Origin of the sequence: Tardiphaga sp. 866_E4_N1_4, from assembly GCF_052076075.1 — a bacterium.
Taxonomy (GTDB): Bacteria; Pseudomonadota; Alphaproteobacteria; order Rhizobiales; family Xanthobacteraceae; genus Tardiphaga; species Tardiphaga robiniae.
The window spans coordinates 3,743,727-3,798,982 of sequence record NZ_CP197242.1 but is presented as its reverse complement, the minus strand read 5'-3'; the positions used below and the strand labels follow the sequence as shown (position 1 = coordinate 3,798,982).

The 55,256-nt window shown below is 62.0% G+C and carries 57 protein-coding genes (2 of these 57 cut by a window edge); 41 read left to right on the top strand and 16 right to left on the bottom strand.

Translation table 11 applies throughout. The annotated features are described in order from the left end of the window. From AB8B20_RS18505 to AB8B20_RS18450, 12 genes are all read left to right on the top strand, one after another. Positions 1-391: the end of an efflux RND transporter permease subunit gene (locus AB8B20_RS18505; RefSeq protein ID WP_439074382.1), read on the top strand. Its footprint begins 2,675 nt before the window's first position; the window shows 391 of its 3,066 coding nt (coding positions 2,676-3,066); its start codon lies off the left edge, out of view; the stop codon is at positions 389-391. 365 nt (positions 392-756) lie between these two features. Further along, positions 757-2,187, top strand: coding sequence for a basic amino acid/polyamine antiporter (locus AB8B20_RS18500; protein ID WP_089263534.1), 1,431 nt, complete (start codon positions 757-759; stop codon positions 2,185-2,187). A 20-nt stretch (positions 2,188-2,207) separates the two neighbouring features. Further along, the gene (gene arcA / locus AB8B20_RS18495; protein WP_068730411.1) at positions 2,208-3,461 is read left to right on the top strand and encodes an arginine deiminase; all 1,254 of its coding nucleotides are present in this window, start codon (positions 2,208-2,210) and stop codon (positions 3,459-3,461) included. A 102-nt stretch (positions 3,462-3,563) separates the two neighbouring features. Then, on the top strand, positions 3,564-4,376 hold the full coding sequence (locus AB8B20_RS18490; RefSeq protein ID WP_093757584.1) for an outer membrane beta-barrel protein: 813 nt from the start codon (positions 3,564-3,566) through the stop codon (positions 4,374-4,376). 23 nt (positions 4,377-4,399) lie between these two features. Then, a complete protein-coding gene (locus AB8B20_RS18485; protein ID WP_089263537.1) occupies positions 4,400-4,648 on the top strand; it encodes a hypothetical protein in 249 nt (82 codons plus the stop codon). 10 nt (positions 4,649-4,658) lie between these two features. Then, the gene (locus AB8B20_RS18480) at positions 4,659-5,198 is read left to right on the top strand and encodes a Na+/H+ antiporter subunit E (protein WP_439074383.1); all 540 of its coding nucleotides are present in this window, start codon (positions 4,659-4,661) and stop codon (positions 5,196-5,198) included. Beyond that, positions 5,191-5,466, top strand: coding sequence for a monovalent cation/H+ antiporter complex subunit F (locus tag AB8B20_RS18475; protein WP_439074384.1), 276 nt, complete (start codon positions 5,191-5,193; stop codon positions 5,464-5,466). Before AB8B20_RS18480 ends, AB8B20_RS18475 begins: the two co-directional genes overlap by 8 nt. A 7-nt stretch (positions 5,467-5,473) precedes the next feature. Continuing rightward, entirely contained in the window at positions 5,474-5,767 is a 294-nt protein-coding gene (locus AB8B20_RS18470) for a monovalent cation/H(+) antiporter subunit G (RefSeq protein ID WP_439074385.1), read from the top strand. Next, positions 5,764-6,705, top strand: a complete 942-nt coding sequence (locus tag AB8B20_RS18465; protein ID WP_089263541.1) for a hydrogenase subunit MbhD domain-containing protein — start codon at positions 5,764-5,766, stop codon at positions 6,703-6,705. Before AB8B20_RS18470 ends, AB8B20_RS18465 begins: the two co-directional genes overlap by 4 nt. Continuing rightward, positions 6,702-7,034, top strand: coding sequence for an NADH-quinone oxidoreductase subunit K (locus tag AB8B20_RS18460; protein WP_089263542.1), 333 nt, complete (start codon positions 6,702-6,704; stop codon positions 7,032-7,034). The genes AB8B20_RS18465 and AB8B20_RS18460 overlap by 4 nt, the downstream gene beginning before the upstream one ends. Then, on the top strand, positions 7,034-8,557 hold the full coding sequence (locus AB8B20_RS18455; protein WP_439074386.1) for a complex I subunit 5 family protein: 1,524 nt from the start codon (positions 7,034-7,036) through the stop codon (positions 8,555-8,557). The genes AB8B20_RS18460 and AB8B20_RS18455 overlap by 1 nt, the downstream gene beginning before the upstream one ends. Further along, positions 8,554-10,185, top strand: a complete 1,632-nt coding sequence (locus AB8B20_RS18450) for a proton-conducting transporter transmembrane domain-containing protein (protein WP_439075020.1) — start codon at positions 8,554-8,556, stop codon at positions 10,183-10,185. Before AB8B20_RS18455 ends, AB8B20_RS18450 begins: the two co-directional genes overlap by 4 nt. A gap of 41 nt (positions 10,186-10,226) precedes the next feature. Here the strand turns inward: AB8B20_RS18450 and AB8B20_RS18445 are convergent, their stop codons facing one another. Then, entirely contained in the window at positions 10,227-10,760 is a 534-nt protein-coding gene (locus tag AB8B20_RS18445) for a TerB family tellurite resistance protein (protein WP_439074387.1), read from the bottom strand. Between the two features lie 244 nt (positions 10,761-11,004). Between AB8B20_RS18445 and AB8B20_RS18440 the strand changes: the two genes are divergently transcribed. After that, positions 11,005-11,580, top strand: coding sequence for a DUF992 domain-containing protein (locus AB8B20_RS18440; RefSeq protein ID WP_349633092.1), 576 nt, complete (start codon positions 11,005-11,007; stop codon positions 11,578-11,580). A gap of 25 nt (positions 11,581-11,605) precedes the next feature. On the opposite strand, the gene AB8B20_RS18435 is transcribed toward AB8B20_RS18440, so the two are convergent. Then, entirely contained in the window at positions 11,606-13,048 is a 1,443-nt protein-coding gene (locus AB8B20_RS18435; protein WP_439074388.1) for an alpha/beta hydrolase, read from the bottom strand. A gap of 207 nt (positions 13,049-13,255) precedes the next feature. Then, positions 13,256-13,459, bottom strand: a complete 204-nt coding sequence (locus AB8B20_RS18430; protein WP_120287454.1) for a DUF6894 family protein — start codon at positions 13,457-13,459, stop codon at positions 13,256-13,258. Between the two features lie 180 nt (positions 13,460-13,639). On the opposite strand from AB8B20_RS18430, the gene AB8B20_RS18425 reads away from it, so the two are divergent. Both AB8B20_RS18425 and AB8B20_RS18420 read left to right on the top strand, forming a co-directional pair. Next, entirely contained in the window at positions 13,640-13,789 is a 150-nt protein-coding gene (locus AB8B20_RS18425) for a hypothetical protein (RefSeq protein ID WP_439074389.1), read from the top strand. Positions 13,790-14,083: 294 nt separating this feature from the next. Next, positions 14,084-14,302 carry a DUF3551 domain-containing protein gene (locus AB8B20_RS18420; protein ID WP_089263548.1) on the top strand — a complete coding sequence of 73 codons (219 nt, stop codon included), beginning with the start codon at positions 14,084-14,086 and terminating at the stop codon, positions 14,300-14,302. A gap of 401 nt (positions 14,303-14,703) precedes the next feature. Here the strand turns inward: AB8B20_RS18420 and AB8B20_RS18415 are convergent, their stop codons facing one another. Further along, positions 14,704-17,376: an autotransporter family protein gene (locus tag AB8B20_RS18415; RefSeq protein ID WP_439074390.1), complete on the bottom strand. Its 2,673-nt coding sequence runs from the start codon at positions 17,374-17,376 to the stop codon at positions 14,704-14,706. 631 nt (positions 17,377-18,007) lie between these two features. Further along, entirely contained in the window at positions 18,008-19,654 is a 1,647-nt protein-coding gene (locus AB8B20_RS18410) for an amidohydrolase (RefSeq protein WP_439074391.1), read from the bottom strand. A 244-nt stretch (positions 19,655-19,898) separates the two neighbouring features. On the opposite strand from AB8B20_RS18410, the gene AB8B20_RS18405 reads away from it, so the two are divergent. Continuing rightward, the gene (locus AB8B20_RS18405) at positions 19,899-20,291 is read left to right on the top strand and encodes a nitrile hydratase accessory protein (protein ID WP_439074392.1); all 393 of its coding nucleotides are present in this window, start codon (positions 19,899-19,901) and stop codon (positions 20,289-20,291) included. Between the two features lie 11 nt (positions 20,292-20,302). Here the strand turns inward: AB8B20_RS18405 and AB8B20_RS18400 are convergent, their stop codons facing one another. Together AB8B20_RS18400 and AB8B20_RS18395 are read right to left on the bottom strand one after the other, a co-directional pair. Continuing rightward, on the bottom strand, positions 20,303-21,505 hold the full coding sequence (locus tag AB8B20_RS18400) for a serine hydrolase domain-containing protein (RefSeq protein WP_439075022.1): 1,203 nt from the start codon (positions 21,503-21,505) through the stop codon (positions 20,303-20,305). Between the two features lie 159 nt (positions 21,506-21,664). After that, the gene (locus AB8B20_RS18395) at positions 21,665-21,862 is read right to left on the bottom strand and encodes a hypothetical protein (protein WP_089263559.1); all 198 of its coding nucleotides are present in this window, start codon (positions 21,860-21,862) and stop codon (positions 21,665-21,667) included. A 1,088-nt stretch (positions 21,863-22,950) separates the two neighbouring features. Here AB8B20_RS18395 and AB8B20_RS18390 point away from each other — a divergent pair. Both AB8B20_RS18390 and AB8B20_RS18385 read left to right on the top strand, forming a co-directional pair. Further along, positions 22,951-23,454 (top strand): hypothetical protein, encoded by a 504-nt coding sequence (locus AB8B20_RS18390; protein WP_210269244.1) that lies wholly within the window; start codon positions 22,951-22,953, stop codon positions 23,452-23,454. 35 nt (positions 23,455-23,489) lie between these two features. Next, a complete protein-coding gene (locus AB8B20_RS18385; RefSeq protein WP_439074393.1) occupies positions 23,490-23,822 on the top strand; it encodes a GYD domain-containing protein in 333 nt (110 codons plus the stop codon). Positions 23,823-23,845: 23 nt separating this feature from the next. On the opposite strand, the gene recQ is transcribed toward AB8B20_RS18385, so the two are convergent. Continuing rightward, the gene (gene recQ, locus AB8B20_RS18380; protein WP_439074394.1) at positions 23,846-25,723 is read right to left on the bottom strand and encodes a DNA helicase RecQ; all 1,878 of its coding nucleotides are present in this window, start codon (positions 25,721-25,723) and stop codon (positions 23,846-23,848) included. Positions 25,724-25,940: 217 nt separating this feature from the next. Between recQ and AB8B20_RS18375 the strand changes: the two genes are divergently transcribed. The 3 genes from AB8B20_RS18375 (at position 25,941) to AB8B20_RS18365 (ending at position 27,548) form a co-directional block, all read left to right on the top strand. After that, entirely contained in the window at positions 25,941-26,264 is a 324-nt protein-coding gene (locus AB8B20_RS18375) for a hypothetical protein (RefSeq protein WP_139285792.1), read from the top strand. A 120-nt stretch (positions 26,265-26,384) separates the two neighbouring features. Beyond that, complete coding sequence (locus AB8B20_RS18370) at positions 26,385-26,729, top strand: RidA family protein (protein WP_120288051.1); 345 nt, start codon at positions 26,385-26,387, stop codon at positions 26,727-26,729. A gap of 3 nt (positions 26,730-26,732) precedes the next feature. After that, positions 26,733-27,548, top strand: a complete 816-nt coding sequence (locus tag AB8B20_RS18365; RefSeq protein ID WP_439074395.1) for a 3-keto-5-aminohexanoate cleavage protein — start codon at positions 26,733-26,735, stop codon at positions 27,546-27,548. A 210-nt stretch (positions 27,549-27,758) separates the two neighbouring features. Here AB8B20_RS18365 and ilvD read toward each other — a convergent pair whose 3' ends face one another. Next, positions 27,759-29,453, bottom strand: a complete 1,695-nt coding sequence (ilvD, locus tag AB8B20_RS18360) for a dihydroxy-acid dehydratase (RefSeq protein ID WP_439074396.1) — start codon at positions 29,451-29,453, stop codon at positions 27,759-27,761. A 99-nt stretch (positions 29,454-29,552) separates the two neighbouring features. Beyond that, positions 29,553-30,512: an ABC transporter substrate-binding protein gene (locus AB8B20_RS18355; protein ID WP_244499677.1), complete on the bottom strand. Its 960-nt coding sequence runs from the start codon at positions 30,510-30,512 to the stop codon at positions 29,553-29,555. Positions 30,513-30,783: 271 nt separating this feature from the next. Between AB8B20_RS18355 and AB8B20_RS18350 the strand changes: the two genes are divergently transcribed. The 3 genes from AB8B20_RS18350 to AB8B20_RS18340 are packed head-to-tail and all read left to right on the top strand — an operon-like array spanning position 30,784 to position 33,196. Further along, complete coding sequence (locus AB8B20_RS18350; RefSeq protein ID WP_439074397.1) at positions 30,784-31,680, top strand: NAD(P)-dependent oxidoreductase; 897 nt, start codon at positions 30,784-30,786, stop codon at positions 31,678-31,680. Between the two features lie 10 nt (positions 31,681-31,690). Beyond that, positions 31,691-32,659: a D-erythronate dehydrogenase gene (gene denD, locus AB8B20_RS18345; protein ID WP_439074398.1), complete on the top strand. Its 969-nt coding sequence runs from the start codon at positions 31,691-31,693 to the stop codon at positions 32,657-32,659. A gap of 15 nt (positions 32,660-32,674) precedes the next feature. Beyond that, positions 32,675-33,196, top strand: coding sequence for an NUDIX hydrolase (locus AB8B20_RS18340; RefSeq protein WP_089267820.1), 522 nt, complete (start codon positions 32,675-32,677; stop codon positions 33,194-33,196). Between the two features lie 32 nt (positions 33,197-33,228). Here the strand turns inward: AB8B20_RS18340 and AB8B20_RS18335 are convergent, their stop codons facing one another. Further along, positions 33,229-33,594, bottom strand: a complete 366-nt coding sequence (locus AB8B20_RS18335; protein WP_439074399.1) for a glyoxalase superfamily protein — start codon at positions 33,592-33,594, stop codon at positions 33,229-33,231. Positions 33,595-33,661: 67 nt separating this feature from the next. Continuing rightward, positions 33,662-34,744 carry a methyl-accepting chemotaxis protein gene (locus AB8B20_RS18330; protein ID WP_439074400.1) on the bottom strand — a complete coding sequence of 361 codons (1,083 nt, stop codon included), beginning with the start codon at positions 34,742-34,744 and terminating at the stop codon, positions 33,662-33,664. A 309-nt stretch (positions 34,745-35,053) separates the two neighbouring features. On the opposite strand from AB8B20_RS18330, the gene AB8B20_RS18325 reads away from it, so the two are divergent. The 7 genes from AB8B20_RS18325 (at position 35,054) to AB8B20_RS18295 (ending at position 40,977) form a co-directional block, all read left to right on the top strand. Beyond that, positions 35,054-35,368 carry a hypothetical protein gene (locus AB8B20_RS18325; protein ID WP_439074401.1) on the top strand — a complete coding sequence of 105 codons (315 nt, stop codon included), beginning with the start codon at positions 35,054-35,056 and terminating at the stop codon, positions 35,366-35,368. Between the two features lie 142 nt (positions 35,369-35,510). Continuing rightward, on the top strand, positions 35,511-35,687 hold the full coding sequence (locus AB8B20_RS18320) for a hypothetical protein (RefSeq protein ID WP_210269243.1): 177 nt from the start codon (positions 35,511-35,513) through the stop codon (positions 35,685-35,687). Positions 35,688-35,719: 32 nt separating this feature from the next. Continuing rightward, positions 35,720-36,016, top strand: a complete 297-nt coding sequence (locus AB8B20_RS18315; protein WP_093757559.1) for a DUF3303 family protein — start codon at positions 35,720-35,722, stop codon at positions 36,014-36,016. Positions 36,017-36,138: 122 nt separating this feature from the next. Beyond that, on the top strand, positions 36,139-38,010 hold the full coding sequence (gene htpG / locus AB8B20_RS18310; protein ID WP_439074402.1) for a molecular chaperone HtpG: 1,872 nt from the start codon (positions 36,139-36,141) through the stop codon (positions 38,008-38,010). 63 nt (positions 38,011-38,073) lie between these two features. Next, the gene (locus tag AB8B20_RS18305) at positions 38,074-38,298 is read left to right on the top strand and encodes a hypothetical protein (protein WP_089267813.1); all 225 of its coding nucleotides are present in this window, start codon (positions 38,074-38,076) and stop codon (positions 38,296-38,298) included. A 151-nt stretch (positions 38,299-38,449) separates the two neighbouring features. After that, positions 38,450-39,643 (top strand): ABC transporter substrate-binding protein, encoded by a 1,194-nt coding sequence (locus tag AB8B20_RS18300; protein WP_089267812.1) that lies wholly within the window; start codon positions 38,450-38,452, stop codon positions 39,641-39,643. 395 nt (positions 39,644-40,038) lie between these two features. Next, entirely contained in the window at positions 40,039-40,977 is a 939-nt protein-coding gene (locus AB8B20_RS18295; protein WP_439072572.1) for an IS110 family transposase, read from the top strand. A gap of 54 nt (positions 40,978-41,031) precedes the next feature. On the opposite strand, the gene AB8B20_RS18290 is transcribed toward AB8B20_RS18295, so the two are convergent. The 4 genes from AB8B20_RS18290 to AB8B20_RS18275 form a co-directional block, all read right to left on the bottom strand. Beyond that, complete coding sequence (locus AB8B20_RS18290; protein WP_439074403.1) at positions 41,032-42,117, bottom strand: lipocalin-like domain-containing protein; 1,086 nt, start codon at positions 42,115-42,117, stop codon at positions 41,032-41,034. Then, a complete protein-coding gene (locus tag AB8B20_RS18285) occupies positions 42,107-44,569 on the bottom strand; it encodes an FtsX-like permease family protein (RefSeq protein ID WP_439074404.1) in 2,463 nt (820 codons plus the stop codon). Before AB8B20_RS18285 ends, AB8B20_RS18290 begins: the two co-directional genes overlap by 11 nt. Beyond that, positions 44,566-45,219, bottom strand: coding sequence for an ABC transporter ATP-binding protein (locus tag AB8B20_RS18280; protein ID WP_439074405.1), 654 nt, complete (start codon positions 45,217-45,219; stop codon positions 44,566-44,568). Before AB8B20_RS18280 ends, AB8B20_RS18285 begins: the two co-directional genes overlap by 4 nt. Before the next feature lie 61 nt (positions 45,220-45,280). Beyond that, on the bottom strand, positions 45,281-46,495 hold the full coding sequence (locus AB8B20_RS18275; RefSeq protein ID WP_439074406.1) for an MFS transporter: 1,215 nt from the start codon (positions 46,493-46,495) through the stop codon (positions 45,281-45,283). Between the two features lie 175 nt (positions 46,496-46,670). Between AB8B20_RS18275 and AB8B20_RS18270 the strand changes: the two genes are divergently transcribed. From AB8B20_RS18270 to AB8B20_RS18225, 10 genes are all read left to right on the top strand, one after another. Further along, positions 46,671-47,924, top strand: coding sequence for an ATP-grasp domain-containing protein (locus AB8B20_RS18270; RefSeq protein ID WP_439074407.1), 1,254 nt, complete (start codon positions 46,671-46,673; stop codon positions 47,922-47,924). Between the two features lie 327 nt (positions 47,925-48,251). Next, positions 48,252-48,962 (top strand): Crp/Fnr family transcriptional regulator, encoded by a 711-nt coding sequence (locus tag AB8B20_RS18265; RefSeq protein ID WP_439074408.1) that lies wholly within the window; start codon positions 48,252-48,254, stop codon positions 48,960-48,962. A gap of 133 nt (positions 48,963-49,095) precedes the next feature. Beyond that, positions 49,096-50,727: a cytochrome-c oxidase, cbb3-type subunit I gene (ccoN, locus tag AB8B20_RS18260; RefSeq protein WP_089267867.1), complete on the top strand. Its 1,632-nt coding sequence runs from the start codon at positions 49,096-49,098 to the stop codon at positions 50,725-50,727. Positions 50,728-50,736: 9 nt separating this feature from the next. Then, positions 50,737-51,471 carry a cytochrome-c oxidase, cbb3-type subunit II gene (gene ccoO / locus AB8B20_RS18255; protein WP_439074409.1) on the top strand — a complete coding sequence of 245 codons (735 nt, stop codon included), beginning with the start codon at positions 50,737-50,739 and terminating at the stop codon, positions 51,469-51,471. Between the two features lie 12 nt (positions 51,472-51,483). Next, positions 51,484-51,648: a cbb3-type cytochrome c oxidase subunit 3 gene (locus AB8B20_RS18250; protein WP_439074410.1), complete on the top strand. Its 165-nt coding sequence runs from the start codon at positions 51,484-51,486 to the stop codon at positions 51,646-51,648. 7 nt (positions 51,649-51,655) lie between these two features. Beyond that, on the top strand, positions 51,656-52,531 hold the full coding sequence (ccoP, locus tag AB8B20_RS18245) for a cytochrome-c oxidase, cbb3-type subunit III (protein ID WP_439074411.1): 876 nt from the start codon (positions 51,656-51,658) through the stop codon (positions 52,529-52,531). Positions 52,532-52,630: 99 nt separating this feature from the next. Then, positions 52,631-54,079: a cytochrome c oxidase accessory protein CcoG gene (gene ccoG, locus AB8B20_RS18240; RefSeq protein ID WP_439074412.1), complete on the top strand. Its 1,449-nt coding sequence runs from the start codon at positions 52,631-52,633 to the stop codon at positions 54,077-54,079. Between the two features lie 11 nt (positions 54,080-54,090). Beyond that, positions 54,091-54,591 carry a FixH family protein gene (locus tag AB8B20_RS18235; RefSeq protein ID WP_093758164.1) on the top strand — a complete coding sequence of 167 codons (501 nt, stop codon included), beginning with the start codon at positions 54,091-54,093 and terminating at the stop codon, positions 54,589-54,591. Between the two features lie 8 nt (positions 54,592-54,599). Further along, complete coding sequence (gene ccoS, locus AB8B20_RS18230; RefSeq protein ID WP_439074413.1) at positions 54,600-54,770, top strand: cbb3-type cytochrome oxidase assembly protein CcoS; 171 nt, start codon at positions 54,600-54,602, stop codon at positions 54,768-54,770. A gap of 202 nt (positions 54,771-54,972) precedes the next feature. Beyond that, positions 54,973-55,256, top strand: partial view of a GMC family oxidoreductase gene (locus AB8B20_RS18225; RefSeq protein ID WP_439074414.1) — the beginning only. Its footprint extends 1,300 nt past the window's final position; the window shows 284 of its 1,584 coding nt (coding positions 1-284); its start codon is at positions 54,973-54,975; its stop codon lies off the right edge, out of view.

The window sequence follows — 55,256 nt, the reverse complement described above, 5'->3', positions numbered from 1 at the left end:
CGGCGTGGTCGCCGCCCTTCTGCTGTCGGGCCGTCCGCTCGGTTTCGTCGCGATTCTGGGCATTCTCGCACTGCTCGGCATGATCACGAAAAATGCGGTGATCCTGATCGGCCAGATCGACGCCGAACGCGATGAAGGGAAAAGCGTGTGGGACGCCGCGCTGGATGCCTTGAGCTCTCGTTTTCGCCCGATCATGCTGACGGCCGTGTCGACCGTGCTCGGCATGATACCGATCGCCCCAACGGTGTTCTGGGGACCGATGGCTTTTGCGATCATGGGTGGGCTGTTGGTTGCGACGGTTCTCACTCTGATCTTTCTGCCCACATTGTATGTGGCATGGTTCAGGGGAAAAGAGGGGACGTCGGACCCACTCCGATCGACGCAGGCATAGTCAGGTCGTACCTGTGTCGCGCCGTCGCCCGTTTCGGCACTTAGGGTAACTCCCGGTCTTCAACCTAGGGCATCACCCGATATCGTGGTGCGTCCCGAATGTGCTCTTCTTTCCAGTAGTTGATGTTGGAAGGGGACGCCGGTGCAGGACCTGATGTTATTTGCATCTGCCCGCGCCTTGTGCGCACCGGCGTGGCTCCTGCGCCCGCCTCGTGAGGCTGCGCAACACAATCGGTGCGCACGCTCTTCGTGGCCAAACTTTCCTCAATCCCGTCGCCGCATCTTGCAGACCCCGGTCGCAGGTGGTCGCCTGCATGTCCCATTTGCTGCAGGCCGACCGCTTCTGCACATGGGAGTGCTTTGGCCATGAGCAGTGCAGGTGACCAGAAATTGCCGCTTTGGACGCTCACGGCCATGGTGGTTGGCGGGATGGTCGGCGCCGGTGTGTTTTCGATACCGCGTAACTTTGCTCAGGCCACCGGCATCTATGGTGCGCTGATAGCGTGGGCCGTCGCTGGTGCCGGCATGCTGATGCTGGGATTTGTGTTTCAGACATTGGCCAACCGCAAGCCGGATCTCGATGCGGGCGTCTATGCCTATGCGCGGGAGGGGTTCGGGCCCTATGTCGGCTTCTTCTCCGCCTTTGGCTACTGGGCCAGTGCCTGCGTCGGCAACGTATCCTATTGGATTCTGATCAAGTCGACGCTCGGCGCGTTGTTCCCCGCGCTCGGTCAGGGCAATACGGTCACTGCCATCGCACTATCGTCGGTAGGTGTCTGGGCGTTCCATTTCCTTGTGCTGCGCGGCGTCAAGGAGGCGGCAGCGATCAACAAGATCGTGACGATTGCCAAACTCATTCCGCTGCTGTTGTTCGTCGTCCTGTCGATCTTCTTCTTCAAACCGGATGTGTTCGTCGGAAACCTCTGGGGCGGTGCAAGCGGGGACTACGGAAATCTCTTCGCGCAGATCAAGGCGACGATGCTGGTAACGGTCTTCGTGTTTCTTGGTATCGAAGGCGCCAGCAACTACTCCCGGTTCGCGCAACGGCGCGAGGACGTCGGTATTGCGACTGTGACGGGTTTTCTGGCCGTGTTGGCCTTGTTCGCGTCGGTGTCCATCCTTGCATACGGCATCCTCCCCCGCGAAGAACTGGCGCAACTGCGTCAACCCTCGGTTGGCGGCGTGCTCGAAGCGGCCGTTGGTCATTGGGGTGCCATCTTCATCGGCATCGGCGTGATTATCTCGGTGCTGGGGGCCTATCTTGCCTGGACCCTGATGGCCGCCGAAGTGCTGTCGGTTGCGGCGAAGAGGCAAGACATGCCGGCCTTCCTGGCTCGTGAAAACGCAAATCAGGTCCCGTCAATGGCGCTCCTGATGAGCACGTTGCTGGTCCAGGCCGTGCTCATCGCGACGTTGTTTTCCGACGATGCCTTCACCTTCGCTCTTTCGCTGTGCAGCCACCTGTCGCTGATTCCGTACTTCCTCTCGGCGGCGTTCGCGTTGATGCTGGTCTACCGCAAGGAAACTTACGAGACCGATCCGAGCGATCTTCGTAAGGACACGATCATTGCAGTCCTGGCGACGGCCTACACGATCTTCCTTCTGTTCGCCGGCGGTATGAAATTTCTACTGCTTGGTTTCATCATCTACGCGCCCGGCACAATCCTGTATTTCATCACACGGAGGGAGCTCAACAAGCAGCTTTTCACTCCGGCAGAATGGGTCCTGTTCGGCGTCGCTGTCGTCGGATGCGTAGTCGGCATCCACGGTCTCGCCACCGGCTATATCAGCATCTAGGAAATCGATGGGAGTTCATGATGGCCAGCGCAAAAAAAGTCCCGTTTGGTGTGCACTCCGAAGTTGGCCAGCTGCGCAAGGTTCTGGTCTGCGCCCCGGGCCTTGCGCATACGCGCTTGACCCCGTCCAATTGCGATCAGTTGCTGTTTGACGATGTGCTCTGGGTCGATAATGCGAAGCGCGACCACTTCGATTTCGTCACCAAAATGCGGGACCGCGGCGTCGATGTCGTTGAGATGCATAACCTGCTCGCCGAGACGCTGGCAGTCCCGGAGGGCAAGGCCTGGATCCTCGACAATCAGGTCGTGCCGAACCAGGTTGGCCTTGGCTTCATCGACGAGCTCAAAAGCTACCTGTCCGGGCTGGAAAACCGAAAGCTCGCGGAAACGCTGATCGGTGGCCTGTCGACCCATGACTTTCCCGAAGCACATGGGGGCGCGGCACTCAGGATGGTGAAGGAGGCCGCGGGGGCGACTGAATACCTTCTCCCGCCGCTGCCGAACACGCTCTATACGCGCGACACGACCTGCTGGATCTATGGCGGTGTCACCCTCAACGCGCTGTATTGGCCGGCGCGACACGAGGAAACGATCCTCACCACAGCGATCTACAAGTTTCATCCCGATTTCGCCGGCAACGTCAATGTCTGGTGGGGCGACCCGACAGAGGACCATGGACTGGCCACGCTGGAAGGCGGCGATGTGATGCCCATCGGCAAGGGGGTGGTGCTGATCGGCATGAGCGAACGCACCTCACGCCAGGCCATCAGCCAACTTGCCGCGACCCTCTTTAAAAAGAAGGCCGCGGAGCGCGTCATCGTTGCGGCAATGCCCAAGATCCGCGCGGCCATGCATCTCGATACTGTTTTCACATTCGCCGACCGCGACTGCGTGCTGCTCGCGCCGGACTTCATGAATCAGACACGTACCTATTCCTATCGTCCGAGCGATCATCCGAGCGGTGTCGAGTTGCATGCCGAGAAGAAGTCGTTTGTCGGCGTTGTCGAGGAAGCGCTGGGTCTCAAGAAGCTCCGCGTGGTCGAAGCCGGTGGCAGTGACTACCAGCGGGAACGGACCCAATGGGACAGCGGCGCCAATCTCGTCTGTGCATCGCCGGGTGTCGTCTATGCCTATGACCGCAACACTTACACCAACACATTGCTGCGCAAGGAAGGCATCGAGGTGATTACGATCGTCGGCGCCGAACTCGGTCGTGGCCGTGGTGGTGGTCACTGTATGACCTGCCCGATCATCCGCGATGCTGTGGATTACTAACGCAATCGACCATTCTCGGCTCGGGGGAGCGAGATCGTGGGACTGTTAATACCGAAGCCAGCACCATCGACCGACGGAGAGTAATTGTCTGGGGAGTGTGCAATGCGTGGATCCAGAATTGTCCTGGCAGCAACAAGCTTCCTTTATGCCAGCGGGGCAGTAGCTGCCGACATAGATCTGACCGAGCTCAGAAAGGTCGAGTACACGTCGATGAGCCCGACATGGAGCGTTGTTGGATCCCTATCGCCCACCTACACGGCCAATGCCCTGTTTTCGCGCGACGACCGACGCGGGGATTTTTACTATGAGCCCGATGTGAGCTTGCGGCTGGACGGCAAGCTCGCACCCGATCTGTCCTACAGGATATTCGCACGTGCTCAGTTCGAAGCATTTTCCAGGGAGCATGACGGCAATGCCGCCATCGCGCGTCTGGGCGCGCGGTTGACGAAGAATCTGTATGGCTGGAGGATAAGCGCAACCTACGAAAACAGATATGACTACGATGGCGTCTTTCGCGATCTCGCCTTCACCTCCCACGATGTCACCGGTGCCATCGCGCGCGATTTCAGCTTCGACAATGTCACGCTCTCGCCGCTCCTCCAGCTCACTTATCGTTTCTCCGATCTCGCCGAGGCCAGGCGCTGGCGTGCAGATGCGCTGCTTGGCATCGAGGTCGAGCTGAATTCGAAATGGTCGATCGTCAGCACGCCTTTCATCGAAGCGTTCTGGTTTACAGACGGCTTGAACCGCGACCGGCAGGACCAGATCTATTCGGCCTCTCTCGGCCTGAAATACAACATCGCCAGCAACGTATCGCTCACCACGAACGTCATCTACGAGGCGCGAAACTCAAACGTGGCGCTGCGTCACTATAGAGACTGGCTGATCGGCCCACGGCTCGACTTCGCGTTTTAGCGATCAGGACACAAGAGGCGATCATGCGGAATTCGATTGTGGCGGCAGGTACCGCTATTCTCTTCATCTGTACGGCGTTCGCCGCCAGTGCGGAGCCACGCGACTCCGTCGAGCGCGGCGACCGGATGGACCGGGATGCCTTGCGGGACGACGTGCGCATCGATCGTCTGAAGATTCCGCAGCACCCGATCGTCGTCGAGGAGCCCCAGCAGCCCGTTTACAATACGAAGAGCAAGCAGAAATCAAAGCGGAGCACGGACAGCAGTCGTTAGGGTGGCTTCAATGAATTTGATCAAGGCCGGCAATATTGGCGAGGCGAGTCCGGCGAGGTGGTCGGACGTCATGGGCAGTGCCGTGATCCGCGCTATCGGCTTTTTCTGCTTCTGGCTGGCGCTGACGCGCGGCGATCCCGGCGATTGGGGCCCCGGTCTGATTGCAGTTGCCGCAGCGACTTGGGCAAGCCTCAAGCTGCTTCCTGCCCAACAGTGGGGCTTCCGCCCGATCAAGTTTGCCGGATTCGTCCTGCACTTCCTCCGTCAGTCGATTGTCGCGGGAGCGGACGTTGCGCTGCGGGCGCTTCACCCACGACTGCCGCTGCAGCCGGGCTTCGTCGCCTATCGGGCGCAGCAGCCGCCGGGCAGGAAGCGAAATACGTTTTGCGCGATCATGAGCCTGATGCCGGGTACGCTTCCGTGCGGAACCTCGAATGACGGCAGTCTGGCCATTCATTGCCTCGATGTGACGCAGCCCGTCGTCGAGCAATTGTCCATGGAGGAAACCCTGTGCATGGGGGCGCTCGGAGGCGCAAGATCCGATGCCTAGCCTGCTGTTGGGTGCTTCGGTCTTTGTGCTGCTGACGGTGGCGCTGGGCCTGTTCGCCATCCTTCGGCGATCGGCCGATGTCGACCGCCTGATGGCCGTCCAACTGCTGGGCACGGGAGGAGTCGCCATCCTCCTTCTGCTCGCGGTCGCAACCGAGACGCCGCCTGTCATGGATGTTGCTGTGATGCTCGCGCTGTTCGCGGCATTTGCGGCCGTCGCATTCGTCAGAGACGTGTCCGGTGTGTCACCCGAAGCCAGAGGGGAGTGAGGCGCGCATGAGCTTCGTCATGGATATCCTGACCATTTGCGCGGTCTCCGCAGGAGCGCTGTTCTTCCTTGCGGGCACGGTGGGTCTGTTGCGTTTCCCGGATACGCTGACGCGTCTGCACGCCCTGACCAAGGTTGATAATCTCGGTCTTGGCCTGATCGTTCTGGGGTTGCTGCCGCAGACGAGTAGCCTGCTGTTCGCGGTCAAATTGGTGATCGTCTGGCTGCTCGTCCAGTTGTCCGGGGCGGTCGTCACCCAATTGATCGCCGGTGCGGTACGCCACCACGGAGCGGACGGATGAGCATCGCCTCCGTCTTCGATATTGCTCTCGTTGCGCTGATCCTGACGATCGGTGCTTCGGCCATCCTTGTGCGCACGGCGTTTGCTGCAGTTGTCATGTTCGTTGTCTATGGGCTGCTCTTGTCCATGGCATGGGTCCGGCTCCACGCCGTTGATGTGGCGCTGACAGAGGCCGCGATCGGCGGCGGCATGACCGGCCTGTTGCTGCTCGGCGCCGTCGCGCGTTCCCGGTCCGTGAATGTCGACAGTGTAAGGGTTGGTTATCCGCTGCGCCTTGCCGCAGGTGCATTGTGTGCGCTGGTCGTGGCGGGTCTTGCCATTCCCATTCTCCATCCGCCGGCGCCCGTTCCGACGCTCGCACCGATGGTGATGGAAAACCTGCCGCAAAGTGGTCTCGGCAACCCCGTCGCCGGCGTGCTGTTCGTGTTCCGCGCGCTCGACACACTGCTCGAAAAGGTGGTTCTGCTGCTCGCTTTGCTCGGGGTCTGGTCGCTGGCGCCGGATCATGCCTGGGGTGGAATGCCCGGCTTGCAGGTTTACGCAAAGCCCGATCCTACATTGATCTTTCTCGCTCAGCTTTTGCCGCCGGTGGGAATCGTGTTCGGAATCTATATGTGCTGGGTCGGAGCGAAGGATGCTGGTGGTGCCTTTCAGGGCGGCACGGTGCTGGCCGCGATGTGGCTACTTGTCATTGTCGCGGGATTACAGCGGGCCCCTGCGATCGGTCGGCTCTGGCTACGTGTTCTGCTTGTCACCGGACCCGTGCTGTTCCTTGTCATTGGCCTGGCTGGATGGGTATTTGCCGACGCATTTCTGGCTTACCCGGCGGGCTACGCCAAACCGCTGATTGTCGTCGTGGAGGCCGCTCTCACGCTGTCGATCGCTGTGGCGCTTGGCATGCTGGCCGCAGGACCGCCGGTACGGGCGCAGCAGCAATGAACGCGGCAACGCTGTTCGGCTTGTGTGGCGCAGCACTGGTGGGCATCGGACTGTACGGGTTCATCACGAATCCCGAACCGCTACGCAAGATCCTCGCATTCAATTTGCTTGGGAGCGGAGTGTTTCTGCTGTTCGGCATTATCGCTAGGCGGGCGGCGGCGGCCGGGCTCGGCGGTGACCCGGTCCCTCAGGCGATGGTGATCACCGCAATTGTCGTCGCCTTCGCGGCGACGGCCATGGCTATCGCGCTCGTGCAGCGTCTTTGGGATGAGACCGACCGCGCCTCGATCGGTTCCGACAGTTCTGAAACCGCCGAGGAAAAATCCTGATGCCGGCTGCAACGGCGCTTGAGGCGACAACTGCCGGCGGGGCGCTTCTTGTTCTGGCCATCGTATTGCCGGTTGTCGGCATCCTGCTGTCGTTTGTCCTTGGCGGGCGGCACGCCGGAAGAATTGCCGCGCTTCTGTTGCCCGCCAGTCTCAGCGTGGCATGCATTGTCTTCCTGAAAGTATGGCAAAGCGAAAAGTCGCTGAGCTACGTTGTGGGTAATTGGAAGCCCCCGCTCGGCATCACGCTGCGCGCCGACGGACTTTCAGTCGCGATGATGGTGGCCATGGCCATCGTGATCTGTCTCATCGGCGTGTTTGCGCATGCGAATTTCGACAGTCGCGCAGCGTCCGCTGAAACCCGCGCGCCGATGGTATTCTGGGTCATGCTCATGGCGATCTCGGGCGCGATGAACATGATCTTTCTCGGCGGCGATCTGTTCACACTCTACGTTGCGCTCGAGCTGCTGACCTTCGCTGCGGTGCCGCTGGTCTGTCTCGATGGCCGCGCAGAGACCTTGCAGGCGGCATTGCGCTATCTGCTCTTCGCGCTGCTGGGCTCGATCCTCTATCTGGTCGGAACGGCCTTGCTGTATGGCAGCTACGGGACCCTCGACATCGTCCTGATGTCGCAACGCGTGCAGATTGAGCCGGCGACGCTCGCTGCCGCGACGCTGATGACGGTGGGGCTGTTCGCCAAAACTGCGCTCTTTCCACTGCATCTCTGGCTTCCCCCGGCGCATGCCGGCGCACCCGCGGCGGCAAGCGCGGTTCTGTCGGCCGTCGTGGTGAAGGGATCATTCTTTCTCGTCGTGCGGCTCTGGTTCGATGCCATGCCGGGACTGCTGAACGTGGCCGGCAGCCAACTCATTGGGGCACTGGGGGCGTCGGCGATCATATGCGGCAATGTCGTTGCGCTACGCCAGCGACGGCTCAAATTGCTGATCGCCTATTCGACGGTCGCGCAGATCGGCTATCTGTTTCTGATGTTTCCGCTCGCTGCCGACCCGTTGCATCTCCAGTATGGCGATGCCCTGACGGGAGGCATGCTCCAGGCCATCTCGCACGCGACCGCCAAAGCAGCCATGTTCATGGCTGCCGGACTTGTCTATGCCGCGCTTGGACATGACCAGATCTCGGAGCTTGGCGGGATCTCGCGCGCACTTCCCATGACGATGTTCGCCTTCGGCCTCGGTGGCCTATGCCTCATCGGGTTGCCGCCAACGGGTGGCTTTCTGGCCAAGTGGCTGTTGCTGGAGGCGACGATCGCAACAGCGCAATGGTGGTGGGCAATCGTGATCATCGCAGGAGGGCTGCTGACGAGCGCATATATCTTCATCGTTCTGTCGCGTGCGATGGGCCGACCAAGCGCGCCACTGATACTGCGCGCCGCGGTGCCGAAGTATCAGGAAGTGGCGGCGCTGGGGCTGGCGCTTCTTTCGGTATTGCTGGGGCTCGTGGCGCTCGGCCCGATCGATGTATTGCAAGTTGGTCGTCCGGAGGCGCCGATGGCTTGGCTACGATGATAGAGGCTTATCCCTTGCTGGCTTTCGCCTTGCTGTTTCCGCTCGGGATGCTGCTGGCCTGCCTCTGGCCAATGGCATTGCTGCGAATGCCTTCATATCTGGCGTTTGCTCCGATTCCCGCATTTGTGGCCGTGCTTCTTGTCTCCGACGATTCCCCGCTTGTCGTCGGCCCGGCCCGCCTGCATTTGACTTTCGCTCTTGATCTCCCCGGGGCACTGCTACTCGGTGTTGCCGCGCTGCTATGGATCATGGCCGGGGCTTATGCGTCACCGTATCTGCAGGGCAGGCCGAACCGCGGGCGGTTCGCCGTGTGCTGGCTCACCGCACTGACGGGTTGCATCGGTGTCTTTCTCGCTGCCGACATGGTGGGTTTCTATTTGTTTTTGGCGATGCTGACGCTCGGCGCCTGCGGCCTCATCATCCAGCACGAAACAGCCGATGCGTGGCGGGCCGGCGCGCTCTATATCGGCCTTGGATTGCTGGCGGAGACATTGCTGCTCATCGCCTTCGTGCTGCTCGCGATGGACATTCCCGGCGATGGGCTGTTGATCGGCGATGCCGCCGCCGCACTCCCGACGTCGCCGCACCGCGACCTGATCATCGGCCTGTTGATCGCAGGTTTTGGCATGAAGGCAGGCCTTGTTCCGTTTCATGTCTGGATGCCGCGGGCATATGCGGCAGCGCCGACGCCGGCAGCCGCAGTGCTGAGTGGCGCAGCCGTCAAGGCAAGCATCCTTGGAATGATCCGCTTTCTCCCCCTCGATACAGCATTGCCCCATGCAGGGACGTTACTCGCGGCTGCCGGCCTGTTCGCGGCGCTTTACGGGGTGGTGATTGGAATGACGCAACGCAGGCCCAAGGTGGTGCTGGCCTATTCCAGCGTCAGCCAGATGGGATTCATCGTGGCCGTCATCGGTATGGGCATGATCGCCGGAGATGGTCGCGCTGCACTGGCGGCGATCTTCTATTCTGCGAACCACGTTCTGGTCAAAGGCGCGCTGTTTCTCTCCGTCGGCGTGATCGCCGCGACCGGTCGCCGATATCTGTTGCCCATCCTTCTCCCTGTGGCGATCATTGCCGTCGGCCTTGGCGGTCTCCCGCTGACCGGCGGTGCCCTGGCAAAAATCGTGGTCGACGGACCGCTCGGGGATGGGGCCGCCAATACGGTTGCAACGCTGTCTGCCGTCGGCACGACGCTGCTCATGCTGCAGTTCGTACGAGGTCTTGTGACGACGGCATCAACGGAATACGAGGCGACAGCGGCGCCGAGCCTGTTCTGGCCATGGCTGTCGACCGCCGTAGCGTCGCTCATCGTACCATGGGCGCTATTCCTCGCGGTCCCCGAAGGAATGTTGCCCAATCCTTTGGCGCCCGAACTGCTATGGAAAGCCCTGCTTCCAGTTTTGTTGGGGGCCATACTGGCCGCAGTGCTGTGGCGCTGGGTGCGACGGCTGCCGCATATTCCCGAGGGAGATATCGTCGTCGTTCTGGACAGGTGTGTGAAGATCGCTCCAGCCTGGGGCAGGACCATCGAGCAAGCGGAAGGCACGCTTCGCCAATGGCATGTGGCTGGAATTTCACTGCTCGCACTAACCCTGGCTCTCGGAGCGGCACTGTTGGCCCAGTGAGCATGCCGAAGATCGGCATCTCTAGGATGCACCTGATCGCGTCAGGCTGACATCGCGGCCAAATTCTTTATGCCGGCGACGACGCGCTGTCGAAGCTCGACACGCTGCCGGGACGATACACCCAGAAGGTCTGCCGTACGCCAGATCAGATTCTCTTCAAATTCGTTGACCCGCTGATCCGCGTAAACGATCTCCCACATCAGTTGAACGATCCGTCGACGTCCATCGTCATCGAGCAACTCGTTGAGTTGCCGGGTAAAGCGATAAAGATCGACCGCGCTACGAGCGACTGCATCTGCATCAACGAGAAGCTGAACCGTAGCCGCGTCATCCAGCCCATAATGCGATTTGAAAATAGCATGCAATCTGGCGCGCCTGATATTCGATAGCTCGCTATGGACGGTGGCAACGCGGATGAGCAATGCCGCGGTCACGATGAGAAGCTCTCTCTGCTCGACGTTTTTCCGTTGATTGGCGTCTTCCATCGCACGCGAGATGAACGCCTTGATTGATCCAAACATCACCCGACCATTCTCTTCAGAGACAACGACGACGGCGCTCTTGCGGCCGGCCATCCGGGCCCGCGATATCTGGGAACTTTCAGGAGCGGTCGCCTGAGCTGAAGATGGCGTTTGTCCATCGGCGCCGCCACTTTCTTACCGAATTTTAAAGTTTCCGGATTCGGCCAAAAGCGAGGCAAAGCAGCCGTAGTTGTGGCGCTCCGGCCTCTGCGCATGACCTGGAATTTTCCGCGGGGACAGGCGTTGCTGCGCGTACCTGAATCCAGATCAATGTTCCCCGGCAATCCGGGTACTCATCATGACCTCTTCAGGGTTTTTCCCGATTAACTATTGCGTGCTGACGGCTAGCCTCGTCCGGCAGAAGCCTGGTTATTTTGTCGCGGTTTCGAGAGGGAAGCAAATGTTCAGCATTCGCATATTGACCGTGGCATGCGCCTTCCTGATCCCGCAGATGCTATCCGCACCGGCTCATGCGCAACAGCTTTTCCGCGTTGGCGGACTGACATGCAGCACCGGCCCGAGAGTCGGGCTGGTTCTTGGTTCACGCCAGGAGATGCAATGTGTCTTCCTGTCCACTGTGGCTGCGCGGCAATATAGCTACAGAGGCACGATCAGGCGGGTTGGCCTCGATGTCGGCGTAACGCGCGGAGGAACGCTGTTCTGGGGTGTCTTTGCGCGCAACAGTAATATCGGCCGCGGCACGTTGCGAGGCAGCTATGTCGGGGCAAGCGGAAATGTTGCCATCGGCCTGGGTCTTGGCGCCAATGTCCTCGTCGGCGGATCACGCCGTACGATCACGCTGCAGCCGCTCTCTGTCGAGGGCCAGATCGGATTGAATCTGGCACTGGGCATATCCAATCTCGTTCTTCGATAGTCGGCATTTATCATCGGTCATCGCTTTATCGGGCGGGTTGAGCGGTCTTTGCGGGGGTGAGAATGCTCTCACCGATCCGGCCGACCATATAGGGGAAGAACGGGTTTGATGACGCCCGCATCAGCGAGTCGAGGCTGGCGATCAGTACATTGCGTTCGCCGCGCGGCGCCAGGGTACCGAGGTTCTCGCCAAAATCTTCGGACTTGTCCGGCTCCGCCCCATAGAGAGAATCGCTGACCGGAAATGGCAGCGCCACGTGTGACAGCGAATAGAAGCCCCGTGGATAGTTCAGGCCGAGCGGGCGGGAATGCTCGTCGACGGTGCCGGCCTCGGTCACACGCTCGATCACGTCGTCATTATTGTCACCGGAATTGGTAATGACGGCGAGGCGGTAGCGCCGCGGGCCGGCAGGTACAATGCGTGCCAGCGCGGTATCGGTGCTGGTGCGGAGCAGCGGGCCAAATCTGGCGGTGCGGTTGACGTCGAACAGGACGAGTTCGCTCCCATTGGCAGGCAGATGGGCATAAAGGTCGGAGACGATGGCCCGCGTACTGACGGTGAAATCCATCAGCGACTGGAATGTCAGGATGGGTGGAAACCGGCTCAGTCTTCCTTCGCTCGCATAGCGCGCGAGTCTCCGTTGCAGAGCCCTGGTCAGAAGATGCGATTGACGCGCGCCGTTCACCGGGAATGAATTGTACTTGAAGGGATTGAACTCCGGAACGACGTCGAGCCATGCGGCCTTGGCGAAGGCGGGCAGAATTGCCGGAAATCCCGCGAGGCCGGCAAAGCGTGCAAAACTGGTGATGCCGACCATCGGCGAGATCAGTATCAGGCGGTCGGGTCGCGACAGCTTTTCGTCGTCGATGGTATCCAGCGCATACATGATGGCCAGTGCACCGCCATTGGAAAATCCCACCAAATGCAGCGGCACAGACGAATCCATACGCTTCTTTACTTCCCGCACCGCGAGCCGCGTTGCAGCCAACCAGTCTTCCCACTCGACGTCGGTCAGTGCGGCCGGAACCGTGCCATGTGCCGGCAGCCTTGGTACGATCGCCAGGAAGCCTTGATCGCGGTAGAAACGCGCAATATGGCGTTGGCTATAGGGTGAATCCGTCAGGCCATGAAGGAGCACGACCGCTCCGACCGGCTTCCCCTTCGGCTCCAGCACAAAGGAGCGGTTGAAATCCTGCACGAAATGCGGGGGATAGACCGGGCTGCCTTCAAAATATCGATTGGGTGGCACGCGTTCTGTCGCATCGAGCTTCTGCGATACCTCGCGCTGAACTTCGTCGAAAAGCTCCGCCTCGGCCGCCATGTATTGCGCCCAGTCGGCAGTATCCAGCTTGCTCGCATGGAGCTCATGCGGAACGTAGGTATGCCATGTCTCGAGTGGCAGTCCGCGCTGCGAATCGTAGATGCGGACAGCGAAGATCGTCATCAGCGCGATGCCGAAAAACGCCATCAGGATCTTTGCAAATCTGAAGATTCTGGCCCGCACGACCGAACCCCGTAAATGACGACGTGGTGCAGGATAGTCCGGAAAATCTGAAGCGCGACGGGAGATATAGGGGAAAGCACCTGAGCGGGTATCGGGCTTTACCCTGATACTCGGTAACTTCTTCGGCGATGTCCCGATCCGCGTATGCGATGGCAACCATATGCGAAGCCGTCAGTTAGCCCGGCAGCCGAAGATCCGGTTGCCGTTCTCGTCAAGAACGAACACCAGATGGGACCCGCAAAGCGCGCCGGCCTTGCCTAGTTCCGTAGCAAGGGCGCGCGCTTGCGTGATCGCAAGCTTCGGATTTGAAAGGCGGCTTCCGACCTCATCGGGAAAAACTTTCGGCCCGTCCAGGATATGGAAAAAGTATCGCATCGCGCTCCAATAATTCGGAAGAGCCGCGTGTCCCAGTGAATAATTAGTAAGGCGCTGACACATACGATGGCGCGTCATGTGCACCGACCAAGGGTTTTCCCCGATAGCCATGGTTCTGGATGTGCATTTCAAATCGGAACGCGTGCGGGGGCCACAGCATCAATTGTCAGGGAGTTACGCATGCGAAGGATCTCAGCCTTGCTCGTTCTACTCGCGCTATCTGCAGTGGTTCCGCTGGCGGATGCGCTTGCCAAAGCGCAGCAGGACGCGGCGCAGTGTCCGGTGCCATCATTGGCGGCGCCGTCGGTGGGCGACGCGGCGCGGCCATAGGCGCTGCCACCGGAGCGGCCGTGGGGAGTCACAGGCGGCATTGGCATAACCGGTATTACTGGCGTCATGGTCGTTGCTGGGTCCGCACATCGAGCGGAAGATCCCACCCGGTATCGCATCGCTATTGCAGGTGAGCGATACGATTGCACCGTTGCGCCTGCGATAGCCATTCCAGCGCATCACGATCTTTCGCCGTGATCGCAGGGGTGATTCCGCGGCTCGGATCAGGTCAACACCCGATATCGTGATGCAATCGCGTCATCCATTATTCCGACGATTGAAAAGGAGGATGCGATGCAGAACCTGAAGAAGCGTTTCTTATTGTCCCTGCTTGTTTCCACGATCGTGGCGAGCGCGAGCATGGTATTCGTCACCACGCAGAGCGAAGCCAAGGGGAGGGCGTGGTGCGCCAAATCACAGTCGCGGGGCACCGATTGTAGTTATGACACGATCGACCAATGCCGTGCAGCGGTCAGCGGAACAGGTGCCTCCTGTCGCAAGCGCGTCCGTTAGGGCGCCTTGTCGTCATTGAAATGGCGCTCCATTGACCCGTCGCCGATCAACGGAGTCTCCATATACAAACGAAGCGGCGGCCTCCGACGGAGGCCGCGTAGGTCTGTGAGCCCTCCGCCCTGGTCGGCGACATCAGCGTTCTGCGTCACAGCAGAAGCGCGCGAAAACTAACTCGATCTTTGGTTGGACCTGCGTGATCGTCTCGCCGGCGATGGGAGGCGGAAATGCCCTCCAATGAGGAGGCGACCCTTGCCGGCGACATTTCCCCAGTAAACCAGCAACTCAGGCGGCGAGTGGTACTCCGCGATCTCATGAACAGTCTGATCGCCGGGAGCGGAGCACAAACATCCATCGTCCTTCACTCATGATGAGTCGGACTCTCGGAGTCAGCCGTCGAATATTCACCAACTAAAACTGGCTCCAAACTTGCCGTTGTATGCGTAGCTCTTTCCTTCGAAGCGAGATTGATACGAAACACTGGCGAACAGAGTGGCATTCGAGGTCACCTGGCCGCTGACGCCGGCGTTCAATTCGCCCCACGTGCCATTGAGTGTGGCCTGGAAAGGGGTGAAGCCGGTATCGGACGAAAATTCGGTCAGGGGATTTCCGCGAAATTCGTGCCAGAGGCTTGGACGGATCCACGCAGTCAAGTGACGGCGGATCGCATCGCCACCGATGTTCCAACTACGGCCAATACGAGCGCCGATCCGGCTTGCTAACGAATCAACTTTATCGAAGCGAACCTGGGCGCCGACGTCACGGCTACCGGCGAGATCAATCGCCTGATAGGCGACCTGGACCTGCGGCTCGATGAAAAATCCGTGGCGCAAATTGATCGGATAGCCTGCCTCGACTGATCCGCCGATACCCGTCCCGTCGGTGGTAAGCGAGGTTAGACCACGATTGGCGTTGCTGGTCACGTCGTACCAGGTGCCCTGCAGCACAGTGTCGAAATACCAACCAGTCGCGCCAAAGTGAGTCCAATAACCGCCGAGAGTGTAGCCCTTGACGTCACTTTCGCCGGTGATGCCGTCATAATGAGTAACTCGCCCGTAGGCCCCGCCGAGAGCAAAATATAAACCGAGATGATCCCGGCTGCCGTTGCTGTGTTCGCGGCGCACAAAGTCTTGGCCAGCCTGAAGGCCAAGGAAATTATATGTGTACTGCGGACCGGTGCCGTAAATGCCGCGCGCGTCCCCGTCGCGCCGCCCGGTCATGCCGATAAAGCGGCCCCAGCCTCCGATGAAGGGCGCATCGGCGTTCGGCTCAGTGCGTCCACCAACGCCCTCCCGGTTGCCTGCGCGCTCGTGGAACGTATCAAGGAGGTTCCGTCCGTAGAGCAGGGCCATCGCAGGCACCGCAGCATAAAGGGAGGTCTCCGGCCGGAAGTTCGGCACCGGTGGTTGCGGTGCTGGTCCCGGCGGCGACGGGCATACCGCTGCGTTGGGGGCCAGACTACAATCGAGCGTCGAGCGGAGATACCATGCTTGCGAGTTGCTACCATCTACACTGCTGCGATGGAGTGTATATTCGAAGGGGCCAGCCACGACCGGTCCAGCGAGCTTGAATGCAGCCGGCGTCGTCGTGCCGCCGTTGGTCGTGTCGACGACAAGGATGCCGTTGCCAACAGTCAGCTCACCGCCGCCACCTGCGTTTGTCACGCGCAACGACGTATCACCCGTTGCGGTCCCGCCGTTGATCGAGAGCCTGTCGGATGGCGCACCATCCGTGTCGAGGAACGTATTCAATCCGATGGTTCCGCCGACGCCCGTATAGTTGATGGCGCTCAGCGTCTTGAACGCTCCGCCCGACGACGGTGCAAAATCGATCAAGCTCGACGTGTTGCTAAGATTGGAAACGTTGGAGTTGCCGGTCACCTTCCACGTCGTTGCATTTTGCAACGTCAAATTCGACGCGCTTCCCGCGTCCGTCGCCGCGGCGCCGGTAAGTGTCGAAGATGCTGCTATCAAGTTCAGCGTGCCATTGGCAACGACTTCCAGGAGATTTGGATTTCCGGCGAGGGAGGAACCAAGGAATGTTGCATTTAGCGTCGTGCCGGAGGTCCGGATACCTGCGCCCTGGGCTGAACTGAGTGTGCTGTTTGAAATCTGCGCAATACTGACCCCCGTGTCGTAGGCAGAGGAGTACAGCGCGGCGCCGCCCGCACCGGAAACGGTCAGGGTGCTGTTGTTCAGCGCAAGGCTGCTTCCGCCGCGGACGCTAGCACCATGAGATCCAGTTCCGGATGTTCTGACTGTCACTCCGTTCGCAGTGAGAGTTGAGCCGGTTGGACTGGCAGAAGGCGTTGCGGCATCGTCGAGCAATATGAGTGCTGTCGGAACCGCCGGCGTGGCCGATAGAGTCGAAAGCAACCCGACCGAAAAAAGACCTGCCGCCGATGCGCCTGTGGTTGTGACCGTTCCGCCGTTCAAGATGAGCTGGCCGCCAAATTGCGCGCTTGCGCCAATTCCGCTGGCCCCGCTCGTGACCACCGTGGCGTTGGTTGCAGTCAACGTACTTCCCAATGTCGCCAGCAGGCCGAACGATGAGGCTCCGAAGGTTGTGAACGTCCCTCCTGTGACTGCGACGGAGCCGGCATTGTCGGCCCTGGCTCCGTGCGAGTTGTCGCCAATCGTCGTGACCGCAAGATTGTCGAGTGTCATGCTTCCGTAAAACCCGTTAGCGCCGCTGGCCGTTGGGCCACTTGTGCGGATAATGATATTTGCCGCATCAATCGTGGCGGTGCTGTCGATGGTGAGGAGGGCGTCGGCGCCGCTGCCGGTGGTTGTGATCGAGCCTCCATTGAGAGCGATATGCCCAGCTGCATTCGCCCGCGCTCCGTAGCCAGCGCCCCCGGTCGTGTTGATGGTCACGTTGGTCGCGCTTATCATCGCGTTGGCTTGGGTGGCAAAAAGACCATAGGCCATACTGCCAGCTGTCGTGACCGAAACGCCGGCAAGGTTTACGGTCCCGCCCTGTGCCGCTTCGACGCCGTAGGCGTTGCTACCTGTCGTGAAGACGGTGGTGTCGGTCGCATTGACGATCGAGTTGATCCCCGTTGCGAACAGACCCACTCCGCCTCCGCCGGTGGTCGAAACGGACGAGCCGCTGAAGAGCGTGATACTGCCGCCGCTCTGCGTATGCCGCGTGGGAGGCTGAGCCCCCCGTGATCACACTCAGCGGGCTGAAGCTATCGATGATGCCGTTGTTAAGTGCGTAGAGCCCGTAGCCTGCCGTGGGCGTCAACACACCCGTGTTGATCGTCCCACTCGCGTTCTGCGTTGTACCATTCGCGACGACCTGCTGGGCATTTGCAGTGCAGCAATCCAGCAGATCTGATACTGAAATAACAACCAGACTGAGCGCGGTCGTCCCTAAGCATTTTCGCATGATGACTTCTCCGATCACCAGGCGGTCTTCGTTGGGCGACTTGGGCCTCAGCGAATCTCAGCCGAAAAATCAGAGAGGCAATCATCTCGATTGCTGCGCGTATTGCTATTGGGGGAAACCCTGAATGTCGGGGCAATTAAAGATCGTGATCGTTATGACGACGTCTCCCGTACGCGTTTGGCGCTGCAGCTTGATGTCGAGATCCGCCCTGGTCGGCATGACCTGCATCAGGACCAGCCGACCACATACCCATAGACCAGAATCGGGATCGCAAGAAGAATGCGCTGGATTGCCCAGCGCAGCATTTCGCGCTCTCTATTCCGCCGCGACTGCAACCTGACCCAGCCTGTCGAAGACGACGTCGCCACCGAGAATGGTGAGATCGCAGCGAGTGTCTTTCTCGACTTCCTCGGGCGCGCAGGTGAAGACGTCGTGGCTGAGCACGGCGATATCCGCGAGCTGGCCCGGCACCAGACGGCCCATGCGATCTTCGGCGAATTGCGTATAGGCGCCGAAATAGGTGTAGGCGTGGATCGCTTCCGCCATCGACAGCTTCTGCCCTTCGCCGAGCAATGTATGGCGGTTGGACATGCGCGTCGTCATCGTGAACAGGTTCTTGAACGGATCGGTGGTGGACACCGGCGCGTCCGAGCTAGCTGCCGGATGCAGACCTGCGTCGAACCACTTGCGCATGGGATAGGCCACGTCGGTGCGCGCTTGGCCGAGATTGGTGATGTAGAGATCGCCGAATTCATACATGAAGATCGGCTGCGGCACCGGGTCGATGCCCGCGGCTGCCATGCGCGCGATCTGGCTGTCGCTGAGGAAGCCGCAATGTTCGATGCGATGGCGGCGGCCGAGGATCGGATTGTCCGCCGTACCTGCTTTCTCGATTCCTGACAGCACTTGCTCGATGGCGGCATCGCCGATGGCGTGGATGGCGAGCTGGTAGCCGAGGCTGTGATAATGCGCGAGATAGTCGTGCATTTCCTTGTCGGTGTAGCAGAAGATACCGCGGTTCTCGGGATCGCCAACCAGATAGGGCTCGGACATCGCAGCGGTGAGGCCGCCGGCGCTGCCGTCGCCAAACACTTTCATCGCGCCATAGCGCAGCATGCCGACCTCGCGGCCGAAGCGATAACCTGCAGCATGTGCCTGATCGCCGATGCCGTCGGTGTTGCCATAGATACAGACCCAGGTGCGGATCGGCAGCGTATTCGATTTCGCAAGATGCTCGTAGGCGTCGATCTCATCCATGCCCGCGGCCATGCCGACCGCGGCGTCCATCACGCTGGTGAAGCCCTGTGACACCATGAAGCGGCCGGCGCGGTCGATCGCATCGCGCAGGCGTTCGGCGCTGGGCTTCGGCGCGGCGTCGACGATCAGGCGCAGCGCGCGTTCGGCGAGCAGGCCGGTCAGCTTGTTGTCGCGGCGTTCGATCATGCCGCCATCGGGCTGCGGCGTGTTGTGGCCGATGCCGGCCGCGCGCATCGCCTGCGTATTGATCACGGCGACATGGCCGCAGGTCCGCTTGAGATAGACCGGATTGTTCGGCGCAACCTGATCGAGCTCTTCGGCAGTGGGGTGTCGCTTTTCCGCGAGCTCGTAATGGTCATAGCCGCGGCCATTGATCCATTCGCCGGGCTTGGCCGTCTTGGCCTTCTCGGCGACGCGGCGCAGGATTTCGCCGATCGAGTTGGCGCCGGTTTCCGGCCGCAGATTGATTTCGGTCATGGTCAGGCCGAGCGGCAGCAGATGCATATGCGCATCGTTCAGGCCGGGGATGGCGGTGCGGCCGGCGAGTTCGATGATGCGCGTATCCGGCCCGGCAAGCTCGGCGATTGTCTCGGCCGAGCCGGTCGCCAGCACGCGTCCCGATGCGATCGCGATGGCTTCGACAAAGCCCTCGTTGAGACCACAGAACACGCGTCCTCCGGTCAGGATGAGGCTTGGCTTTTCCATCTTAAGTCTACCTTTTATTCACGGGATCGAGTGCAGCGACGGGTACGCCAAAATTATTCAGCGGAGCAAGATCGCAGATTGTGCAGTGTGAGCCTGCAGACGGGGCAACGCGCCGCATATCGCGCTTTATGTTGGAGTTTTTCTCGCAGGTCAGGAATTAGACACCTGCCATGCGCGTCACGCAGCGAGATTTGCGTGAGGCGCGCGTCGGTGTAGGATTCGCCTGATGTCTGGAGCCGGTGTGATGACGACCAATACTCAAGCTGCAACGCGTGCGACGGTCGAAATCCCGAGCATCCCCTGTGACGCCGAGGGTCCGGTGTTTCGCGAGCCGTGGGAGGCCCAGGCCTTTGCCATGGCCGTGACGCTGCATGAGCGCGGCGTGTTTACCTGGACGGAATGGGCTGCGGCGCTGGCTGCCGAGATCAAGCGCGCCCAGGCAGGCGGCGATGCTGACACCGGCGAGACCTATTACCGCCACTGGCTGGCGACGCTGGAAAATCTGATCGCCGAGAAGGGTGTGACTACGGCGGATACGCTGCATCGCTACCGCGACGCCTGGGACCACGCCGCCGATCGCACGCCGCATGGCCAGCCGATCGAACTGACTCCGGCGGATTTTGCGCATCACGACTAGCGGTCGCGCGATTACTTCAGCGCCTTCACCACCGCATTGAAGAACGCATTGTCCGCCACCGCCGGGTTCACCATCGTCGGTGGCTTCGACCGCGCGCTCAGCACCGCGCAGATCACGCGATGCTTGGGATTGATATACATCAGTTGCCCGAATATCCCGCGTGCGGTGAAAGCGCCGTCATCGAGCGAGCCGTCCGCGCCCGGTACGATCCACCACATATAGCCGTAATCGACGCGCTGGCCGTTGATCTCACGCGCGGCGCCGGCCGCACGCATCCAGCCTTCCGGCAGCACGCGCTCTCCATCAATCACGCCGTCATCGAGAATGAAACGGCCGAAGCGTGCATAGTCGCGCAGGGTGGCAAACATCCCGCTGCCGGCGACTTCCAGCCCGCCCGGCGCTTCCAACCACCAGCATCCATCGGCCTCCATGCCGAGCTTCGACCAGATCTTCTCCGAGAGATAATCGCTCAGCCATTTGCCGGTGGCCGCCTTCACCAGCGCGCCGACCACATGGGTGTCGCCGGTCGAGTAGCACCATTGCGTGCCGGGTGCCGCGGCGCGCGGACGCTCCGCCATGTAGCGCATGATGGTGCCGGGCTGCTGGGCCACCTGCAATTCGAGCAGCTTGCGGCGTTCGGACTGTGCGTCGGTCTGATCGTCGCTCCAGCGCACACCTGACGTCATCTGCATCAGCGTCTTCACGCTGACACCCTCGAAGGCGGTGCCGGAAAATTCGGGAAGATAAGTCACCAGCGGATCGTCGACGCTCTTGATGTACCCGTCCTGGATGGCAGCGCCGATCAGTGTGGTGCTGAAGGATTTCGCCATCGACATCGACAGCCAGCGTGTCGATGCCTCGATACCGAGATCGTAATGTTCGAGCAGAACCTCGTCGTCCTTCATCACCAGAAGTCCGGCGACGCGGTTGCGCGAAACATAGTCGTAGATGTCGTAACTCGCGCCATTGGAGACGATCGGAAAGTCAGGCAGCGTGTGCTTGCTATAGATCAGTGGCCGCACCGGTGCGCCCGCCTTGATGGTGCGCGTCGCGAAATTCATCTCGGGCGTGACGAAGGTCCGCAGATGATCGATAGGCATCGATCGGCCGGCATAGGAATTGATGATCGCGTCGGTTGCAGTTTGGGGGCTCGTCGCGGAAGCCTGACGAATGGTGCTGTTGGCTTCGCCTGCACCCGGCGCCACATCTGTCACAGTCAAAGGTCTGTCCTGCATCTTCGGGCGCGCCGATGCGCTCAAGGATTTACTATGGCAGGGCAGAAGGACTGTCGAGGGTACCAAGGTTGAAACGCGCGGTGCGCCGGCATCACCGGCGCATCACGCTCAAACCGGTCCGGTGTCCTGATGCGACAATCAGCGAACCGCCGTCGTGTTCGAACTGGTGAGGGCGGTCGGCTGACCGGCCTTGATGACGCGGGCCGTCTGGGTGCCGTCGCTGGTGCCCGTGCGGGCGGCAATGCCGAAACCTGCAACCGCGATGCCGGCAACCAGGGCGACAACGACGATCTTCAGATGCGTGCTGCGGTCTGCGCTGTGGATCGAGTGGTTCATGGCGGCCTCCTGCCGTCTACGCGGCTACTTGTTGCATGGAGGTGTAGTCCCGGCCGGTTTCCAGCCGATGGCGTCCGTGTAGAAAATTGTTTCGTGGAAGCGGAGATTTGTTTCGTCGCGTAGCCGGATACTTATGAAACCAGCGGTTTTGGCGCCTTTGGCGGTATTTGCGTCATACGTATTGTTCGATGCCGGGGAATGGCGGACAAAGTCCGAAGCGCTTCGCCCCACGCTGTCATTCCGGGGCGCGGCCGGCGCTTGCCGGACGCGAACCCGGAATCCCGAGATGTTCAGCGCAAAACAGGTCGGGATTCCGGGCGCGTGATCGCCGTCTGCGACGTCGCTCCCGCCCTCAGGCAAACCAATTGGTTTGCCGGGGAATGACGAGTTGGAGGCGGCAGACAGCCCAAACATTTCTTCCTATTCTTTGTTGACAACATCCCTATAAGGATTATTATCTCCTCCGTCCGGCCCCGATGAGAGGGGCGAGCGCGATCGTCACGTTCGCGGGGCTGGATGCGGTGGACGCCGGAGATGCGGCGTTACGCGGTTCATGGATGACGTCTGTCTTCGGGCAGGACGGATCTACGCCAGCACTGCCACTGGCAAGGAGACGGCCGACCTTCGGATGGAAAGAATCCTGGACAGTGTGACGGACGACCAAATCAAAACGCGTTCGGCTTACTCGCTTGAGGCTCCCTTCCCATCGCCTTGGGACTTTAATTCGCGATCGGAGCGTTCGTCGAGGCAAAGTGCAAGCAACCGAAAAAACACCGCAGGCGGAACGCTGGGCAATCGCTCGTGCTTCCGAAAGTCCTGATGCATTACCCCATGCGGAAGACCGCATTCGCATCAGGCCCAAGGGTGCATCGGGCACCCAGCGTTCCGCACGCCCTCTTTTCGAAGAGGGTCGAAGGAATGCTCATAGCTCGGACGCGCAAGCGTCGCGAGAATGCGAGCGTGTGTTTACATGTCACCGAAGCAGGTACCGCTACCCCACTCGATTTAGGTAAGCACTCCTGCTTGTTATTGCGGAGGACGGACCTCAAAACTCCCACTCGACAGGCTCATGGGCAGACGAGGATCACATGATCATCAAGCCCAGCGCATCGTGGCATACCCGCTCGACCCTCAGCAGGTTGGCGCACATTCTCGAACGGACCGGACTCGCTTTGGTTGGGGCTGCCTGCGGGCTGTTCGTTGCCGAGGTCGGCCGCTTCATCGAGGTCATCGGTTCGGGTGAAGTCGTGTTCGCCATGATCATTTACGGGGCTACCGGCTTCTATCTCGGGATCGATCTGCCCCAGGTTCCTGCCGATTACCGCATGCATCTGCCGCTATGGCGCGGGCTGGGCAACAGTGCGGATATGGTGGAGCTGCTCACTGCGGCCGGTACCTTCATCACATCGGTGACGGCGATCACGTCAGTCTCCAGTATCATTCTGGGTGAAACCGTGCGCCCCAGGACGGCTGGCATCATCTGTTTGAGCTGGGCCATCGGCGCCACCATGCAGATCGCTGCCGGTATCATCGCGCGAATAGAGTTAGGCCGTGCCGTGAAAATGGCGAAGCTCGCGCTCTTCTCCCGGTGAAAGGTCAGGACAATCCCGGCTGATGGAGGTCGAACATGCCGCTCTATATGTATCAGGCTGCCTACACGCCGGAATCATGGGCCGCGCAAATGAAGAATCCGCAGAACCGCGTTGAATCCGTTGGACGGCAGACGACGGAGGCTGTCGGAGGAACATTGATCGGAGGTTGGTATTGCCTGGGCGAATATGACGTGATGCTGATCGCCGATGTGCCGGATATCGAGAGCATGGCGGCTATCGCCGTCGCGATTGCGGCGGGCGGCGCTATCAAGTCCAGCCAGACGACTGCATTGATGACCGGGGCGGAACTTGTGGCGGCTCTGAAGAAGTCGGAGTCCGTCATCAAGGGTTACAGGCCCGCGCGATAGACATCGGTGGCGTCGATCGCCCGCTATCGTCCCGGCGTCGCATTCACCAAAGCGAGGATCTCCGCGCCGTAATGCTCCAGTTTCTTGTCGCCGATCCCCGGGATTTCGCGGAGCTGGTCGAGCGTGGTGGGATGTTCGCTGGCGATGCCATCGATGGTGGCATCGTGCAGCACGACATAGGCCGGGACGTTGCGCTTCTTCGCGACTTCGGAACGCCAGGCGCGCAGCACGGCGAGCAGATCGGGATTGGCGTTGTCGCTGCGCGGTGCCGCAAGATCGCCGCGGCGGGATTTGCTGCGCGGGGCGCGGCCGGTGCCGCCGGTCTCCTCGCGGAACATCAGCTCGATCTCGCCCTTGAGCACACCGCGCGCTTCTTCGGTGAGCTTCAGCGCATTGAACGCGTCCGCGTCCGCATAGAGAAAGCCGCGCGCCACCAGTTGCCGCATCACGGCGCGCCATTGTTTCTCAGTGAGTTCGCCGCCGATCCCGAATACCGACAGCTTGTCATGGCCGAATTGCTTGACCTTATCGGTGAGGCGGCCGATCAGCACGTCCACCAGATGTATGGCGCCGAATTTCTGCCCGGTGCGATAGGCGCAGGACAACAGCTTCTGCGCGGCGACGCTGCCGTTCCAGACTTTCGGCGGCGAGAGGCAATTGTCGCAATTGCCGCAGCGCGTGCCGGTCGCCTCTTCGCCGAAATAACCCAGCAGTCGGGTGCGGCGGCAATCGACGGTTTCGGCGAGGCCGACCAGCGCATCGAGCTTGCCGATGGAGACGCGCTTGAAAGTCTCCGAACCCGTGGACTCGTCGATCATGCGGCGCTGCTGCACGATGTCGGAGAGGCCATAGGCCATCCACGCATTCGACGGCTTGCCGTCGCGGCCGGCGCGGCCGGTCTCCTGATAATAGGCCTCGATGCTCTTCGGCAGATCGAGATGGCAGACGAAGCGCACATCGGGCTTGTCGATGCCCATGCCGAAGGCGACGGTGGCGACGATCACCACGCCGTCTTCATTGATGAAGCGATCCTGATTGGTCTCACGCAGGCGTGCGTCGAGCCCGGCGTGATAGGGCAGCGCGAGGATTCCGGCCTTGTTCAATGCGGCTGCGGTGTCCTCGACCTTGGCACGCGACAGGCAATAGACCACGCCGGCCTCGCCGGAATGCCGGTCGTTGATGAAAGCCTGCAACTGCTTCTGTGCGTTGGTCTTGTCGACGATCTCGTATTTGATGTTGGGCCGGTCGAAGCTCGCAACGAAATTCGGTGCGTCTTCCAGGCGGAGGCGTTGCACGATCTCCTGCCGGGTCAGATCGTCGGCGGTGGCCGTCAGCGCAATGCGCGGAATGTTCGGGAACCGTTCGGCGATGACCGAGAGGCCGATATATTCGGGTCGGAAATCGTGGCCCCATTGCGCGACGCAATGCGCCTCGTCGATGGCGAACAGGGCGATCTTGGCGCGGCCGAGCATCGACAGACAGCGCGGCGTGACCAGACGTTCAGGGGCGACGTAGAGAAGGTCCAGTTCTCCGGCGAGCAATTGCCGCTCGACCTCGTTGGCTTCGTCCCAAGACAGGGTGGAATTCAGCACCGCCGCCTTGACGCCCGCCTCGAGCAGGCCCGCGACCTGGTCGCGCATCAGCGCAATCAAAGGCGACACGACGATGCCGCAGCCCGGGCGCAGCAAGGATGGCAACTGGTAACATAGCGACTTGCCGCCGCCGGTCGGCATCAGCACCAGGCAATTGCCGCCATCGGTCACGTGGCGAACGATATCTTCCTGTGCACCGCGAAAACCCGGCAGACCGAACACCGAATGCAGCACGGACAATGCGTCCGAGGTCTGGAACACGTCTGGCTGATTTTTCGATTGACGCGAGGCGCCGGCGGGAACGGACATGGCGCAGGTCTATTCCTGATTCGAGGGTCGCGTATATCCCGGGAAACGCGTCGTTCCCCCAGGAGAACGCGTCATTCCCGAGAGAATGCTTCATTCTCTATGACATCGCGACGTTTCGCCTTGATCGCGCCGCTTTACCCCTGTCGATGATCCGTTCTAAGAGAATGAGTGCGCGACCGCGCCAGCGTCGCTGCAACCGGGCAAAAAGAAAAGCCGTATGCCATTCATTTTGCGAATCTTTTCTTGGCTTCTGAACCGTCGCCGCGGACCCAAGATCCGCTGGCAGGCGGCCAATGAGAATGCCGCGCGAAAAGTGCGCCGGAAATTCAAAAAGGGGCCAAAGTCCGCGATCCTGTCCCATGTCATCGCGCATCGGCCGTCCGTGACGCTGGTGGGGCGGCTGCCCGCGGTCGAAATCTGGAACCTGTCAGATCCGAAGCGTGTCGCGCTGCTCTATCTGCAGCATGGCCGCCGGTTGCGGCTGCCAGCGCCAAAGGCGTTGATGGACGATGCCGTGAAGCGGGCCCGCGCCGCGGAATAGTGGACGTGGTCCACGCGGGGCCACTTGTGCCGTGTGGCGTCATGGGCTTGACGGGCCAGTTCCGAGCGGGGATGGTCGCGCCCGGGTCACTCCGTTCCACACTCAATGAAAGACTTCTGCATGATCAAGCGTCTCGGTCCCGGCAAGCGTCTCAGCCAGGCTTCCATCCATGGCAACACCGTCTATCTGGCCGGCCAGGTGCCCGATGAATATTCGGGCGACGTCAAGACGCAGACCAAGCAGGTGCTCGACAAGATCGATGCGCTCCTCAAGGAAGCCGGCACCGACAAGAACAACATCCTCAGCGCCACCGTCTGGCTGCCGAATATCAATGACCGCGATGCCATGAACACGGTGTGGGATGCCTGGGTGCCCGAAGTTGGCCCAGCGCGCGCTTGCGTCGAGTCGAAGCTCGCGGACCCCGCCATCAAGGTCGAGATCGCCGTCATCGCAGCGATTCCGTAAATCATGCCTCCCGTTGCCATTGCGGTCGCCCCCAACGGCGGCCGCAAGGTCAAGGCCGACCATCCCGCCGTGCCGCTGACGCCGGCGGAGCTGGCGGTGACGGCCGCGCATTGCCTTGAGGCAGGCGCGGCGATGATCCATGCCCATGTGCGCAATGCCGACGGCAGTCACCTGCTCGATGCGGCGGCCTATCGGGACGCCATCGCGGCAATTCGCAGTGCAGTGGGCGACAGGCTCGTCATCCAGATCACCTCCGAGGCGCTCGGCAAATACACACCGGCGCAGCAGCGCGCGGTGGTGCAGGCGGTGAAGCCGGAAGCGGCGTCGCTGGCGCTGCGCGAACTGGCGCCCGATGCCAGCGAGGAGCAGGCCTTCGCCGATCTGCTCGGCTGGATGAAGCGCGAGCGCGTGACACCGCAAATCATTCTCTACGATGCGCAGGATGCTGCGCGGCTGGCCGAGTTTCGCAAGCGCGGGCTGGTGCCGTTCGAGAAGCTGCCGGTACTGTTCGTGCTCGGCCGTTATACGGCGGGGCAGACGTCGCACCCGGCCGATCTGTTGCCGTTCGTCGCGCCCGGTGCGCCAACATTCGAACACTGGAGTGTCTGCGCCTTCGGTGCGCAGGAGACGGCCTGCGTCACCGCGGGCGCATTGCTGGGCGGCCATATCCGCGTCGGCTTCGAGAACAACGAATTACTGCCCGATGGCTGCCGCGCCAAGGGCAATCAGGATCTGGTTGCAGCCGCGCGCCGCGCGATCGGGGCGGTTGGGCTGAAGGCGGCGACGGCGGATGAGCTCAGGGCCGCGACGGCGCTCTAACCTCTCCCCGTTCTTTACGGGGAGAGGTCGCCGCGTCTTCGCGGCGGGTGAGGGGCGGCGCGCTGTAGTCGTCGCACAATCGCACTCACGGTCGCACCGATCCCGACGCGATAGACCATGCGAGATGATAGGCCGTTACCTTGCCCCTCATCCCGACCTTCTCCCCGCGCAGTGCGGGGAGAAGGAGCGCACTGCCGGCGCCAGGACTACTCACTCAAACCACGGCCATTCCGCGCCGCCGTCATGCGTCACGGCGCCGCCGGGCGCCTGTCCGACGAGCTTGGCATATTTCGCCAGCGCACCGGCGCGGTGACGTGGCGGACGCTGGGTCCATGCGGCCTTGCGTGCGGCGAGTTCGGCATCACTGATCATCAGATCCAGTCGCCGCGCAGGCGCGTCGATGCGGATCTTGTCACCGTCGCGCACCAGCGCGAGGGGGCCGCCGATATAGGCTTCCGGCGAGACGTAGCCGATACACATGCCGCGTGTCGCGCCGGAGAAACGGCCGTCGGTGATCAGCGCGACCTTCTCGCCCATGCCCTGGCCGTAGATGAGCGCGGTGACCCCGAGCATCTCGCGCATGCCGGGTCCGCCGACCGGGCCTTCGTTGCGGATGATGAGCACGTCGCCTTCCTTGTAGTTCTGGTCCTTCACCGCGGCGACGCAGCTTTCTTCGTCTTCGAACACGCGCGCCGTGCCCTCGAACACCGTCTTCTTCAGACCGGCGACCTTGATCACCGCACCATCGGGGGACAGGTTACCCTTCAACACCGCGACGCCGCCATCGGGCATGATCGGCTTTGCTGAACTGTAGATGATCTCGCCATCGGCCTTGTTGGCGTGGCCGTATTCTTCCGCAATCGTGCGGCCGGTGATCGTAATGCAGGAGCCGTCGATATGGCCGCTCTCAAGCAAAGCACGGATCACGACCGCCGTGCCGCCGATATCGTAGACATCCTTGGCCACATATTTGCCGCCCGGCCGCAGATTGCCGATCAGCGGCGTGCGCGCGAAGACTTCACCGACATCGTCGATGGTAAATTTGATACCGGCCTCGTTGGCGATGGCCGGCAGATGCAATGCGGCATTGGTCGAGCCGCCCGTGGCGGCGACGATGGCCGCGCCGTTCTCCAGCGATTTGCGGGTGACGATGTCGCGCGGCAACGGGCCGCTCTTGCGCAGCATGTCCATGACCAGACGTCCGGCGCGGCGTGCGAATTGCGCGCGTTCGGCATAGACGCCGGGGATCATCGAGACATTGGGCATGGTGATGCCCAGCGCCTCGGATACCATCGCCATCGTATTGGCGGTGAACTGCCCGGCGCAGGCGCCGATGGTCGGCAGACACGCGCGTTCGATGGCGTCCAGTTCCTGCTTGTCGATGTCGCCGGTCATGAAGGCGCCGACGGCCTCATAGGAATCCAGCGCGGTCAGCGTCTTGCCTTTGTGCAGTCCCGGCAGCGAACTGCCGCCATAGATGAAGATTGACGGTAGGTTGCAGCGGACCATGCCCATGATGACGCCGGGCAACGTCTTGTCGCAGCCACCGAAGCCGATCAGTGCGTCGTAGGCGAGGCCGTGCATCACGGCTTCGATACTGTCGGCGATGATTTCGCGCGACAGCAGCGAGAACTTCATGCCCTCATGGTTCATGCTGATGGCATCGGAGACCGAGATGGTCGAGAATTCGCGCGGCGTGCCGCCGGCTTCGGAAATACCGGTCTTGGCGGCGTCGACCTGAAAGTCATGGGTCATGTTGCAGGGCGTCTGCTCGCCCTTCATCGACACCACGCCGATCATGGGTTTTGCGATCGCTTCGTCGTCGAGGCCCATGGCGCGCATGAAAGCGCGGTGCGGGGCACGGTCGAGGCCGTCGGTGGTGACGCGGGATCGCAATTTCTTCATGAGAATCTGTCCGTTTCTTGGTCTTGTCGTCCAATGCATTGAGGCCACGCCGTGGGGCGTGGCCTCAGGACATCATATAGTGAGATGTCGCGTCTTGCTCTACTGGATCGGCGCCACGATGGTCGGGTGCTTGAACTGCATCGCGTCCATCTTCGGCAGCATGCCGGCCTCGGTGTAGATATCGAGCATCTTCTGCATGGCCGGGAAGTTCGGTGCTGCGCCCGGGTCGCGGGCGAAGTCGTTCTCCTTCAGCAGATAGGTTTCCAGCACCGGGATCGGCGCCTTCATGACTTCGTTGACGACCTTCAGCGTTTCCTCGCGGTTGGCCAGCGCCTTCTTCATGCCAAGGGTGATGTCGGCGACATAGGCCTTGGCGAGTTCGGGGTTCTTGTCGACGAAATCGGCGCGGCAGGCTTCAAGGATGTGCACGATGTTCGGCATCGCTTCGTTCAGCGAGAACAGCTTGCGCGTGCCGCCCTTGGCTTCCATGCGCGCGGCAAATGGCTGGTTCATGTTGATGGCATCGACGCGGCCCTGGCGCAGCGCATCTTCCGAGGCTGCGAAGCCGATCTCGATCAGCTTGACGTCCTTCTCGGGATCGACACCGGCGCCCTTCAGCAGCATCTTGAACGGACCATAGGTACCGCCGCCGATGACGGAAATGCCGACATTCTTGCCCTTGAGGTCGGCGATGGTCTTGATCGGCGAGTCATCCTTCACGGCCCAGTAGACCGAGAAGCTGCCGGGCTTTTCCGACACGTGCTGCGCGACGATATAGGCCTTGAGGTTGCCGCCGTTGACGCCGTTGGCGAGCGACAGCACGCCCTGGGTGGCGCAATCCAGGGCGCCCGCGGCGAGCGCCTGCGTCATCGGCGAGGTGCCCTGAAACTGGGTCCATTCGATATTATAGGTCTTGCCGAGATTGGTGAATTCGGTCGGGCGTTTCATCATCCAGTATTTGGATTCTTCGGCCGGAATGGTCCAGCCGACCTTGATGGTCGGAATCGTCTGCGCCTGTGCAACACCCGACACCGCTCCCGCCGCGAGAGCCGCCGCCATCAGCCACTTCGAAGAACCCAGCTTCATGCCCGCTCACTCCCGTTTGATGATGGCCAGACCCGGCCAAAAGAAAAGCCCTACTGTCTTGAAGCCTTTCATGCTTCAAATATTCTGGCAAGCGAGGTCCGTGCCCAACATTCATTCGTGCTGTGGCGCAACAATTGGCAGTTGCGCAGGCGTTGATATCATCGTTGCTGCGGCTGCGGACGCAGCGTAGATAGCTCGCAGATGCGAGCAGCGTGGCTCGCGGCAGAAGGACAACGGCGTCAAAATGGTGGATTCAGCAGGCGGCAAAGAGAAGCTCGGTTACCTCGGCCTCGGTCTGATGGGACTGCCGATGACCAAGCGGTTGCTCGGTGCCGGTTACGATGTGGCCGTCTGGAATCGCTCGCCCGGCAAGGTCAATGCGCTGGTCGAGGCCGGTGCGAAAGCCGCCGCCAGCCCACGTGATGTCGTCGCTCATGCCAGCATCATCTTCATGTGCCTCACCGATGCATCGGCGGTCGAAGATGTCGTGTTCGGCGACAACGGCCTGTCCGGCACCGACGGCAATGGCAAGCTGGTCGTCGATTTCTCCTCGATTCATCCGGACAAGACCAAGTCCATCGCGGCGCGGCTGAAGGCGGCGAACGGCATGGGCTGGATCGATGCGCCGGTGTCGGGTGGCACCAAGGGCGCTGAGGAAGCCACGCTGGCCATCATGGCCGGCGGCACCGCCGCCGATGTCGAACGTATCAGGCCTTATATTTTGGCGATGGCGCGCAACTTCACGCATATGGGGCCGACCGGCGCCGGGCAGATGACCAAGCTCTGCAACCAGGTGATCGTCGGCTGCGCCATGGCGGTGCTAGCCGAAGCGACGCGACTTGCCGTGAATGCCGGCATCGACGCCAAGCGTCTGCCGGAAGCGCTCGCAGGCGGTTTTGCAGACTCGATCCCGCTGCAACTGTTCGTGCCGCGCATGGCCCAGGGCATTCACTCGCCGCCGCTCGGCCACATCCACACGATGCTCAAGGACCTCGATACGGTCGTCGCCGTGGCGCAGGACACATCGACGCCGGTGCCGATGGCTGCGCTCGCGGCGCAGATCTTCCGCATGGGCAAGGCGGTGCGCGGCGCCGATGCCGACGCGCTGGAGATCTACAAGCTGTCGGCACCCAAAGAGTGAAGATCAAGGAATGAAGGTTCTGGTGATTGGCGCGGCCGGCATGATCGGCCGCAAGCTGTGTGAGCGGCTGCTGAAGGACGGTCATGTCGGCGGTGGGGAAATCGGCGATCTGGCGATGGCCGATGCGGTCCCCAGCGATCTGGTCGGCGCGCGCAGCATCATGGTCGATCTCGCAAAGCCGGATGCGCCCGCAGCACTGCTGGCGTCAAAGCCCGATCTGATCTTCCACCTTGCTGCGGTCGTCTCCGGCGAAGCCGAGCAGAATTTCGACAAAGGCTACGCGGTCAATCTCGACGGCACGCGCAATCTGTTCGAGGCGATCCGCGCGATGGGGGGTGGTTATCGCCCTCGCATCGTCTACACCTCGTCCATCGCGACCTTCGGCGCGCCCTATAACGGGCCGATCGCCGAAGATTTTTTTCATACGCCGCTGTCGAGCTACGGGACGCAGAAGGCGATTTGTGAATTGCTGATGGCGGATTATACGCGGCGCGGCTTCTTCGACGGCATCGGAATTCGCCTGCCGAATATCTGCGTACGGCCGGGCAAGCCCAATGCGGCAGCGTCGGGTTTCTTCTCCAATATCATTCGCGAGCCGCTGGCCGGGCGTGAGGCGGTGCTGCCGGTAACCGACGATGTAGGTCAGACCCATGCCAGTCCGCGCGCAACGACGGAGTTCCTGCTTCATGGTGCGACGCTCGAAAGCGCCAAGCTCGGCGCACGCCGCACGGTGATGATGCCCGGCGTGCGGGCATCGGTCGCCGACATGATCGCGGCGCTCCGCCGTGTGGGAGGTGACAGTGTTGTGACACGCATCAAGCATGTGCCAGATCCCGCCACGATGGCGATGGTTGCCGGATGGCCCACGACGTTCGATACCACACGTGCGCTGGCGCTGGGTTTCCAGGCGGAACTGGACTTCGATTCCATCATTCATGCTCATATCGAGGATGACCTCGATGGCGTCTTTGTGCGTTAGCGGTTAAGGACAATCATGGCGCGCGATATCATCATGGCGGCGGGAGGCATTGTCGTGCAGCGGGGCGAGACGCCGCTGTTTGCCGTGGTCTGCCTGCGCAAGCGCGGCGACTGGGTGCTTCCGAAAGGCAAGCTCGACAATGGCGAGACGCCACGTGATGCGGCCGAGCGCGAGGTGCTGGAAGAGACCGGCCATGCCGCGTCGGTGCATGACTATCTCGGTGCCCTGGCCTATCCGCTCGGTGAACGGACCAAGGTCGTGCATTTCTGGCACATGGAGGCCGCGGCCGCGCCGTCACGCAAGTTGATGAAGGATATCAGCGAAGTCGCGTGGCTGCCATTTGACGCCGCGCTGGCGCGGCTGACGCGCAGCCATGAACATGCGTTCCTCGCGCAGGTCGGGCCCATGGCGCTGGCGGCAGCAAGGGCAGCGCCGGTCGTGGATGGCGAGCCCGTGCGGCCAATTGCCGTGGGGCCTGTCAGCGTGCGACGTGACACGGGGTTCTTCGCGAAGATCCGGAACTGGCTGAACGGGTAAGTCTCGTTGCAGCGATGGCTGAAGCGGCGGGCTCAGTGCGTGTTGGTCGCGTCATCGAAGCGCAGCACATTGCCGAACGGGTCGGTGATCTTTGGGCCCCTATCGGTCGGACTCGGACGCGCGAAGCGGGCCTGCTTGTCATGCAGCTCCTTTGCGAAAGCCGCGATATTGCTGCCGCGGATATAGACCACGCTACCCGGCGTGCCGTCGCCATAGTGTTCGCTGAGATGCAGCTTCACGCCGCCGCGCGACACCTGCATGTAGAGCGGGGAGTTCGGCTCGTAACGATGTTCCCAGTCGATCGCAAAGCCGAGGAAGTCGACATAGAACTCCTTCGCTTTAGCAATGTCATAGATGCGCAGAACCGGAATTGCCGGTTCGAAAGTGACGTCGGTCATCGCTGTCTCCCGCTCGTGGCGTAGGGGAGATTATCGCAGCGAAGTCGTCATTGACTAGATCGTGCTGCTAGGCGCCGCGCATGATCACGCCGTACCAGCCGAGACCTTTGTAAGTCTCATAGCCCGGTGTGGCATGGAAGGCGACGAGGCCGCCCGAACGGTCGTGATAGAAGCCGCTGCGGCGGCCGTTCAAGGCCAGCGGGATGCGTTCGGTGAGCAGGCCCTGGCCGTCGGACGAGGCGATGACGCGCAGGTTCGAATCCACCAAAAGTACGCGCGTCTTGTCGTCGTCGACGCGAACGCCCTCGACGATGGCGCGCGCCTGGGCTTCCCAGTCGAAATGAATCGCGAGCACGCCGATGGCGCGGCCATTGGCATTGCCGCCTTCGCGCACGCTGGCGCAATAGGTCGCGACCTGCGCATTGTTCAGGAGCGGCTGGCGCTCGACGTCGCCCGCGGTGTAGTCGTCGCCGGAGCGCAGCGTACGGGCGTCGCGAAACCAGGCGGTGCCGGCGATGTTCTGGCCCATCACATTGAAACGATCGCCACGGCCGCTGGCGATGACATTGCCCTGCATGTCGCACAGCCAGAGATCGAGATAGACGGTGTAGGCGCCGAGGATCACGGCGAGCCGCTCCGATACATGGGCGACGGTGGCATCGCTCGGTGCGGCTGCGCAATCGACGACGGCCGAGTCGGTTGCCCACCAGCGGACGTCGCAGGTGCGCTCATAGAGATTGCGGTCGATCAGCTCGATGGCGTTGAGCGACAGATCGACCATGCGTTCGCCGCGCGAGCGTTCGGTCATCTTCTCGATCGAGGCCATTAGGCTGCCGGTGCGGGCTGTGAGCTGGGATTCCAGATCGCGCGCGATGGTCTCGACCTGCTGGCCGACATTGCGCACTTCCTGCGCGACGACGGCGAAGCCCGCGCCCTGCGCGCCGGCGCGCGAGCTTTCGATCAGCGCGTTCAGCGCCAGCATCTTCATCTGGTTGGTGATGTGCTGGATCGACCTGGTCTTCTCGCAGGCGATCTCGTTGACCTCGGCGGTCAACCGCCCGATCAGCGCGGAGATATCGGAGCTATCGTCGTTCTCTTCGGTTGCATTGGCATGCGCAGAATGACTGCTGCGGTTCATTGCCAAGACCATCGTCGTATCCCCGTTGACAGCAATCAGTTACCTCCCGGTTATTGCCCGGTCATGGTTAATCGTGGCTTAATTTTCCGTGTGCCGGGTTCCGCCGACTTGCACGAATAAGCGGCAGGAGTGCGCAACAGGCACTATCTCATTGCGTCTGGTCATGCGCGGCCGCATCCGTAGGACGTTCGATGCCCCCTAGCGGTACAAATTAGGGCGTCATTAGTGATGCTTATGCACGCGCGCCCGATTACTCTGATGAACAACGCGATATCAACCACACTCGTGCAGGCTCAAGGCTTCATAGGCCGAGCCATTGTGATGAGCGTTCTCGAAGACCTGACCGGTGCGACCACGTCGGAACTGTCCGACGAATTGATCTTCCAGATCGCCTCGGCGTCCAGCCCCGAGCAGCGCAAATACGCGGCTGACCTGTTCCGGTATTTCGCCAAACAGCTCGAATTCGAATCTTATCGGCGCGGGCAGCAGAGCATGGCCGTTCCACAGCTTCCATCGCCGGCCATGATTATCGACGCGACGCCCGAACAGAACGAAGCGCCCACGATCCAGCCGTCGGATGACCCTGGCGATGACCCGTCCGTCGGTCTGATCCCGCCGGTGAGCTGGCAGGATTGACGGCGGCGCGACAGTTTTACGTCAGATCCGTTGCTTCCTACCGATTGGCTTAACCATTCGCAGGCCAAATGAGTCGCGAGTGATTCGAGCGTTGCAATCGTGAAGAGCGGGCGTGCCAGTGAGTGTAGTTATCCCTTTCCCCATGCGTGTAGCGGCCCCCCAGGCCGATGAGTGTGAAATCGATCTGCTGAGCGCCGTCGATCTGGCGATCCGCGATCTCCGCGAAATCTCCCAGACCGCGAACGACATCGCGCAGGCGCGTGCGCGTGAATGCCTGGCCATGCTGGAAAGCGCCTATCACGGTGCGCTGCAGGGCTGACGCGTTCTGAGTACGCCGACAGGAGATCAGCGATGCTGTTTCTGGTGATCTCGAATCCGCGCGCCGATCGTCCGTCCGACATGGCGGCCGCGCGTCAGAGCTTCTGGCCGTGGATGGCTGGGTATCAGGCGTCGGGTGTCTGCCAGCACATCTATCCGCGCGTCGGCCGCGGCGTGGTCGCGGTGTTCAAGGTCGATGGCAATGAAGTGCTGCATCGCATCCTGAACGAATGGGCCGATATCATCCCGGCGCAGTTCGAGGTCTATCCGCTGGTCGATCTCGATGCGACCACGGCTCTGCTCGCATCGCAGGTCGCTGCTTCAAAATAGCGTCGCGAGTTTCAGTTCCCGATCAGCCTTTTCGCGCGGAAACCATCGGTTCGCACCATGGACTCGGCAAATCCGCGTCGCTATATGCGTGATCTCTCCCTTACCAGTATCGGGCACTTTTCATGACGACCACTGACACCGCTGCACCCGTTTCCCAGCCGTTCCAGGCCGAAGTCGCCGAATTGCTGAACCTGATGGTTCACTCGGTCTATTCCGAGACCGACATCTTCCTGCGCGAATTGGTCTCCAACGCATCGGATGCCTGCGACAAGCTGCGCTATGAGGCGATCGCCAATCCGCAGCTGATCCCCGACGGCCAGTCGCCCAACATTACCATCATTCCGGACAAGGCGGCCGGTACGCTGTCGATCGTCGATACCGGCATCGGCATGGATCGCCAGGAACTGATCGACAACCTAGGGACCATCGCGAAATCCGGGACCAAGTCATTCCTGTCGCGGCTCACCGAAGCCAAGGACGGCTCCAACCTGATCGGCCAGTTCGGCGTCGGTTTCTATGCAGCTTTCATGGTTGCCGAAAAAATCGTCGTCACCAGCCACCGGGCCGGCACCCATGACGCCTTCACCTGGACCTCGACCGGCGGTGCGGGTTTCGAGATCGGCCAGGTCGCTGATGGCATGAGCGTGCCGACCGGCACGTCGATCGTGCTGCATCTGAAAGACGACGCGAAGAAATATCTCGAAACTTACGAGATCGAGCGCATTGTCGGCGCCTATTCGGACAACATCCAGTTTCCGATCATGCTCAAGGACGGCGACGCCGAGCCGCGGCAGATCAATTCGGCCAGCGCGCTGTGGCAGCGCTCCAAGTCCGAGCTGACGCCGGAGGATTACAGCGCGGCTTACAAGTCCATCGCCCATGCCTATGACGAGCCGGCGATGACACTGCATTACCGTGCCGAGGGTCGCTATTCCTATGCGGTGTTGCTGTTCGCGCCATCGCAGAAGCCGTTCGACCTGTTCGAGCCGAACCGCAAGGGCCATGTGAAGCTCTATGTGCGTCGCGTCTTCATCACCAATGATGCGGACCTGTTGCCGTCCTATCTGCGTTTCATCCGTGGCGTCATCGATGCCGAGGACCTGCCGCTGAACCTCTCCCGGGAGATGTTGCAGAACAATCCGCAGCTCGCGCAAATCAGGAAGGCCGTGGCGACGCGCGTGATCGGTGAGCTGGAGACGCTGAGCGAGAAGGATGCCGAGACCTTCACCAAGATCTGGGACGCCTTCGGCCCGGTGATCAAGGAAGGCATCTATGAGGATTTCGAGCGCCGCGAGAAGCTACTGGCGCTGTCGCGCTTCACTACGACCTCCGGAGAGAAGCGTTCGCTGAAGGACTATGTCGCCGACCTGAAGCCGAACCAGACCGAGATCTATTATCTTGCCGGCGACAGCCTCGATCGCCTGAAGTCGAATCCGAAGCTGGAAGCCGCCAAGTCGCGCGGCATCGAGGTGCTGCTGCTGACCGACGCGGTCGACGCATTCTGGAGCTCGGCGCCGCTGGATTTCGACGGCAAGCCGCTGAAGTCGCTGAGCCAGGGCGAGGTCAATCTCGATCTGATCCCGCGCATCGACGACGAAGCGACCAAGGACGAGCCGAAGACCGAGACCGACGAGGCCGCGACCATCGCCGTGATCAAGGATGCACTCGGCGAGCGCGTCTCCGACGTTAAGGTCTCGACGCGCCTGACCACATCAGCCTCGTGCCTGGTTGCCGGCGGCGCTGGCCCGGATCGCGAACTCGAACGCATGCTGGCGATGCAGAATCGCGGCAGCGTCACCAAGCCGATCCTCGAGATCAATCTGCGCCATCCGTTGGTGGCGAAGATCGCGGGCGCGGACAAGGCGGCGGGCGGTGAAGCGTCCGACATCGCGTTCCTGTTGCTGGAGCAGGCGCAGATCCTCGACGGCGAATTGCCGGAAGATCCTGCGGCCTTTGCCAGCCGTCTCAACCGGTTGGTGCTGCGCGGTTTGTGATCGCCGACCGTTCACGGCGCGGGGCATTTGTCCCCGCGCTTTTGATGCCAAGGAACTCCACCCATGAGCACTGTCTTCGAGAAACTCATCGCGAAATATGCCGAGCGCGGCGATTTCGAGCGCCTGCAGGGTTATCGGGACGATCGTCTGGCCATCCTGAAGAGTATTCAGGATGGGACATACGAGAAGATGCACCTGATCTCCGACACCGATCCTGTCTCGATGGTCGCGGAGATCGAGCGGGAACTCGCCTGTATCGACGCGGCGCTGAAAAAGCGGATGCAGTGACCGCGCGCGTGCGTTGCAGCAATCGTCGTTGAGAGTGATCTTGAACTAACGCAAAGCTGATCTGCACATTTCGGCTAAGTCGAAAGATTATCTGGTTCGTCCCGAGCTTCTCACATAGCGTGCGCCCAAATTGAAAACCTGGGAGGCATTGATGAAATTCGGACTGTTGTCGACGGCTGCGCTGTGCGGTCTTTTCCTGGCCGCTCCGGCCTCGGCGCAAGGCGTCAAGATCGGCATTCTCAACGATCAGTCCGGTGTCTATGCCGACTACGGCGGCAAATATTCGGTCGAAGCCGCCAAGATGGCGATCGAGGATTTCGGCGGCGAGGTGCTCGGCAAGAAGATCGAACTGGTCACCGCGGATCACCAGAACAAGCCTGACCTCGCCGTCTCGATCGCGCGGCGCTGGTATGACGTCGAAGGCGTCGACATGATCACTGAATTGACTACCTCGTCGGTGGCTCTCGCGGTTCAGGAACTGTCGAATCAGGAGAAGAAGATCGACATCGTGGTCGGCGCGGCCTCGTCGCGCGTTACCGGCGATGCCTGCACGCCCTATGGCTTCCACTGGTCGTTCGATACACGCGCCTTGGGTGTTGGCACCGGCGGCGCGCTGACCGAAGCTGGCGGCGACACCTGGTTCTTTCTCACGGCGGACTATGCCTTCGGCTATTCGCTGGAGAAGGACACCGGCGACATCGTGAAGGCAAAGGGCGGCAAGGTGCTCGGCGCCGTTCGCCATCCGCTGAACTCGTCTGACTTCTCGTCGTTCCTGCTGCAGGCTCAGGCGTCCAAGGCCAAGGTCATCGGCCTTGCCAATGCCGGCCTCGACACCACCAACGCCGTGAAGCAGGCGGCTGAATTCGGCATCGTCGCCGGCGGACAGAAGCTCGCCGGTCTCCTCCTCACGCTGGCCGAAGTGAACGGCCTCGGGCTGCAGGCGGCGCAGGGTCTGGTGCTGACTGAGTCGTTCTACTGGGATCGAGACGACAAATCGCGTGAGTTCGCCGATCGCTTCTTCAAGCGCACCCAGCGCATGCCGAACATGATCCAGGCCGGCACCTATTCGTCGACGCTGTCTTATCTGAAGGCAGTCAAGGCGGCAGGCACCAAGGACTCCGAAGCTGTCGCGAAGAAGCTGAAGGAACTTCCGGTCGATGACGCCTTCGCCCAGGGCGGCAAGGTGCTCGCCAATGGCCGCATGGTGAAGGACCTCTATCTGTTCGAGGTCAAGAAGCCGTCGGAATCGAAGAAGCCATGGGATTACTACAAGCAGCTCGCCGTGGTGCCCGGCGACAAGGCCTATCCGACCGCAGCCGAGAGCGGCTGCCCGCTGACGAAGTAAAATCGAAGCGCTGATCTTCCTTAACCTCTCCCCGCATTGCGGGGAGAGGTCGGGGCCGGCGCGAAGCGACGGCTCCGGGTGAGGGGCAAGGTACGGCGTTCGCCGCAAGCTCGTATTCGCGGATCGGATGATGATGCGATCAGAGAGTTGGGTGATCGGGTAGGCAGTGTGCCATGCCCCTCACCCGACCGTCTTCGCTGCGCTTCGCCGGTCGACCTTGTAACTTGCCAGCCGCCGGATCTGCTAAGTTGTGCGGAGCGGTGGCAGGCGGGAGACCGAGTGACCTGAGGGACACCAAGCCCGTGGGAGAGCGCGGGTCCTTGCTTGCCGTTCCATCGAACCCGAACAGTCGCTTGGGCCGCTCAGCAAGCCCGGTTGCGCAAGGATGGGATCAGATGGACGCGATTTATGTTGGCATCGATGTGTCGAAGGATCGGCTGGATGTGGCGTTGCGTCCGGGCGGTGAGAGTTTTGCGGTTGCCCGCAATGGTGCGGGGATCGATGATCTGATCGCGCGGCTGAAAGCGCGGCCGCCACGGATGGTGGCGATCGAGGCGACGGGCGGCTTTGAGACGGTCGTCGCCGCAGGATTGGCCGGCGCCGATCTGCCTGTGGTGGTGGTCAATCCGGCGCAGGTGCGCGCCTTTGCCAATGCCCTCGGCAAGCGCGCCAAGACCGATCCGATCGATGCCATGGTGATCGCGCATTTTGCCGAGGCGACCAAACCGCAACTGCGGCCGCTTCCCGATGCGACGACGCGGCTGCTAGCCGATCTGGTGGCACGTCGGCGCCAGATCGTCGAGATGATTGCCGCGGAAAGCCAGCGTGCACGGCGCGTCAGCAATCTGCGGCTGAAGAAGAGCATCGCCCGGCTCCACAAGGCACTGGAGAAGGAGTTGTCCGAACTGGACGACGACATCGGCGATCACGTGCGGGGATCGCCGGCCTGGGCCGAGAAAGAAGACTTGCTGGTGTCGGTGCCCGGCATCGGTCCGACCATCGCGCGCAGCCTGATTGCCGAACTGCCGGAGCTCGGCACACTAGATCGTCGTCAGATTGCGGCGCTCGCCGGTTTGGCGCCATGGACTCGGCAATCCGGCCAGTGGCGCGGCAAGAGCTTCATCGGCGGCGGCCGGGCCAATGTACGCCGCGTGTTGTTCATGGGAGCGATGGTGGCCGCCCGCTTCAATCCGCAGCTCAAACTGTTCCGCGACAAGCTTGTCGCCGCCGGCAAGCCCAAGCTCGTCGCTATCATCGCCCTCGCCCGCAAGCTGCTCACCATCCTCAACGCCATCCTGCGAGACAAGACCCCATGGCAGCATCAAAACGCTTGACCAACAAGACAGTCGCTCTCCCCGCAAAGGGCGGGGAGAGGTTAGGTAACAGCCTCAATATCCCGTCATTTCAAGATAACCCACGCCGCTGTGGCTGCCGGTGAAGCTCACCGGCCCTTCCCAATAGGGGAAGCTCGTCGTCATCCAGCTCCTGGTATTCAGCGGCGAGGTCGCGATCTGCAATCCGCGCGATGCGATCGATACCTTCCATGACGTCGGGATCCTGCGGCTGGCGATCTCCGTCATGACGGTCGGCGTCATATCTATAGCGCCTGGGGCAAGCTGTTCGGATTTTCCGTCCGCGGTGATCCAGTTGCCGGCAAAATAATGCGCGCCGTCCTTCTGCCTGAGGCGAAACAACATCAGTTTTGCATTATCAGGCAGATGCAGCGAGAACCAATCCCAGCCGGTCTGGTCGGAAGCCAGCGGCTGGCTGGAATATTCCCTGTCCATCCAGGCGCGGCCGGTGACGGCAATCTCCTTGCCGTCGATGGTCAGCACGCCCGATGCGGTGAAATAGGGCTGGCTGTAGTAATACGACGCTTGCCCACGTTCCGACTTGCGGCTGAAGCCGTTGTCGCCCTGCAGCACCAGCGGTTGCTGTGCATCGAGGCGGAGCCGGTAGCTGAAATCCGCTGACGATGCCGATATGTCGAGCGGTGCGATCGACATGTCGTTAAAGCCTTCGATGCCGCGCATCTCCCATGCATCGATCCATGCCCGGAACGGCGTCGCAGTCACGCCGGCCTGACCGACGCCGCCGCGGGCAAAACTCTCGGCCGCATGATGCGCGGTAGCGGATGTCACCGCCGCGTGGCCCATCCAGATCTGCGGCGTCGCCCAGCCGTCGCCCTGCGCGCCCGCCGCCATCGCCTGACGAAACAGCGTCCACTGCGCGCCATAGGCATTGCCCGATGCGTCCGTGAGATTGGCGGTGAGATACCACCATTCGATGCGATAATCCGGATGCGGGCCGTGATCGGCCGGAAAGGTGAGAGGGCGGCCCGGAACGACAGCCGCAAAACCTTCGGCGTCGCGGCCGAGGCCGGCAAAGCCTTGGGCGAATGCGCGTAAACCGCCGAGGCCGAGCAATGCGGCGGCGCCGATCAAGCTGCGACGTGTGAGCAAGCTATCGCTCATTGGCGAACACTTTCGCCAGCGTGGCCGGTTGCATGCGCAGCAGTTTCAGGATCGGTAGCAGAGCTGCGAGCAGCGAGGCCAACATGGCAACGCCGAGCAACTGGACCAGTTGCAGCGGAAACACATGGAACGGTAGGCGCCAGCCAAAGGCCTTTACATTGACGATGGCGATCAGACACCACGCCACCAGCAGCCCGAGCGGCAGCGCCAGCAGTGAGGTAATCAAGGCAACAGACAGCGTCTTCAACAGCTCGATCCCGGCCAGCCGACGGCGCGTGATGCCGATGGCCCAGAGCGGCGCCAGTTGCGGCAGGCGCGAATTGCTCAGTGTGAGCAGGCTGGTGAGGAGCGCGACGCCGGCGACGCCGAGCGTGAAGGCATTGAGCGCGGCCGTCACCGCGAAAGTGCGGTTGAAGATCGCCAATGACTCTGTTTTCACCGTCGTCTGGTCGGCGAGGTTGCGGCCGTCGAGACCGAAGCGCGCGCGGATGGCGTCGATCAGCGCGGGCACAACCGCGGGGGCGACGCGCAGGCCCATGCGGGTCTGCGAAATATCAGGGAAATGTTTGACCAGCGCATCGATGTTCACGCCGATCTGGCCTTTGGGATTGCCGTAATCCGCATACACGGCAACGATCTCCATCGGCCATGTGCCGGTCGGCGTCGGCACGTCCAGACGGCCGCCGGGTTTGAGCTTCATGCGCAGCGAGAGTTGTTCGCTGATGAGCGCGCCGTCGCCGCTGCGCACGCGATCCCATGCATCGCTGGTTGAATCCAGCAGCGGCCATTGATCGCGATAGGTGGCGTGATCGGCGAAGCCGAGAAGCTCGATCGGCGCACCGTTGAACTGCAGGTCCGTGCGGCTGCCCGGCAGAACGGCCTGCACGTCGGGGCGCGTCTTCAGCCAGGTCTTGATCTCGATCGCCTGCTTCTCGCTCGCCGCGTTCAGATAGATCTCTGACGCCAGCCGGCCGTCGAGCCAGCCTGTGAAAGTGCGACTGAAACTCTCCACCATGGTGCCGACGCCGACATTGACGGCGAGCGCCAGCAGCAGCGCCATCAGCGCCAGCGACAGGCCGGAGAGCTGCAGCCGGCTGTCGGCCCAGAACCATGTGACGAGTGGCCGTCGCGTGCTGCGTTCACCGCCGGCAAGGACGATGCCGAGAATGACCGGCAATGCGAGCGCTGCGCCGAGCAGGAGCGCCGCCAGCACGAAAAAGCCGGCAATCAGTGAATCGCCCAGCCAGAGCGCGAGGCCGGCAGCGATGAATACGAGCAATGCGCCCGTGCCTTGTAGCCGCAGCCAGCGATGCTGTGCCTCTTGCCAGGCATAGGGCTGTGCGGTGGCGAGCAAGGGGAGGCGGACAGCTTTCAGCAGGCTCGATGTCGCTGCCAGCAGCGCGCCGATAATGGAAATCGCCAGACCAGCGAACCACCATTCGGGCTTCAGCGTCAATTGCCCAGGGATTTGCGCGCCGTAAAGCCCACGCAGGCTGGCCGCAACATCGGGCAGCAGCGATGCGGCGATGAAATAGCCGCAGACGAGACCGATGGCGCCGGCGATCAGTGCGATGCTGACGAGTTCGAGGATCAGCACACTGTTGAGCTGCCGCGCCGAGACGCCGCAGGCACGCAAGGTGCGCAGCATCGGCAGGCGCTGTTCGAAGCCGAGGCCGATGGCCGAATTGACGATGAACAGCCCGACGAAGAAGGATAGCAGGCCGAAGGCGGTGAGATTGAGATGGAAACTGTCGGTGAGACGTTCGAGGTCGGTCTCTGCATCGGGCTGCACCAGCCGCAACCGATCGACGGTGACGCTTTCAAGCGAAGCGCGGGGACCCTTGGCGCTGCCGATCAGCAGGCGCGAGATCTGATCCGGCATTTTCAGGAGTTTCTGCGCGATGCCGATATCGACCACCAGCACGCCGGGTGCGAGCTGCGGCTGCAGTTTCAGGGGTGGCAGCAGCGCTCCGTCATTGAGCGCAGGCGTTGCGCCCTCGGCGAGGCCGAGGCTGGTCAGCGTTTCTGGCGCGATCAGCGCCTGACCGGGCGGCGTGAGAAACGCCTGCGCGCCGGTCCTGCCGATCTCCGTCGCAGCGCTGGCTTCGACAGGCATGGTCACCGGCTCGATGCCGAGCAGGCGCACCGAGCGGCCGCCAATGGAGATGCGGCCTTCGACCACAGGGGACACCGGCCAGCCGGCGCGGCGGAGATCGACAAAGAGCTGTTGCGCAAATGCGCCGCCATTGGTCGCGACCAGCATCGGTGTGCGCGTCCCGCCGAACGCGGCGGCGGCGCGGTCATAGCTGATGCGGGCCTGCTGATTGAGCGCCTGCACACCGCTCCACAACGCGGTCGCGGCGATCAGGCCGATCAGGAGCGTCGCGAACTGCATCGGATGCCGGCGCCAGTGGCTGAGCAGCACCGCGAGGATCCAGAGCGCGCGTCTCACGCGATCAATCCTGCATGGAGATGGACGTGACGATCCAGCGTGGCGGCGAGGCGCTCGCTATGGGTCACCATCAGGAAGCCGCAGCCGGTGCGGGCGACGAGATCGCGCGCCAGTCGCAGCACCTCGTCGGCAGTGTCTTCGTCGAGATTGCCGGTGGGTTCGTCGGCGAGCAGCAGCAGCGGTTTCGAGGCCAGCGCACGGCCGATGGCGACGCGTTGCTGCTGGCCGCCAGAGAGCTGTTCGGGATAGCGCTTGAGCAGCGCGCCGAGGCCGAGCCGTTCGGTGAGTTCGCTTTGCCAGACTGCGTCGTGCTTGCCGGAGATGCGCGACTGAAACGCCAGATTGTCGGCGACCGACAGCGACGGGATCAGGTTGAACTGCTGGAACACGAGGCCGAGCCGGTCGCGGCGTAAGGCGGCGCGGGCGGAATCATGGAGGCCGGTGACGATGATGTCGCCGAGTTGGATCTCGCCGCTGTCGGCTTCATCGAGACCGGCGATCAGATGCAGCAGCGTGCTCTTGCCGCTGCCGGATTCGCCGGTCAGCGCCACGCTCTCGCCGGCGGCAACGCTGAGACCGACACCGCGCAGAACGGCGACCTGTTCCTGGGCTGAGCGATAGGATTTGGTGAGGTGGCGAACCGTGAGCATGCGGCGGAGACTATAACAGAACCGCTCCCCGCCGTCCCCACGCAGGCGGGGACGACAACCGTTATAGCTTGCGCTCCGACACCAGCGCCAGCAGCACCGTCGCCGCCATGAAGCAGGCGGAGGCGCCGAACACCCAATGCGGCAGCGCGTGATCCATGAACCAGCCGAACAGGATGGGGCTGATGATGCCGCCGAAATTGAAGCCGGTGGAGACGATGCCGAAGGCGCGGCCGGCGGCGCCGGGAGGGGCGGCCTCGCGCACCAGCATGTCGCGCGACGGCGTCAGCACGCCGCCGAGGAAGCCCGCGGTGGTCATGGCCGCGACGATCACCGGCGTCGGCAGCGTGAACACTGCGATGGCACAGATGATGGCGGCATTGATCGTGAAACACACGGCGGCGACGCGGCTGTGGTGTCTGGTCCGATCGGCCAGCCAGCCGCCGGCGAGCACGCCGACGGCGCTGGCCGCGAGGAAAGCGGTGAGGGCGATATTCGCCGATGACAGCGATGTGCCGTAGCCATTCATCAGCGCGACGATGCCGAAGCTGTTGATGCCATTCTGCGACAGCGACAGCAGCGTGAAGAACAGCGTCAGCATCAGGATCGCCGGGGTCATCATGCTGACCTTGGGCGACTCGGCGCCCTTGGCGTCATCGCCATCAGCCATCGCGCCGGCATCGGGAATGCCGACCACGATCAGCATCAGTGCGATCGCCACGCCGATGGCGCCCGCGACGATCAGCGCGCCCTGGCCACCGATACCGACCAGCAGTGCCGCCATCAGGGGAGGCGCGACTGCGCCGCCGACGAAGCCTGCGAATGTATGGATCGAAAATGCGCGGCCCATCTTCGACTCGTCCATATGCGCGGCGAGGATGGCGTAGTCGGCCGGATGATAGACGCTGTTGGCGAGGCCGAGCAGCGCGGCGCAGACGATCAGGGCGGGATAGCTCAGCAACAGGCCGAGCGCGATCAGAGCACAGCCGCCGAGCATGACGCCGAGGATCAGGATCTTGCGTGCGCCGATGCGGTCGACGAGATAGCCGATCGGCGCCTGGGTGAGGCCGGAGACGACAGCGAAAGTGGTGAGGGCGAAGCCGAGTTCGATATAGCCGACGCCGAGCCGGTCCTTCAGGAACGGGAACAGCATTGGCAGTACGAAGATGTGGAAGTGGCTGACCCAATGCGCGGTGGAAATCGCCGTCAGCGTCCGCGTCGCCGAAGGGACGTGGTCACGCGCGGCAAGATGCGAGGTCGAGGCCGGAATATCGACCATATGCGTTTCCACCCAAGGCGGCTGACGGCCGCTTTTTGCAGCCTCGAAAAGGTGCGCTATGCCTACGTTCTCAGCAGGTTAATGTCTATCAGCGCTGCGACATGCAGGTGTTGCGGCCCGTGCAGGGCAGCAGCGGGAAACGCGACCACGGCCCGGGAATGCGACATGATTGAGCATGATGACGAGCAGCCCGAATTTTAAGCCGCTGCGGATCCTGCTGTCGGAAGGCACCAGCACCTCCGCGCGGGAGGCTGTCACCGTGCTCGGCCTCGCCGGCCATGTGGTGGATGTCTGCGATCCCGCCGCTGCCGGGCTGGCGCGGTTCTCGCGATTTGTCCGCACATATCACCGCTGCCCGGGAATGAGGGACGATCCCTCGGGCTTCCTGCGGTTCATCGAAGGCCTGCTGGCGACAGGCGACTATGACGTGCTGCTGCCGATCCACGAACAGGGCTTCCTGTTCGCGAAAGTGCAGGAGCGGCTGAGGCCGCTGGCCGGCCTGGCCCTGCCGTCCTTCGCAAGCTACCGGGCGGCGCATAGCAAGGCCGGTTTCAGCCGCATGCTGAGCGAGCTTGGATTGCCGCAGCCCGAAACGCAGATCGTCGCCAGCGCTGACGTGCTCCGCAACGCTGTCCGCTTCCCCTGCGTTATCAAGACCGCCATCGGCACTGCGAGCCGCGGCGTCTGGATGGTGCGCAATGATGCCGACCTTGCGCTCGCAATGAAAGAGCTTGAGGCCGGCAACGGCCTTGCCGGCGAGGTGCTGGTGCAGGCCCGCGTCAACGGCGCGACCGAGAAGGCGCAGGGTGTGTTCTGCCGGGGCGGACTCGTCGGCTTTCACGCCACTCGGCAGATCATGGAGGGTGCCGGCGGCGGCGATGCCATCAAGCGCAGCGCGCGGCGCGACCGTGTGCGCGACGATCTCGCGGCTATCGGCAGGCATCTCGCCTGGCACGGCGCGCTGTCGATTGACTTGATCATGCCGGATGACGGCACCGGGCCATATTATATCGACTGCAATCCGCGACTGGTCGAGCCGCTGGCGGCTTATCTGGCCGGCGTCGATCTGGTCGATCTGCTGCTGCGCGTTTCCCTGGGCGAGACGCCGGATGTCGCACCGACGACACGAGAGGGCGTGGTCACGCATCAGGCCATGCAGGTGCTGCTCGGCAGTGCGCAGCGCGGCAGCACGAGGCGCGACCTGGCGCGCATCTGCCGCGATATCTGTTGTCGCCGCGGCGACTATGCTGGCAGTACCGAAGAGCTCACGCCGGTGCGCATCGACTGGCTCAGCGTAGTGCCGCTAATGATGACTGCGCTGTTGCTGCTGGTGTCGCCGGGGCTGTCGCATGTGCTGGCGAAACGCGGCTGGGGTACGCATCTGCTCGATGCTGGGACGGTTGCGGCCATCGAAAGCGAGATGTTTTAGTTTCATCCGGCCGCGTTAGAGTTGAATAGTTGCGACAGACGCGGCCGGCTTCCTCTCCCCGCTCTGTGCGGGGAGAGGGGTGGGGTGAGGGGCGTGGCACCTCAGCCACTGCCATCTCCGCTTCTTCGATTCGATAGGTCTTGCTAGGCTGCAGCTGCAGTGCGCCGCCCCTCACCCGGATCACGCGCGATGCGCGACCCGACCTCTCCCCGCGCAAGATGCGGGGAGAGGTAAGAGGCGATTGATGTGTATCAATGTGTGCCGCGCTGATCCGGTTATCCAAAAGTGCCCCGCACTTCCGCGAGGCCAACGAAACCCGGGGAGCGCATGACAAAGCTGATGGCTGCATCGTCGTTCGCTGCGCCTTGTGCGAATGCGGCTGCGCAGCCGGGCGGCTTCCTGTCTCATCTGGGCGCCGCCGATCTGCGCCAGTTGATGACCCTGGGCGAGCGGGTGCCCTATACTTCGCAGGATGTCCTGTGCACGCAGGGGGCGCCAGCGGGCAAATGCTTCAGCGTGGTCGAGGGGGTGGTCGGCATCTACAGGACCGAATGCGATAATCGTCGCCAGATCATAAGCTTTGCGCTGCCGGGCGACGTCCTCGAGATCGCAACGCAGGGGCATCATGAAGTGTCCGCCGCTGCAATCGGTCCTGCAGTGGTGTGGGAAATCCCGCGTGAAAAGTTCGCGCAATTCGCCAGTCACCGGCCCTATGTGCTGAACGAGATCGTCGCGCTGATGGCGACCGAGATCGCCGACGCGCATGACAAGATGTTTTCGCTGGGCCGCCGTGCAGCGGAAGAGAAGCTCATCGTGTTCCTGACGTACTGGCGCGACCGGCTGGTACGGCTCGGCCGCGACGTCGATCCGCTTCCGGTGCCGATGAGTCGACGCGATATCGCCGATCATCTCGGCCTCACCGTCGAGACCGTGTGCCGGACGCTGGCCAAGCTCGAACGCCGCGGCACGATCGAGATTCTGCCTGGCCGCATCCGGCTGTTGGACACCGAATCCGTCGCGGCTCCCGCTCTCGCCTGACGCCTCGCGCAGCCAGCAAGCGAGCTTCCACCGACTTTGATTTCAATCAATTCACTGAGCGCGCCGCCGTGATTGATGGGTGCGTGCTCGGGAAAGAATCATCATGACGAACCAGACTGACAGCGTGAAGTGGATGACGATCGGCGAGGCCGGTCTGACCGTGATCCTCGCGGCCACCGTATTTCTCTCCATCATCGCAGCGGCCAAGGCGGAAGATGCGGCCTATGCCTTTCACGTGACGCTGGCCGGCTTCGCCAGCCTGGCCTCCGTGTTCGTCATCCTCAATCGCTATTTCGAGCGCGGCGCATTGCCACCGCAGGAGATCGACGGGCGGCCGAATTATAATTTCGGGCCGATCAAGTTTGCCGCTGTTGCCTCGGTATTCTGGGGCATCGCCGGCTTCACGGTGGGACTGCTGATCGCCATGCAGTTGGCGTGGCCGGACCTGAACTTCAATCTGCCCTGGACCAGCTTCGGCCGGCTGCGGCCGCTGCATACGTCGGCGGTGGTGTTTGCCTTCGGCGGCAACGTGCTGATCGCGACCTCGTTCTTCGTGGTGCAGAAGACCTGCCGTACCAGGCTCGCCGGCGATCTTGCGCCGTGGTTCGTGGTGCTCGGCTATAATTTCTTCATCGTCATTGCCGGCACCGGCTATTTGCTCGGCGTCACGCAGTCCAAGGAATATGCCGAACCGGAATGGTATGCCGATCTCTGGCTGACCATCGTCTGGGTGACTTATCTGCTGGTGTTCCTGATGACGCTCGTGAAGCGTAAGGAACCGCATATCTTCGTCGCCAACTGGTTCTATCTCGCCTTCATCATCACCATCGCGGTGCTGCATCTCGGCAATAACCCTGCGCTGCCCGTCTCGGTCTTCGGCTCCAAGTCCTATGTCGCCTGGGCCGGTGTGCAGGATGCCATGTTCCAGTGGTGGTACGGCCACAACGCGGTGGGCTTCTTCCTCACCGCCGGCTTCCTCGCCATCATGTATTACTTCATTCCGAAGCGCGCCGAGCGACCGGTCTATTCCTATCGGCTATCGATCGTGCACTTCTGGGCGATCATCTTCCTCTACATCTGGGCGGGTCCGCATCACCTGCACTATTCGGCACTGCCCGACTGGACGCAGACGCTCGGCATGACCTTCTCCATCATGCTGTGGATGCCCTCCTGGGGCGGCATGATCAACGGCCTCATGACGCTGTCCGGCGCATGGGACAAGCTGCGCACAGATCCGGTGTTGCGCATGCTGGTGGTGTCGGTGGCGTTCTACGGCATGGCGACCTTCGAGGGTCCGCTGATGTCCATCAAGGTGGTCAATTCGCTCAGCCACTATACCGACTGGACCATCGGTCACGTGCATTCCGGTGCGCTTGGTTGGGTCGGCTTCGTCTCCTTTGGCGCGCTCTACTGCCTGGTGCCGTGGCTGTGGAATCGCAAGCAGCTCTACAGCCTGAAGCTGGTCGAGTGGCACTTCTGGATCGCGACGCTCGGCATCGTTCTGTACATCTCGGCGATGTGGGTGTCGGGCATCCTGCAGGGTCTGATGTGGCGCGCCTACACGTCGCTGGGCTTCCTCGAATATTCCTTCATCGAAAGCGTCGAAGCGATGCACCCGTTCTACATCATCCGTGCCGCGGGCGGCGGGCTGTTCCTGATCGGTGCGCTGATCATGGCCTGGAATTTGTGGATGACCGTGCGCGTCGGCGAGGCGGAAGAGGGCGCGCTGTCGAGCCCTGGCGCCACGTTGCAGCCGGCTGAGTGAGGATTAATCATGTCGTTCTGGAGTCGGCACCAAATCTTCGAGAAGAACTCGATCGTCTTGATCGTGGGTATCATTCTCGTCATCGCCATCGGCGGCATCGTCGAGATTGCGCCTTTGTTCTATCTCAAGAGCACCATCGAAGCCGTCGAGGGCATGCGGCCTTACACGCCGCTCGAACTGGCAGGGCGTAACGTCTATGTCCGCGAGGGTTGCTATCTCTGCCATTCGCAGATGGTGCGGCCGCTGCGTGACGAGGTCGAACGTTACGGGCATTACTCGCTCGCGGCGGAGAGCATGTATGACCATCCGTTCCAGTGGGGCTCGAAGCGCACCGGTCCGGATCTCGCGCGTGTCGGCGCGAAATATTCCGATGAATGGCACGTCACGCATCTGAGCAATCCGCGCGCCATCGTGCCGCAATCGGTGATGCCGTCCTACAAGTTCCTGGCCGATACGCCTGTCAGCACCGAGAACGTCGCCGATCATCTGCGCACCAACCGCGCGGTGGGTGTGCCCTATACGGACGATCAGATCACCAATGCGGTGGCGGACCTGAAGACCCAGGCCGATCCCGACAATGGCGATACCGACACGCTGCTCAAGCGCTATCCGAAATCGGTGGCACGTAACTTCGATGGCAAGCCGGGGCTGCCCACCGAGATGGACGCACTGGTGGCCTATCTGCAGATGCTGGGCACGCTGGTCGATTTCAAACTCTACAACGAAAAAGCAAACCTCCGCTGAGGAGATGGAAGCATGCGCGCAATCCTGACCGTCGAGAACTTCGCGTCGAACCTCGTCCTCACATTCTGGACGCCGGTCTTCGTCGGAATCTTCATTGCAATTCTGACCTATGCATTGTGGCCCTGCAACAAGGCGATGTTTGACGCAGCCGCGCGCCAGCCGTTGCGAGAGGATTGATCAGATCATGAGCGATCACGAAGGTGAATTCGACAAGGCCACCGGCAAGACCACCACAGGTCACTCCTGGGACGGCATCAAAGAACTCAACACGCCGCTGCCGCGCTGGTGGGTGATGACTTTCTATCTCACCATCGTTTGGGCGATCGGCTATTGGGTCGTGTATCCGTCATGGCCGCTGGTGCAGAGCTACGCGACGGGCGTCATGGGCTATTCGTCACGCGCGGATGTCGCTGTCGATCTCGCCAATCTCGAGAAGATCCGCGGAGGCAAGATGGCGGCGCTCGGCGCTGCGCCGCTCGCGGAAATTGAGAAGGATCCGGCGCTGCTGGCGCTGGGGCGCGCCAGAGGCCGTGTGGTGTTCGGCGACAATTGCGCGCCATGTCACGGCACTGGTGCGGCCGGTGCCAAGGGCTTCCCCAACCTGAACGATGACGACTGGCTGTGGGGCGGCACACTGGAGCAGATCGAGAAGACCATCCAGTTCGGCGCGCGTTCCGCCCATGCGGAATCGCATGAAGGATCGATGCTGGCCTTTGGCCGCGACGGCATGTTGAAGAAGCCGGAGATCGAGACGGTTGCGAACTACGTGCGCTCACTGTCGGGATTGCCGACGGCCAAGGGTTACGACGCGAATGCCGGCCAGAAGCTGTTCGCCGACAACTGCGCCTCGTGTCACGGCGACGCCGGCAAGGGAAATCCCGACATGGGGGCGCCGAACCTGACCGACAATATCTGGCTTTACGGTTCGGACGAGGCGACCATCGTCGAGACCATCACCAATGGCCGCAACGGCGTGATGCCGGCCTGGATCGGCCGTCTCGATCCGGCGACCATCAAGGCACTGACGATCTATGTCCATTCGCTGGGGGGTGGACAATAAGTCATAGCGTGTGCGGGCAATCGCGCTCGCGCGTTTGACGTACATCAATTGCACCGCGCCGGCGAAGTCTAGGGTCATTCCAAAGACGAGAGTGACTCCATGAACAAGCCTGTTACGCCCCAGGAATTTGACTACGGCCCGCTCTATGCGGCGCAGAAGAAGGTCTATCCGCAGAAGGTCTCCGGCAGGTATCGCAACGTCAAATGGGCGCTGATGGCGGTTTGCCTTGGCATCTATTATCTGCTGCCCTTCGTGCGCTGGAATCGCGGTCCCGGTGCCCCCGATCAGGCGGTGCTGGTCGACCTGCCGAACAGCCGCTTCTATTTCTTTTTCATCGAGCTGTGGCCGCAGGAAGTTTATTTCTTCACTGGCCTGCTGATCCTTGCCGCCCTCACGCTGTTCCTGATGAATGCCATCGGTGGTCGCGTCTGGTGCGGTTATCTCTGTCCGCAGACTGTCTGGACCGACTTGTTTTTCGCCGTCGAACGCCTGATCGAAGGCGACCGCCGCGAGCGGATGAAGAAGGAGGCCGAAGGGCTCACGCTGCAGCGTGTTGTCGAACTGACGATGAAGCATTCGATCTGGCTCCTGATCGCATGGTGGACCGGCGGCGCCTGGGTGCTCTATTTCAACGATGCGCCCACCTTGGTGAAAGAACTCGTGACGTTCCAGGCGCCGGCGCTGGCTTATATCTGGATCGCGATCTTGACGGCGACGACCTACACACTGGCTGGCTGGATGCGCGAGCAGGTCTGTCTCTATATGTGCCCGTGGCCTCGCATCCAGGCGGCGCTGACCGACGAGTGGGCGCTCAACGTCACCTACAAGACCGATCGCGGTGAGCAGCGGACCTCGTTGAAGAAGGCGGCCGAGCTGCGCGCGCTCGGACAGCCTGCCGGCGACTGCATCGATTGCCATCAGTGCGTGAATGTCTGCCCGGTCGGCATCGATATCCGCAATGGCTTGCAGATGGATTGCATCCAGTGCGGGTTGTGTATCGACGCCTGCGACGGCGTGATGACGAGGATCGGCCGGCCGACCCGGCTGATCAGCTATGACACCGACATCAACATTGCCAGGCGCAAGGCGGGCAAGCCGGAGATTTATCGTATCATCCGGCCGCGTACGGTGGCCTATGTCGGCATGATTGTCGCTGTCGGTGCGGTGATGCTCTATGCGCTGCTGAACCGCTCGCTGCTCGACATCAACGTGCTGCATGATCGTAATCCGGTCGCCGTGCGTCTCAGCGACGGGTCGATCCGCAATGCCTATACGGTGCGCCTCTTGAACAAGCGCGGCGCCGGCCGCGTGGTCACGCTCGATGTCAACGGGCCGGTTAACGCTACGGTGCATGTGGTGGGTATGGATGCCGCGTTGTCGGGCTGGCCGGAGATCGTGCTTGGCCGCGACCAGACTACCGAGCTGCGCGTACTGGTGACGGCGCCCGCGGCAATCAATTCCGAGAAGTCGCTCCTGCTCGTGATGCGTGTCACCGATGCCGTCCATGGCGACATGGCGTCGGCGACCGATCATTTCGTTGCACCGTGAAGGAGAACAGTATGAGCGCCGCCGTTGCCGCACCTCGTCCGATCACCGGCCGGTTCGTCCTGATCTGCCTGGTTTTGTTTTTCGGCATGATCATCGGCGTCAATGTCGTCATGATGAAGTTCGCGCTGGAGACGCTGCCGGGTGTCGAAGTGGATAGTCCCTATACAGCGAGCCTCGCTTACGGCAACGAGATCGAGGCCGCGCGCGGCCAGAGCAGTCGCGGCTGGAAGGTCAGCGCGCATGTCGAGCGCGATGCTGCAGGTGATGCCGCGGTCCGTGTCGAAGCGCGCGATCGTCACGGCAATCCGATCACGGGGCTGAGTTTCACCGGGCGGCTGGAGCGGCCGGCCGATCGTCGCGCGGACCGGCCGGTTGAGCTGATCGGGGCCGGGGGCGTGGTCTATCGCGGCAAGGTCGCCGAACTTGCGCCGGGACTGTGGGATCTGGTGCTTGAAGGCGAGGCCGGTGGACAGCGCATGTTCCTGTCTAAGAACCGCCTCGTGCTGAAATAGGTCCAACCATGCAGTCCCTCGTCGTCCTCGTGCCGCTGGCGCTTGCGCTTGGGTTGCTCGGCCTGTGGGCCTTCATGTGGTCGCTAAGATCAGGCCAGTTCGATGATCTCGACGGCGCAGGCTGGCGCGCCATTCTTGATGACGATCCGCCTGTGACGAAGCCCTGCGATCCCCTCTGAGGCGGTTCTTCCGTTCAATCCATCACTGCCACAACTTGTGGCCATATCTTTCTAACCGCCATGTCTTTGCCGCGTGTTGCCCCTGCAGCGCGCCTGCTGGCGTCTGCCGTGCGCCGGACGCATAATGGCGGGAACGGATTTTGCACGCGTTCGGCCGGACAAGATCGGCGTAGGGCGCCGCAGCAGAAAGAAATGAAGCACTATGTATGATGTGATCGTCGTCGGCGGTGGATCTGCCGGCGCTGCCGTGGCTGCTAGGCTCTCCGAAAATCCCGCTACACGTGTGCTGCTGCTTGAAGCCGGGCTCGACTGGCGTGCGGCGGAGGCGCCGTGGGAAGTGACCACGGCGAACCCGATCCCGATCATTCACCAGCGCGAATTCCAGGAAAAGTGGCAGTGGCCGCAGCTGCATTCGCGTCGCGTTGCCGGGCAGGACCAGCGCTTCTACTGGCGCGGCAAGGGTCTTGGCGGCTCGTCGATGATGAA

What these genes read in the sequence shown, in the direction of transcription:
- AB8B20_RS18410 (WP_439074391.1), bottom strand. Translation starts at nt 19,654, where the DNA reads ATGGAAAAGCCAAGCCTCATCCTGACCGGAGGACGCGTGTTCTGTGGT.
- AB8B20_RS18290 (WP_439074403.1), bottom strand. Translation starts at nt 42,117, where the DNA reads ATGAGCGATAGCTTGCTCACACGTCGCAGCTTGATCGGCGCCGCCGCA.
- AB8B20_RS18265 (WP_439074408.1), top strand. Translation starts at nt 48,252, where the DNA reads ATGACAAAGCTGATGGCTGCATCGTCGTTCGCTGCGCCTTGTGCGAAT.
- ccoO (WP_439074409.1), top strand. Translation starts at nt 50,737, where the DNA reads ATGTCGTTCTGGAGTCGGCACCAAATCTTCGAGAAGAACTCGATCGTC.
- AB8B20_RS18355 (WP_244499677.1), bottom strand. Translation starts at nt 30,512, where the DNA reads ATGGCGGCGGCTCTCGCGGCGGGAGCGGTGTCGGGTGTTGCACAGGCG.
- AB8B20_RS18335 (WP_439074399.1), bottom strand. Translation starts at nt 33,594, where the DNA reads ATGACCGACGTCACTTTCGAACCGGCAATTCCGGTTCTGCGCATCTAT.
- ilvD (WP_439074396.1), bottom strand. Translation starts at nt 29,453, where the DNA reads ATGAAGAAATTGCGATCCCGCGTCACCACCGACGGCCTCGACCGTGCC.
- AB8B20_RS18270 (WP_439074407.1), top strand. Translation starts at nt 46,671, where the DNA reads ATGATGACGAGCAGCCCGAATTTTAAGCCGCTGCGGATCCTGCTGTCG.
- AB8B20_RS18370 (WP_120288051.1), top strand. Translation starts at nt 26,385, where the DNA reads ATGATCAAGCGTCTCGGTCCCGGCAAGCGTCTCAGCCAGGCTTCCATC.
- AB8B20_RS18330 (WP_439074400.1), bottom strand. Translation starts at nt 34,744, where the DNA reads ATGGTCTTGGCAATGAACCGCAGCAGTCATTCTGCGCATGCCAATGCA.
- ccoG (WP_439074412.1), top strand. Translation starts at nt 52,631, where the DNA reads ATGAACAAGCCTGTTACGCCCCAGGAATTTGACTACGGCCCGCTCTAT.
- AB8B20_RS18315 (WP_093757559.1), top strand. Translation starts at nt 35,720, where the DNA reads ATGCTGTTTCTGGTGATCTCGAATCCGCGCGCCGATCGTCCGTCCGAC.
- AB8B20_RS18430 (WP_120287454.1), bottom strand. Translation starts at nt 13,459, where the DNA reads ATGCGATACTTTTTCCATATCCTGGACGGGCCGAAAGTTTTTCCCGAT.
- AB8B20_RS18395 (WP_089263559.1), bottom strand. Translation starts at nt 21,862, where the DNA reads ATGAACCACTCGATCCACAGCGCAGACCGCAGCACGCATCTGAAGATC.
- AB8B20_RS18340 (WP_089267820.1), top strand. Translation starts at nt 32,675, where the DNA reads ATGGCGCGCGATATCATCATGGCGGCGGGAGGCATTGTCGTGCAGCGG.
- AB8B20_RS18485 (WP_089263537.1), top strand. Translation starts at nt 4,400, where the DNA reads ATGCGGAATTCGATTGTGGCGGCAGGTACCGCTATTCTCTTCATCTGT.
- AB8B20_RS18275 (WP_439074406.1), bottom strand. Translation starts at nt 46,495, where the DNA reads ATGGTCGATATTCCGGCCTCGACCTCGCATCTTGCCGCGCGTGACCAC.
- AB8B20_RS18365 (WP_439074395.1), top strand. Translation starts at nt 26,733, where the DNA reads ATGCCTCCCGTTGCCATTGCGGTCGCCCCCAACGGCGGCCGCAAGGTC.
- AB8B20_RS18390 (WP_210269244.1), top strand. Translation starts at nt 22,951, where the DNA reads ATGATCATCAAGCCCAGCGCATCGTGGCATACCCGCTCGACCCTCAGC.
- AB8B20_RS18300 (WP_089267812.1), top strand. Translation starts at nt 38,450, where the DNA reads ATGAAATTCGGACTGTTGTCGACGGCTGCGCTGTGCGGTCTTTTCCTG.
- AB8B20_RS18350 (WP_439074397.1), top strand. Translation starts at nt 30,784, where the DNA reads ATGGTGGATTCAGCAGGCGGCAAAGAGAAGCTCGGTTACCTCGGCCTC.
- AB8B20_RS18480 (WP_439074383.1), top strand. Translation starts at nt 4,659, where the DNA reads ATGAATTTGATCAAGGCCGGCAATATTGGCGAGGCGAGTCCGGCGAGG.
- AB8B20_RS18445 (WP_439074387.1), bottom strand. Translation starts at nt 10,760, where the DNA reads ATGGCCGGCCGCAAGAGCGCCGTCGTCGTTGTCTCTGAAGAGAATGGT.
- AB8B20_RS18450 (WP_439075020.1), top strand. Translation starts at nt 8,554, where the DNA reads ATGATAGAGGCTTATCCCTTGCTGGCTTTCGCCTTGCTGTTTCCGCTC.
- AB8B20_RS18465 (WP_089263541.1), top strand. Translation starts at nt 5,764, where the DNA reads ATGAGCATCGCCTCCGTCTTCGATATTGCTCTCGTTGCGCTGATCCTG.
- arcA (WP_068730411.1), top strand. Translation starts at nt 2,208, where the DNA reads ATGGCCAGCGCAAAAAAAGTCCCGTTTGGTGTGCACTCCGAAGTTGGC.
- AB8B20_RS18250 (WP_439074410.1), top strand. Translation starts at nt 51,484, where the DNA reads ATGCGCGCAATCCTGACCGTCGAGAACTTCGCGTCGAACCTCGTCCTC.
- AB8B20_RS18475 (WP_439074384.1), top strand. Translation starts at nt 5,191, where the DNA reads ATGCCTAGCCTGCTGTTGGGTGCTTCGGTCTTTGTGCTGCTGACGGTG.
- AB8B20_RS18375 (WP_139285792.1), top strand. Translation starts at nt 25,941, where the DNA reads ATGCCATTCATTTTGCGAATCTTTTCTTGGCTTCTGAACCGTCGCCGC.
- AB8B20_RS18440 (WP_349633092.1), top strand. Translation starts at nt 11,005, where the DNA reads ATGACCTCTTCAGGGTTTTTCCCGATTAACTATTGCGTGCTGACGGCT.
- ccoS (WP_439074413.1), top strand. Translation starts at nt 54,600, where the DNA reads ATGCAGTCCCTCGTCGTCCTCGTGCCGCTGGCGCTTGCGCTTGGGTTG.
- AB8B20_RS18295 (WP_439072572.1), top strand. Translation starts at nt 40,039, where the DNA reads ATGGACGCGATTTATGTTGGCATCGATGTGTCGAAGGATCGGCTGGAT.
- recQ (WP_439074394.1), bottom strand. Translation starts at nt 25,723, where the DNA reads ATGTCCGTTCCCGCCGGCGCCTCGCGTCAATCGAAAAATCAGCCAGAC.
- AB8B20_RS18325 (WP_439074401.1), top strand. Translation starts at nt 35,054, where the DNA reads ATGAGCGTTCTCGAAGACCTGACCGGTGCGACCACGTCGGAACTGTCC.
- AB8B20_RS18500 (WP_089263534.1), top strand. Translation starts at nt 757, where the DNA reads ATGAGCAGTGCAGGTGACCAGAAATTGCCGCTTTGGACGCTCACGGCC.
- htpG (WP_439074402.1), top strand. Translation starts at nt 36,139, where the DNA reads ATGACGACCACTGACACCGCTGCACCCGTTTCCCAGCCGTTCCAGGCC.
- AB8B20_RS18405 (WP_439074392.1), top strand. Translation starts at nt 19,899, where the DNA reads ATGACGACCAATACTCAAGCTGCAACGCGTGCGACGGTCGAAATCCCG.
- AB8B20_RS18305 (WP_089267813.1), top strand. Translation starts at nt 38,074, where the DNA reads ATGAGCACTGTCTTCGAGAAACTCATCGCGAAATATGCCGAGCGCGGC.
- AB8B20_RS18425 (WP_439074389.1), top strand. Translation starts at nt 13,640, where the DNA reads ATGCGAAGGATCTCAGCCTTGCTCGTTCTACTCGCGCTATCTGCAGTG.
- ccoP (WP_439074411.1), top strand. Translation starts at nt 51,656, where the DNA reads ATGAGCGATCACGAAGGTGAATTCGACAAGGCCACCGGCAAGACCACC.
- AB8B20_RS18435 (WP_439074388.1), bottom strand. Translation starts at nt 13,048, where the DNA reads ATGGCGTTTTTCGGCATCGCGCTGATGACGATCTTCGCTGTCCGCATC.
- AB8B20_RS18460 (WP_089263542.1), top strand. Translation starts at nt 6,702, where the DNA reads ATGAACGCGGCAACGCTGTTCGGCTTGTGTGGCGCAGCACTGGTGGGC.
- AB8B20_RS18280 (WP_439074405.1), bottom strand. Translation starts at nt 45,219, where the DNA reads ATGCTCACGGTTCGCCACCTCACCAAATCCTATCGCTCAGCCCAGGAA.
- AB8B20_RS18385 (WP_439074393.1), top strand. Translation starts at nt 23,490, where the DNA reads ATGCCGCTCTATATGTATCAGGCTGCCTACACGCCGGAATCATGGGCC.
- AB8B20_RS18490 (WP_093757584.1), top strand. Translation starts at nt 3,564, where the DNA reads ATGCGTGGATCCAGAATTGTCCTGGCAGCAACAAGCTTCCTTTATGCC.
- AB8B20_RS18470 (WP_439074385.1), top strand. Translation starts at nt 5,474, where the DNA reads ATGAGCTTCGTCATGGATATCCTGACCATTTGCGCGGTCTCCGCAGGA.
- ccoN (WP_089267867.1), top strand. Translation starts at nt 49,096, where the DNA reads ATGACGATCGGCGAGGCCGGTCTGACCGTGATCCTCGCGGCCACCGTA.
- AB8B20_RS18420 (WP_089263548.1), top strand. Translation starts at nt 14,084, where the DNA reads ATGCAGAACCTGAAGAAGCGTTTCTTATTGTCCCTGCTTGTTTCCACG.
- denD (WP_439074398.1), top strand. Translation starts at nt 31,691, where the DNA reads ATGAAGGTTCTGGTGATTGGCGCGGCCGGCATGATCGGCCGCAAGCTG.
- AB8B20_RS18455 (WP_439074386.1), top strand. Translation starts at nt 7,034, where the DNA reads ATGCCGGCTGCAACGGCGCTTGAGGCGACAACTGCCGGCGGGGCGCTT.
- AB8B20_RS18320 (WP_210269243.1), top strand. Translation starts at nt 35,511, where the DNA reads ATGCGTGTAGCGGCCCCCCAGGCCGATGAGTGTGAAATCGATCTGCTG.
- AB8B20_RS18235 (WP_093758164.1), top strand. Translation starts at nt 54,091, where the DNA reads ATGAGCGCCGCCGTTGCCGCACCTCGTCCGATCACCGGCCGGTTCGTC.